The 41,731-nt window shown below is 60.3% G+C and carries 32 protein-coding genes, 1 tRNA gene and 1 pseudogene; 14 read left to right on the top strand and 20 right to left on the bottom strand.

The features are described from left to right. Positions 1–580: 580 nt before the first annotated feature. Entirely contained in the window at positions 581–1,831 is a 1,251-nt protein-coding gene (locus JO015_10385) for a DNA repair exonuclease (GenBank protein ID MBV9999507.1), read from the top strand. Further along, a complete protein-coding gene (locus JO015_10380) occupies positions 1,828–5,379 on the top strand; it encodes an AAA family ATPase (GenBank protein ID MBV9999506.1) in 3,552 nt (1,183 codons plus the stop codon). Before JO015_10385 ends, JO015_10380 begins: the two co-directional genes overlap by 4 nt. Before the next feature lie 331 nt (positions 5,380–5,710). Here JO015_10380 and JO015_10375 read toward each other — a convergent pair whose 3' ends face one another. Beyond that, entirely contained in the window at positions 5,711–6,157 is a 447-nt protein-coding gene (locus JO015_10375; GenBank protein MBV9999505.1) for a hypothetical protein, read from the bottom strand. Between the two features lie 445 nt (positions 6,158–6,602). On the opposite strand from JO015_10375, the gene JO015_10370 reads away from it, so the two are divergent. The 3 genes from JO015_10370 to JO015_10360 all read left to right on the top strand — a co-directional run bounded on the left by JO015_10370 (position 6,603) and on the right by JO015_10360 (position 9,601). Beyond that, complete coding sequence (locus JO015_10370; protein ID MBV9999504.1) at positions 6,603–7,874, top strand: carbohydrate ABC transporter substrate-binding protein; 1,272 nt, start codon at positions 6,603–6,605, stop codon at positions 7,872–7,874. A gap of 156 nt (positions 7,875–8,030) precedes the next feature. Next, a complete protein-coding gene (locus tag JO015_10365) occupies positions 8,031–8,654 on the top strand; it encodes a bifunctional 4-hydroxy-2-oxoglutarate aldolase/2-dehydro-3-deoxy-phosphogluconate aldolase (protein ID MBV9999503.1) in 624 nt (207 codons plus the stop codon). Continuing rightward, the gene (locus tag JO015_10360; protein MBV9999502.1) at positions 8,651–9,601 is read left to right on the top strand and encodes a sugar kinase; all 951 of its coding nucleotides are present in this window, start codon (positions 8,651–8,653) and stop codon (positions 9,599–9,601) included. Before JO015_10365 ends, JO015_10360 begins: the two co-directional genes overlap by 4 nt. 111 nt (positions 9,602–9,712) lie before the next feature. Here the strand turns inward: JO015_10360 and JO015_10355 are convergent, their stop codons facing one another. Next, positions 9,713–10,519 (bottom strand): hypothetical protein, encoded by an 807-nt coding sequence (locus JO015_10355; GenBank protein MBV9999501.1) that lies wholly within the window; start codon positions 10,517–10,519, stop codon positions 9,713–9,715. A gap of 452 nt (positions 10,520–10,971) precedes the next feature. Here JO015_10355 and JO015_10350 point away from each other — a divergent pair. The 3 genes from JO015_10350 to JO015_10340 all read left to right on the top strand — a co-directional run bounded on the left by JO015_10350 (position 10,972) and on the right by JO015_10340 (position 11,862). After that, positions 10,972–11,043: transfer RNA gene (locus JO015_10350), tRNA-Arg, on the top strand. A 103-nt stretch (positions 11,044–11,146) separates the two neighbouring features. After that, the gene (locus JO015_10345) at positions 11,147–11,530 is read left to right on the top strand and encodes a Fic family protein (GenBank protein ID MBV9999500.1); all 384 of its coding nucleotides are present in this window, start codon (positions 11,147–11,149) and stop codon (positions 11,528–11,530) included. Then, positions 11,485–11,862, top strand: a complete 378-nt coding sequence (locus JO015_10340) for a hypothetical protein (GenBank protein ID MBV9999499.1) — start codon at positions 11,485–11,487, stop codon at positions 11,860–11,862. Before JO015_10345 ends, JO015_10340 begins: the two co-directional genes overlap by 46 nt. Positions 11,863–12,207: 345 nt before the next feature. On the opposite strand, the gene JO015_10335 is transcribed toward JO015_10340, so the two are convergent. After that, positions 12,208–13,572: a hypothetical protein gene (locus tag JO015_10335; protein MBV9999498.1), complete on the bottom strand. Its 1,365-nt coding sequence runs from the start codon at positions 13,570–13,572 to the stop codon at positions 12,208–12,210. A 605-nt stretch (positions 13,573–14,177) separates the two neighbouring features. Between JO015_10335 and JO015_10330 the strand changes: the two genes are divergently transcribed. Continuing rightward, entirely contained in the window at positions 14,178–15,116 is a 939-nt protein-coding gene (locus JO015_10330; GenBank protein ID MBV9999497.1) for an MBL fold metallo-hydrolase, read from the top strand. Positions 15,117–15,227: 111 nt separating this feature from the next. Next, a pseudogene (locus JO015_10325) lies at positions 15,228–15,407 on the top strand (hypothetical protein). A gap of 214 nt (positions 15,408–15,621) precedes the next feature. Here JO015_10325 and JO015_10320 read toward each other — a convergent pair. Further along, positions 15,622–16,371, bottom strand: coding sequence for an alpha/beta hydrolase (locus JO015_10320; protein MBV9999496.1), 750 nt, complete (start codon positions 16,369–16,371; stop codon positions 15,622–15,624). Between the two features lie 758 nt (positions 16,372–17,129). Between JO015_10320 and JO015_10315 the strand changes: the two genes are divergently transcribed. Continuing rightward, entirely contained in the window at positions 17,130–17,726 is a 597-nt protein-coding gene (locus JO015_10315; protein MBV9999495.1) for a biliverdin-producing heme oxygenase, read from the top strand. Next, positions 17,723–20,836, top strand: coding sequence for a response regulator (locus JO015_10310; GenBank protein MBV9999494.1), 3,114 nt, complete (start codon positions 17,723–17,725; stop codon positions 20,834–20,836). The genes JO015_10315 and JO015_10310 overlap by 4 nt, the downstream gene beginning before the upstream one ends. 174 nt (positions 20,837–21,010) lie before the next feature. Here JO015_10310 and hpnJ read toward each other — a convergent pair whose 3' ends face one another. The 16 genes from hpnJ to nuoD all read right to left on the bottom strand — a co-directional run bounded on the left by hpnJ (position 21,011) and on the right by nuoD (position 38,795). Next, complete coding sequence (gene hpnJ / locus JO015_10305) at positions 21,011–22,516, bottom strand: hopanoid biosynthesis associated radical SAM protein HpnJ (GenBank protein MBV9999493.1); 1,506 nt, start codon at positions 22,514–22,516, stop codon at positions 21,011–21,013. Then, positions 22,513–24,063: a methionine--tRNA ligase gene (locus JO015_10300; GenBank protein MBV9999492.1), complete on the bottom strand. Its 1,551-nt coding sequence runs from the start codon at positions 24,061–24,063 to the stop codon at positions 22,513–22,515. The genes hpnJ and JO015_10300 overlap by 4 nt, the downstream gene beginning before the upstream one ends. A 30-nt stretch (positions 24,064–24,093) precedes the next feature. Continuing rightward, positions 24,094–24,447, bottom strand: coding sequence for a tetratricopeptide repeat protein (locus JO015_10295; GenBank protein ID MBV9999491.1), 354 nt, complete (start codon positions 24,445–24,447; stop codon positions 24,094–24,096). 287 nt (positions 24,448–24,734) lie between these two features. Then, positions 24,735–26,228 (bottom strand): peptidyl-prolyl cis-trans isomerase, encoded by a 1,494-nt coding sequence (locus JO015_10290; protein MBV9999490.1) that lies wholly within the window; start codon positions 26,226–26,228, stop codon positions 24,735–24,737. Positions 26,229–26,353: 125 nt separating this feature from the next. Beyond that, positions 26,354–27,793 (bottom strand): NADH-quinone oxidoreductase subunit N, encoded by a 1,440-nt coding sequence (locus JO015_10285; GenBank protein ID MBV9999489.1) that lies wholly within the window; start codon positions 27,791–27,793, stop codon positions 26,354–26,356. 5 nt (positions 27,794–27,798) lie between these two features. Next, on the bottom strand, positions 27,799–29,277 hold the full coding sequence (locus tag JO015_10280; protein ID MBV9999488.1) for an NADH-quinone oxidoreductase subunit M: 1,479 nt from the start codon (positions 29,275–29,277) through the stop codon (positions 27,799–27,801). 6 nt (positions 29,278–29,283) lie between these two features. Beyond that, the gene (gene nuoL, locus JO015_10275; GenBank protein ID MBV9999487.1) at positions 29,284–31,074 is read right to left on the bottom strand and encodes an NADH-quinone oxidoreductase subunit L; all 1,791 of its coding nucleotides are present in this window, start codon (positions 31,072–31,074) and stop codon (positions 29,284–29,286) included. 3 nt (positions 31,075–31,077) lie between these two features. After that, positions 31,078–31,395, bottom strand: coding sequence for an NADH-quinone oxidoreductase subunit NuoK (nuoK, locus tag JO015_10270; GenBank protein MBV9999486.1), 318 nt, complete (start codon positions 31,393–31,395; stop codon positions 31,078–31,080). 80 nt (positions 31,396–31,475) lie between these two features. Beyond that, positions 31,476–31,979, bottom strand: a complete 504-nt coding sequence (locus JO015_10265; GenBank protein MBV9999485.1) for an NADH-quinone oxidoreductase subunit J — start codon at positions 31,977–31,979, stop codon at positions 31,476–31,478. A 7-nt stretch (positions 31,980–31,986) separates the two neighbouring features. Further along, the gene (locus tag JO015_10260; GenBank protein MBV9999484.1) at positions 31,987–32,517 is read right to left on the bottom strand and encodes an NADH-quinone oxidoreductase subunit I; all 531 of its coding nucleotides are present in this window, start codon (positions 32,515–32,517) and stop codon (positions 31,987–31,989) included. Between the two features lie 44 nt (positions 32,518–32,561). Next, a complete protein-coding gene (locus JO015_10255; GenBank protein MBV9999483.1) occupies positions 32,562–33,677 on the bottom strand; it encodes an NADH-quinone oxidoreductase subunit H in 1,116 nt (371 codons plus the stop codon). Beyond that, on the bottom strand, positions 33,674–35,356 hold the full coding sequence (locus JO015_10250; protein ID MBV9999482.1) for a molybdopterin-dependent oxidoreductase: 1,683 nt from the start codon (positions 35,354–35,356) through the stop codon (positions 33,674–33,676). Before JO015_10250 ends, JO015_10255 begins: the two co-directional genes overlap by 4 nt. Then, the gene (gene nuoF, locus JO015_10245) at positions 35,353–36,738 is read right to left on the bottom strand and encodes an NADH-quinone oxidoreductase subunit NuoF (GenBank protein MBV9999481.1); all 1,386 of its coding nucleotides are present in this window, start codon (positions 36,736–36,738) and stop codon (positions 35,353–35,355) included. Before nuoF ends, JO015_10250 begins: the two co-directional genes overlap by 4 nt. 6 nt (positions 36,739–36,744) lie before the next feature. Beyond that, positions 36,745–37,239, bottom strand: a complete 495-nt coding sequence (locus tag JO015_10240) for an NAD(P)H-dependent oxidoreductase subunit E (protein ID MBV9999480.1) — start codon at positions 37,237–37,239, stop codon at positions 36,745–36,747. A gap of 5 nt (positions 37,240–37,244) precedes the next feature. Beyond that, positions 37,245–37,541: a hypothetical protein gene (locus tag JO015_10235; GenBank protein MBV9999479.1), complete on the bottom strand. Its 297-nt coding sequence runs from the start codon at positions 37,539–37,541 to the stop codon at positions 37,245–37,247. A 3-nt stretch (positions 37,542–37,544) separates the two neighbouring features. Then, a complete protein-coding gene (gene nuoD / locus JO015_10230; protein ID MBV9999478.1) occupies positions 37,545–38,795 on the bottom strand; it encodes an NADH dehydrogenase (quinone) subunit D in 1,251 nt (416 codons plus the stop codon). A gap of 740 nt (positions 38,796–39,535) precedes the next feature. Between nuoD and JO015_10225 the strand changes: the two genes are divergently transcribed. After that, a complete protein-coding gene (locus JO015_10225; GenBank protein MBV9999477.1) occupies positions 39,536–40,042 on the top strand; it encodes an 8-oxo-dGTP diphosphatase in 507 nt (168 codons plus the stop codon). Positions 40,043–40,117: 75 nt separating this feature from the next. Continuing rightward, entirely contained in the window at positions 40,118–40,972 is an 855-nt protein-coding gene (locus JO015_10220; protein ID MBV9999476.1) for a UbiA family prenyltransferase, read from the top strand. The last annotated feature ends 759 nt before the right edge of the window (positions 40,973–41,731 follow it).

Here is a 41,731-nt window from a genome sequence, read left to right as displayed (position 1 = left end):
AGTTCGGAGTTCGGAGTTCGGAGTTCGGAGCGGCATCATGGAGGTTAGGTGCGAGTGTCAACCTTAGATTTACCGCCAAGTCCTCTTAATCTGTGTAATCTGTGGATGTTTTCTCTTTTCTGCGTTCTTCTGCGTGTTCTGCGGATGATTCCGTCTTCTCGCGGTGTGAGCGTGCACCTCGGGGGAGGTCGGACCTGGTTCTACGGCGCCTCCGAACTCCGAGCCCCGAACCCCGAACTCTCTCCTCTTCCCGCCGTGTTCGCCGTGGCTCGCCGTGTTCGCCGTGTGAACTCTTACGTTGCGCCCGCCAAATCGCCGTGCCCACTGTGTGACCTTAATCGGTGTCAATCTGTGTAATCTGTGGATGTTTTCTCTTTTCTGCGTTCTTCTGCGTGTTCTGCGGCTGATTCTGTCCCCTCACCGCGTTCCGCCGGACGATTGGACCCGGTGATACGACATCTCCGAACTCCGAGCCCCGAACTCCGAACTTCTTCCGCCGTGCCCGCCGTGTGAAGGAAATGAGTTGCCCCCGGCTTCTGGTGTCGCACAACAGTGGCAAAAGGGTTTAAATAGATGAGGTGTGAAATTTGTCCACGCGGCCGACATCCATCTCGACAGCCCCCTTCGTGGACTTGAGCGCTACGAAGGTGCGCCGGTCCATGACCTGCGCAGCGCGACCCGCAAAGCGTTCGAGAAGCTGGTGGACTTGTGCCTGGAGGAAAAGACCGATTTCCTTTTGATCGCCGGTGACCTCTATGACGGGGATTGGCACGATTACAACACCGGCCTGTTTTTCAGCCGGCAGATGTCGCGGCTGCGGGAGGCGCAAATCGCCGTGTTCCTGATCCGCGGCAACCACGATGCCGAAAGCAAGATCACGCGCCAGCTTCGTCTGCCGGACAATGTGCACAGTTTCGCCGCTCGTGAAGCCCAAACGATGCGGTTGGAACACCTGGGGGTGGCGCTTCACGGCCGGAGTTTTGCCACCCAGGCCATGACGGAAAACCTCTCGCTCTCCTATCCGGCGCCGCTCGAGGGGCTATTCAATATCGGTATCCTCCACACCAGCGCCGATGGCCGGCCCGGACACGAAAACTACGCTCCGTGTTCGCAGAACGACCTTGCCGCCAAGGGGTACAGCTACTGGGCCCTCGGTCACATTCACCGGCGTGAAGTGCTCAGCACCGGTGAGCCCTGGATTGTGTTTCCGGGTAACCTCCAGGGTCGCCACATCCGTGAGACCGGTGAAAAGGGCTGCACGCTGGTAAGCGTCAACGACAACCATGAAACCGTCATCGAGCATCGGGTCCTCGACGTCGTGCGCTGGTACGAATGCGATCTCGACGTCAGCGGCCTGAATGCCACGGACGATTTGCTGGCCCGGGTGCAGGCGGCGCTGGGCCGTGCGGTTCGGAATTCCGGAGACCGTCTGCTCGCCGTCCGGTTGACCCTGCGCGGTTCCTGCGAGGCGCACCGCGCGTTGGCCACCAGACCGGACGAATTCATCGCCGACGTGCGTGCCCTGGGTAACGACCTCGGTCAGGTCTGGATCGAACGCGTCGACTTCAACACCCGCGCACCCATCAACCTTGACGCCATCGCGCAACAATCTGATCCCCTGGGCCAATTAGTCAGGTTTACCCGGGCGCTGACGACGGACCCGGCTCGCCTGAGGGAATTGGCGGCGAATTTTCAAGACCTCAGACGCAAGCTGCCGGCTGAACTGGGTGAACGGATTCTCTCAGATGAAGCTGCCATCACCGGCGAAATGCTCGGGGATGTCGAACAGCTCCTGGTTCTGCATTTGCTCGCCGCGAACGAGCCGCCATGAGAATTGTCGCCCTTGAGTTCGTCGCCTTCGGCTGCCTGAGCAATGTCCGCCTCCGCTTCGGCGATGGAGAAAAGGAAAACTTCCATCTCATCTACGGCGAGAATGAGGCCGGCAAAAGCACCGCATTGCGGGGCCTGACCAATCTGTTTTACGGGATTCCCGCGCGGACCGCAGACGTTTTCCGGCACAAGGGCCGCGACCTGCGAATCCGTGCGGAACTGCTGAGTTCGAGCGGGGCGCGCCTGACGATCGTCCGGCGTAAAGGGCAGCAGAAAACCCTCCTTGACGGAGATGACCAGCCTTTGCCGGACAGTACGCTTGGCGAGATGCTCGGGGGCATTTCGGAGGAAGCCTTTACCAGCGTGCATCGTCTGGATCACGAAGCCCTGGTGCGCGGGGGGGAGGATTTGCGGGAGGGCCGCGGCGATCTTGCGGAGAGCCTTTTCCAGGCGGGTGCCGGGGTCACCGGTTTGCACAAGGTGTTGAGAGAACTCGAAGGACAGGCTGAGGCGATCTTCAAGCCACGGGGACGCCAGCCATTAATCAACGGCGCGATCGAGAGATACCAGCAGGCACGCAAGCAGAGCCGTGAATGGTCGGTAAGACCATCCGATTGGGCAAAGAAACAGGAGGCTGGGGCTGAGTTGGAGGCGGAACTGGAGCAGCGTCAGGGTGAGCTCCGGCGGATGCGGGCCGAGCAAAAACGCCTGGAGCGTCTCCAGTTTGCCTGGCCCCCTGCGGCGCGGCTCCGAGAGGTGCGGTCAGAACTCAGCGCGCTTGGAACGGTGGTGCCGTTGCCGGAATCTGCGGCCCGGGAACGCGCCGAGGCCGAACGCACACTCCGGGATGCGTCTGCCCGCGTCGCGGAGGCCGGACGCGAAGCCCGCCGGCTGGAAACGGAAATCGCCGGGGTGCACGCGCCCGAAGCGTTGATTGTACAAGCGGCGGCCATTACGGCCCTGAACCAGCGCCTCGGCGCCTTCCGCCAGGCGGTTGCTGACCTGCCCACGCTTCGAACCAGAGAAAGCCGTGACCGCGATGAGGCCGGCGCAATTCTCCAGGACCTGAAAGCCAGGCTGAACGGTGAAGCGATCGCTAAACTTGATTTGTCTGCCATTGAACGCGACCGAATCGAGTCGCTCGCCAACCGGTATCCGGCCCTCATCCAACGCATGCAGGATGCCGCCGAAAGGGCAGGCACGGCAGGTGAAGAGCTGGCGCAGAGCCGGGACCTGCTCAACGCAACCCCTGCCGCTCTCGATCCGGCGCACCTCCGGCAGGTCGTAACCCGCGCGCAAAAGGGTGGCGATCTGGAAGCTCAACTCCGGGAGGCGCGTACCAGGTTGCAAACGCTCCAGCAACAGGCGGAGTTGCAAATCAGCCGTCTCGGGCGTTGGAACGGAACGGGACCGGACCTGGCCAGGTTGCCCTTGCCATCCATCGAAACCGTTGACCGGTTTGAGTTGGAATTCGCGGAAGCCGGTGAAGCACTGAAGGCGGCTGAGCAACAGCTTAAGGAGTTGCAGGAAATGGTCAGGGAAACGGACGCGCGAATTCAAGCCGTGCAGTTGCGCGGTGAGGTTCCGACGGAACGGGAGCTCGAACTGAAGCGGGATCGTCGTGACCGCACCTGGCAACAAGTGCGGCGTGCCTGGCTCGGAAGCGCCGGGGACGACTCTGCGGAACACCGGTTTCAGCCCGGAAAATCGCTGGTTGAAGCCTATGAGCACGCGGTCGCCGAGGCGGACGCGGCCGCCGATCGTTTGCGGCGCGAAGCCGGGCGGGCTGCGCAATTGGCCCAGCTGCTAGCCTTGCGTGAGGAAACTGAGGAACGGTTGCTCGACGCGAGCCGGGACGTGGAGTTGCTGCTCTATCGAAAGGGCGTTCTGACCGGCCAATGGGAAACGGCCTGGAGCCCGAGTGCAATCCAGCCGGCGCCCCCCCGCGAAATGCGTGCCTGGCTCGGGCGCTGTGCCGAGGTGCTCCGGGTGCTAGACGTGTGCGGCACCGAAGCCGGCGCGGTTCAGCGCCTGGAAGAACTCGCGGATCGGCATTCCGCCGAAATTCGTGACGCGCTGGCGACGCTTGGAGCACCGGCCGCGCCGGGCGCCGGATTGGCGGCCTTGATCGACTGCGGCCGCGAGCTCCTTTCCCATCTCGAGCAGGCGAGAACCCGGCGTGAGGCGCTGGCGGCGGAGGTCCAACGGCGCACGCGGGAATTCGACAAGGCGGAGCGTGAGAAAGTGCAAACCGCAGAACGGATCGCCGGATGGCAGGAGCAATGGAATGCGGCCGTTGCCGTGCTCGGGCCGGCCGAGAAGCTGGACGCGGCTCAGGCCCTGGCGATGGTGCGTCGGATCGACGTTTATCATCAGAAGGCAAAAGATGCTGAACAGCGCCTGGCCCAGATCGCGGCCCTGGAATCCATGGTCGTGCGGTTCGAAAAAGACGTTACGGACCTCGTGCCGGCGGTTGCCGCCGATCTGCACGGCGTACCGGCGGATCAGGCCGCGGCAGGACTCCAAAGCCGCCTGATGCAAGCGCAACGGGATGCCGAACGCCGCAAAGCCCTGGAAGAACAATTGGCCCAGGCGCAGGCCACGATCGAGCAAAGCCAAGCGGAAGTTCGCCGCGCAACTTCCGATCTCGATTCCCTGCTGCAACAAGCCCAATGCGCCGATCGCGATGAACTTGTGGCCATGGAGCAGAGGGCGGCGCGGGCGCGCCAGCTTACTTCTGAGGCGGAGCAGCTTGTGCACACGCTCGTGCCGTTGAGCGGCGGTACTCCCCTTGAAGACTTCCTCGCGGAGCTTGCGGAAGTGAATCCGGGCCGGCTCGCAGCCGAGGCGGAGGCCCTCACCGCCGGCATCGCGGAGCAGGAGGCAGCCATCGGAAAATTGCAAACGGCCGGCGGCAAATTCCAAACGGAGCTCGAAGCGATGGACGGAAGCGAGCGCGCCGCAGAAGCCGCCGGCAAGGCCCAACAGGCTGCGGCTCAAATTGAATCTCTAAGCGCTCGCTACCTGCGCCTTCGCCTCGCGTGCAGCATCCTGCGCCAGCAAATCGAAATTTACCGGGAAGAAAACCAGGGGCCGGTGATCCGGCGTGCGAGCGAGCTGTTTCCGAAACTGACCCGGCATTCGTTCGCGTCTCTCAAGACCGGCTTTGACGAGAAAGATCGCCCGGTGCTGCTGGGGGTGCGCCCTCATGACGAAGAGGTGATGGTGGCCGGAATGAGTGAAGGGACGCGGGACCAGCTCTACCTCGCCTTGCGCCTGGCCAGCCTGGAGCGGCAGTTGGAGGAGAGCGCCGAGCCGATCCCGTTTGTCGCCGACGATATTTTCATCAGCTTCGACAACGACCGGGCACGCGACGCCTTCCGCGTACTGGCTGAGCTGTGTCCGAAAACCCAGGTCCTCTTCTTCACTCACCACGCTCACCTGATCGAATTAGCCAGGGAGGCCGTCCCTCCCGATCTGTTGCAGGTTCACCGGCTCGGCGCGTGCAGCCCTGAGGAAATGCCACGAATGAAACCGGGTGCCGGGTGACGGGTAACGGGTAACGGCTTGCGGAAGCGGCGCCAATGTCAGGTCTTCCGTTCCTCTTTCCGCCGTGGTCGCCGTGTTCCGCCGTGGCGCCGTGTGAGTCTTTTACGTCGCGCCCGCCGTGTGACGTTAATCTGTGTCAATCTGTGTAATCTGTGGATGTTTTCTCTCTTTTCTGCGTTCTCTGCGTGTTCTGCGGATGATCTTTTCAATTCAACCCTCCAAAACAAAACGGGCGACGGATGAATTCCCGTCGCCCGCACTCAGATGTGATCGTTGGAGGCTGTTTCGCTATCGTCCTTGCAGGAAGCCCGGCGTCACTGCCAGCCCGGCGTTAATCGTTGTCCTCTCGCTTGACCCTCACCTTTTGTCCGGTCTGGCGATCAAGGTAAGTTTCCTTGTTGCCTTTCTTTTCAATCAGTTGGTAGCGACCGGTATCTCCTTGAACCTGTTCGGTCGTCACCACGGTTTCGGCTGCCGGTGCAACCTGTTCGGTAGTGGTGGTCGTCGTGGTCGTCGCAGCCGAATGATGCTCAACGATCGTACCTGCGTCATTCACGTAAACGACCCGCGAGCCGCTGTCGCCCCTGACGGTGACCGCATAAACGTCGCCGTCCCGGATTACCCGGGTTACCGAGGTCGGGTTGGAAATGTGGGTCTCTCGGATAACCGTGGTTTGGACCGTCTGAGGAAGCGTCGTGAATTGGATTACGTCGTCTGCACGCACGAACCCAACGGAACCGAGCACGGCGACGGCCAGGAACAGAGCTTTAATTTTCATATCTATTAGATATATTCGCTTGGCAGGAAGGCAATGTCTTTTTAGTCAGTTACCCGTGCGTCGGGCCTGAGGCGCCCTCCCATCTGCCCCGCCCGGGTAACCAGTCCACGCGCCTGATCTGCCGTAAGTGTCTTCGTTTCGACGAGTGCGGGGCAGCGCCCATTCAAGGAACGCACAAATTTCGCCGGGTCAGCGGCAGGGCTGCCGGCTGGCGCCCGTCAGCCGCCCGGTCAGGTTCAGCGGGGCAACGCGCCAGGTTTGAGGCCGGCGGCTCGGGCCTCGGGAGCGCACCAATTGCGATCCGAATCCAAGACCGCAATCGCGGTGCGTTCGTACGGCTGAGCGCCTCCGCGGGACGCGGCGCCGATTGTCACGACCAGTCATCGGTGAGCCACGATCACTTAGCAGACAACCTCACCGTGCAGGGAATTCACCTTTAACCTCCATGAAGACCTTACTCCGTTCGTCCATTCTGGGTGCGGCCCTGGTTGCGCTTGTCCAGGTGTGCCCGGAGGCTGATGCCGCCGGCCGTAAAACCCTCGAAGTATTTTCGTGGTGGACTTCCGGCAGCGAGGCGTCGGCGCTGGACGTGCTTTTCCGGATGTATAAAGAGCATAACCACGGGGTCGAGGTCATCAATGCCGCCGTGACCGGTGGCGGCGGTTCTGCCGCCCGCCCCATCCTGCAGACCCGGCTGGCCGAGGGTAACCCGCCCGATACATGGCAGACCCACCCGGGTTACGAACTCCTGGCGCGCTACGTCGCTCTGGAAGCCTGCGATCCCGTGACCGATCTCTACGAGAGCGAAGGTTGGAATAAGGTCGTGCCCAAAGCTCTGCTCGATGAGGTAACCAAAGGCGGCGACATGTACGCCGTGCTGGTCGGGGTGCACCGCGGGAACGTCCTCTGGTACAACAAAAAAATCCTCGAGAAAAACCAGATCAAAATCGATGGCGCGCTCACCTTTGACCAGTTCTTCGCGGCGGCCGAAAAGCTTAAAGCGGCCGGCGTTGTGCCGCTGGCAGTGGGCGATTCCGGAATTTGGGCTACCGCCGAAATCTTCGAAAACACACTTTTGGGGGTGCTGGGACCCCAAGGCTGGCGAGACCTGTTCAACGGTAAACTTGCCTTTGACGACCCGAAAGTGAAACAGGCGGCCCAGCTCTACGGCAGGATGCTGGATTACCAGAACCCGGACCACTCAGCCCTGACCTGGGATGGGGCAGTCCGGGCGGTCATTGAGGCCAAAGCCGCCTTCACCTGCATGGGTGATTGGGTCTACGGTGAAATGCGAAAGGCGGGCTTGAAGGAAAATCAGGATTTCGGCTGGGTTGATCATCCCGGCACGGACGGCAGTTTCATCGTCGTGGCGGACGGCTTTACCCTGGGCAAGAGCGCACCGGACGTAGTCGAGGCCACGGCGTGGCTGCGATTAATCGGGAGCAAACAGGCCCAGGAAGCGTTTGACCCGTTGAAGGGCGCCATCCCATCCCGCACCGACGTGGACAAAAGTAAGTTTGGCGAGTACCTGCAATGGTCGATGTCGTCCTTCGCCAAGGATGACCTCGTGCCGAGTTGCGTGCATGGAGAGGCTGCGTCGGCTGCCTTTCAACAAGCCATGGAGGATGCGATCAGCCTGTTTGTCGCCGACCGGGACGTGAATCATCTTACGGCTGCGCTCGTCCAGGCGGCCAAAGATTATGGCCTCCAGAGATAAGGCGCGGCCCGGATCGATTTTGCCGGGCCGACTTTGGTGTGACTATTTGCCCGATGTTCGTTATTAGATAACCGATGAAGGAAAGCCCCTCGACGGCCCCGGCCGAGCTACGTCGACCGAACAGACGCCGGTTATGCGGCTTTTAACCGCGCATTTATGAAGCATCAACTTGCGGAAGCCCTCCATGCGGCACCCGTGATTGCGATCCTGCGCCGGCCGCAGATCGACATCCATGCCTGCGTGGAAATGCTTTTCGGCCGGGGCATCCGCCTGATTGAGATGACGATGGACTCGGCCGGCGCCGCCGGCGTCATTCGAAACGTCAAGCGTCCGGAGGGCGCCATGTTCGGCGCCGGTACCGTAACGCATCCGTCGCTGGCGGAAGAGGCATTGGCGGCGGGAGCGGATTTTCTGGTCACCCCCAACTTCCACCCGGACGTGATCGCGATCAGCCGTGCCCATGGAATTCCGATATTTACGGGCGCGATGACCCCGACGGAAATCTACAATGCGATGGCCGCCGGTGCGGATTACATCAAAGTATTTCCGGCCGGTAGTTTAGGCCCGAAATATTTCCGTGAGATTTTGGCTCCCCTGGCTTCGGCCCGGCTGGTGGCCACGGGCGGGGTCACCCTCGACAACGCGCCGGAGTTCTTTGCCGCAGGGGCGCAGGCCGTCGGCGTCGGTGGGGCGTTGATCCCGAAACGCCGTGAGGACTTTGCGGCGTGTGCTGCGGCTGCCGACCGCCTGCTTGAGGCTGCACGCAAGGCGCGTTCATGAACGATTCCGCTTTTGACGTTGTCACTTTTGGAGAGGCGATGCTCCTGCTTTCTCCTCTCGATCTGCCTAACCTTGAAATGGCCGCAAGCCTCCATCTGTCGGTCGGGGGGGCGGAATCCAACGCCGCCATCGGTTTGGCCCGGCTGGGACACCGGGTGAGCTGGGTCAGCCGGCTCGGTGCGGACCCGTTCGGCAGCCGGGTACTCAAGGTGATCCGTGGCGAGGGCATCGACGTCAACCGGGTGCAGCGAGATCCTGTGGCGCCAACCGGACTCATGTTCAAGGAAGTGCGTCCGGGCAATGCAACCAAAGTGTTCTATTACCGGAAAAACTCGGCCGCCACGGCGCTGCGGCCGGAACAATTCGCGGGCTTGGCGGCCCGTTACCTTTTCGTGACCGGGATCACTCCTGCCATCAGCCCTTCGAATCGTGAATTGACCTTGGCCGTGGTCGACCAGTTTCGAGCGACAGGCGCCAAAATCGTTTTCGATCCGAATATGCGGTTCCGGCTTTGGGGCGCCAAGGAGGCGCGCCCGGTCCTGCTGGAACTGGCCCGGCGGGCTGACGTTTTGCTGCCAAGCCAGGTAGAGGCTGAACTGCTGGCGGAAACGAACGACCTCGATCGTGCACGGGAGCGCCTGCTCGAATTGGGGCCCACCCAGGTGGCGATCAAACTCGGCGGCGAGGGCGCCCGATTCGCGGATGGCCCGCGGAGAGGCACGGTGCCGCCGTTTGCCGTGCCCGAGGTTGACCCGGTCGGAGCCGGCGACGCCTTTTGCGCCGGGGTCATATCCGGGTTGCTCGATAAGGTCGATTTCCCGGATGCCGTTCGCCGTGGCGCCGCTCTGGGCGCATTTTGCGTCGCTTGCCAAGGTGACTACGCCGGCCTGCCCACCCGGGCCGAACTGGAGACCTTTTTGGCCGGGCAAACCGAGCCGGGGCGCTGAGCCCCGTAGACAAAAGAAACGCGCCTCCCTCGACGGGAGGCGCGCAGAAACAGAGCAGCGTAAATCGAACCGAAAAACCGGTGACCGGTGACCGGCCCTCCCCGGTTCGCGTCAGGCGCGACGCCGCTTCAGCAGGTTCTGGAATCCGACGAGCGAGACCAACCCGACGCCGATCAGGGTCAACGGAGCCGGTTCGGGGATTGCGGCGATCGAAATACCCCCCAGGCCGATGTTAGAGCTACGCACGTTATTGCCCAGTAACGGGTTCGGATCATCCTGGAACGTGAGCGTCACGGTGCTGCCGGTGCCAACGGTGAAATTAGCCGTTTCCGAGGTCCACGGGGCGGTGGCGCGCGTTGCCGGGACCGGACTCGTGGTGAGGAACGTTGCGTTGGTCAAGCTGCCGCTGGTGATCCCGGAACCATTCAGGCTTACCAGAACGCCGGACGTACCGCCTTTGTCTACTCCCCGGTCGACGCCAACTTCCGTCGAGATATAAAAGCTTAACGTGTAAGTACCCGGAGCCAGAAACAGTGCCTGGCTGAGCGAGGCGCCTTGCGTAAAGTGTTCTTGCGTGCCGTTGCCCGTGGTGCTGTCGAGCTGTACGGCGTAATTAAAACCGGGCGGGGGATTGTTCAGGAAGAAGAAGGCACCGTTTTGGGCGTCCGGATTCGTTGTGTAGTAATAAACGTTTGAGTCGGCGTTCTCGCTTTTACTTGCGGTCCAGCCTGTCAGCAAGGTGCTCGAGGTTTGACCGGCGGGAATGATCCCCTCTGCGTTTACTCCGGGCGGCAAACCGGGACCGGCGAGGTCACCATTGACTAATTGTGCGTGCGTTTTGCCGCTGAACAGCAATGAGGTAGCCAGCACCGACACAATCAGAAGCGTGCTGCGTGAAAGTGAGGCGAAGCGTTGCATAAAAAGAATCTGCAATAACTCGCCCGAGAATGGCGAGCCGCTTCTGATTCGGCGATAAAATTTCGCGCTTGCTCGTTTAAATTACTATATTTTCTGCTAAAAATATACAAAAGGGGAAAAAAGAACAACTTAAAAGCACCCCCCCTGAATCGCTCCCGGGGGACTGCGGCCGGTTTCTCGGGATTTGTGCGTCTGAGTTGTCCCCGGCGCTGGTGCGATTGGCTGAGGTCAAGAGATCGGGCCGGCCGCTGGGGCCTGCTGGGGACGGTTACCCGGGCCCTCATCCCTTGCCGCAGCCAACACCCACCCTTCTAAAGCATTGCGGAATACGGATTTTCGCGTTACCTGAACGCCTGTGAACGCGGCTGAGGAGGAAAGGCTGAATTCTTAGCGCCTGGTAAAAGCAGCACCTGAGACCCCCCTTTCCCTCTTCGGGCGTTCATCACGCAACCGTCCTCGTAGTTCAACGGATAGAACGGAGGTTTCCTAAACCTTAAATCCGGGTTCGATTCCCGGCGGGGACAAATACCCTCAGCACGAGGCGCTTACGAACGAAGACTTGCCCTAAACGGGCGAAGTCATGAGGGAACCGGCATCATCCCGGGCGCGTTTAGAACCGGCTCGGTCGTGGTGGGAAACGTATACCGGGGTGCCCCGCCCGACGATTGCCCTCTGCTGGTTGATCGACTGTGCGAATGGTTTTCCAGCAGCGATTTCTCGCCTCTGAAGGGGCTGGAGACAGTTTACGCCATCGTCAAAACCGTTGTGGCTCACCTATATCTAGCGTGGATTCACCCTTTCGATGATGGCAATGGGCGCACCTCGAGACTGGTCGAATTTTACTTACTCCTGCATGCCGGCATCCCGTCGCCGGCGGCTCACTTACTGAGCAACCATTACAATCAAACGCGCACCGAATATTATCGGCAACTCAGAAATGCCAGCGCTTCAGGCGGAAACATATCTTGCCATTCGTTCATTATGCGGTTCGCGGATTGGTCGGCGGCCTAAAGGAGCAACTAAGCCGTATCCGTTTTCAACAATGGGACGTCGCATGGCGCAATTTCGTGTACGAGACCTTCCGAGAGAAGACGGGCAAAACTTCCAAGCGTCAAAGAGATCTGTTGCTTGACTTACCTGACCAGCATTTTGTTCCCGTCAAGGTGATGGAATTGACGCCACGGCTTGCCAAGAACTATGCTCAAAGCACCTTGCGAACTCTGCAGCGAGACCTGGACGCTTTGGAGAAGATGGAATTGCTGGAGAGAAGCCATAAGGGTGTCCGTGCCCGCAAAGAAATCATTTTGGCCTTTCTTCCCACCCAGAAAAGGCCGAATGTGTAATATCAAAGCCGTGGCTATCCGGCACGCCGAACTCTTGCCTGGAAAAGCGCGCCGAGGGCGCCCCTCGGACCGATAAAATCAGTGCCCTGACAAAGAGTTTGCCCAGGCTTGGACTTGCCGGCAGGCGAAAACGGCAGCCGAGGCGGGGCAGCAAGAGTCCTTAACGGTCGCTCAAGAATCGCTCGATCCGGTCCAGGCTTGCGTTCGTCGGTCGCCGCGTGGACCGCTGCTTGGGGTGAACGCGTAATATCGCGGCGCCAGGGCGGCACAACCTCCCCTGAAAGGTCCATGCTTGCCCCGCTGACGATCGGTTCAATTTAAATGAACGGATAGATCGTACCACGCTCAACCTGTGACCGGATCATATAACCCCGGTGCAATATCAGTAAGATAACCGGATTTGAGCAAGATAAAGGAGCCGTCGGCCCGACCCATTGCAAAAAACGCATTTCTGATCTGAAAGCCGGTCACAATGTGCGCATAGGCCATCCATTCGGTCGATCGCGGCGAGGCAGAGCCGCCGAAGTAAATCTCGACTGACGAATGGTACCCCGCGTCGACGGCAATTCGCCTTGCCGGGCCTGCGAGCCCGGCGAGGGCGTGGTCTGACCCACCGTCATGAAAACGGAACGGCGTAAATTCTGAACCTGGAACCGAGATGGCCGTAAACAACTTGCGTGCACCTTCGCGTACCGTTAGGAATGCATCCCTAATCTGGTTCGCAATCTCTCGGCCGAAGCGCTTCTCCAAGATTGGATATGCATGGCCGACAAGCTCGTCAGTGACCTTGGAAATCGTTTCTGAGATAGAAAATAGTTTCTTCGCCAGGCCCGCCTTTTTAGCCGCACTTTTTAATGCATCACTAACACCGCGAATCTTCGTGATCATCCCAATCAGGTCGAGGAGTTCGTATTTGTCCTCATTTTTTATCCCGTTGAAGCGATAGAGAGCATGCTCCTTCAGGCTATCCTTTATTTCAAAGCAATAGTCCGCCGTACTCGGGACAAGGTACGACACCATGTGACCCGCCAAAAAACTAAGCTCGCCAAATGCCTCTTTAACAGGTTTCAGCAGTCTGTCCTTTAGCTGGCCAAAGATGAAATGCGGAACTGGTTTGTCCAGAAAGTCAGAAATCTGCTTAAGAACTTGTGGAAGGGGTTCTTCTATTTTCTTGAATTTGAAAAAATAGATCTCTCTAATAGAAAATGTAGACGACTTTTTTTGTTTCGCTCTGGTAAAGTATATCGCAGACCTGTAAATTGCTTGTACGTGCTCGACTTGTTTTGGTCCCTTTTTGCGTGCTCCCGAGAGTAATGGGTCTTTTTCCGACTCCTCATCCCCGTGGTCGATAATCATCGGTTCCAACTGAAAAATCGAAAGAGATGAATCCGTTTTCTTCTTTTGGTCAAACCGTTTGTCAATCTCGTTAAAGATGTTGGTTGCCCTTCGTGACCCAAGGTCGAAATTGTGCGTCGATTGGCCCGTTGCACTGGCTGACCCGTGCATAATCAGGTTGTAAGTTCCAGGACCAAGTCTCTTTACGGCCCTGATGATGAAGGGCACCAGGGTCGAGTCCAGAAAATCCGTGTGCTCCTTCACCGGCGTGGACTGGTCAACGTCAAAACAGAAGTAAACGCCATGGCCTCTCACGACGAGATGTTTGCTAGTCTGTTCAGGGATCGATTCGCTGTACTCGATGGATTTGGCCATTTGCTTCCTTTACGTTAGTGTATAGAGCTCCAAGCGATGGGGCGCACCTTGGAAGGATTTGAAGCCCCCTACACACGGAACATTTCGTTCCTTGATGGCTTGGGTGGAGACCAGTTTCTTCGGCGAAAGTGGAATAGAAAACCATAATACGTTAGAGTGATAATGCCCGGTTTTTGCGCAGCGGATCGCCTGCAATCAGCTTCCCCTTGGTTAATGGCTAACGCCTGCAGGATGATCGGATGGATGGGACCACTCACACCGTTGGCAACGAGATCAGAAACGTCGGAAGCTATGCGGCCTGGGTCTCGGGGATTACCTCCATAGCGGGGTACCAGCGCGACAGGGTACCGCGCCAGGTTTCATTCAGCACTTGGGTTCAGAGCTGCAGTAAACCATCGTGGTCAGCCGCATCGTCGGGTGGTACCGGTTCAGCAGGTACTCCGCTTTCGGATGCGAGCCCCTGGGGAGTTCGCGAACGGTGTCGCTGCCGGCTTTGATTCAGGTTTCTGTTCGGATTGCCGCCTGCTTCAGACGCCAATTGCTTGGTCTGACGGGTTTGCATAACAGCCATTTAGCGCGAGTAATCAAAAAGGAGTGAACGATAAATGCATCGAAGCGTTTTCCCGATTATCCCGCTGCTCGGTTTAGTGACCATTTGCCTCAATTGGCCAGGGGTTCCATCGGGGGATGCGCAAGCTTGCGGCGGCCAGGGCGTGGCCGTTCAAGCGCTCGGATCCGGAGGTCCGGAGTTAGAAGACAAGCGGGCGTCCAGCAGCTACCTGGTGTGGCAGGACGGACAGGCCCGGGTGTTAGTGGATGCGGGCGGCGGCAGCGCGCTTCGATTCGATGAGAGTGGCGCGAGAATGTCCCAGCTCGACGTGATCTTGTTCACGCACTTCCACGTGGATCATTCTGCCGATTTTCCCGCCCTGATCTTCTCGTCATGGTTTGAGGGGCGCGACCGGCCCCTGCCCGTCTACGGCCCCGGGGGCAACAGCGAGTTTCCATCGACGGTAGGTTTTGTGCGCGCGTTCTTTCAATACCGGACCGGGGTTTATCGGTACTTGAGCGAGCTGTTGCTCCCTCAAGGAGACGGCAGCTATGGATTGCAGCCTCACGACGTGGCCGGGGACCCCGCCGCGGTGGTGTTTCGTGGCGAACGCCTTTCAGTGTACGCCGATCGGGTCATCCATGGGCCTGTACCGTCCTTGACGTGGCGCGTTGAGATTGGCGGCAAGGCCATCGTGTTTAGCGGCGACACGAATGGCGAGGGTGCCGACCTGGTGCACCTGGCTAAAGAGGCGGATTTACTTGTTGCGCACAACGCGGTTCCGGAAGGGGCTGCCGGGGTAGAGCGGCAATTGCACATGCCGCCTTCGGTGATCGGACAAATCGCTCAGGCGGCACACGTCAAGCGGCTCGTGTTGTCGCACCGGATGCTGCGGACCTTGGGTAAGGAAGCCCAGAGCCTCGAGGAGATCCGGAAAAAGTTTGCGGGCCCCGTGGCCTTTGCAAACGATCTTGACTGCTTCTCCGTACCGTAACTTTCTTCGTTGGCACGGTCCCCAGGTGATGGTGTCCCTCCAGAATTCGCCCAATCCGATCGGGAAGCTGCCGTCGAACCGGTGATATACACGATGGAAAACGACCTCTCCCTGAATAAGGAAACCCTGAAGTTCCTGTCGGACCTCTCGCTTGCCGCCGGTTTCCTTTCGATTGCCGTCTCGCTCATCAGTTGGTTTTCCAAACGCAACCAGAATCGCGATCACGCCGAGCGTCTGGCCATCTTCGTTGGGCTCTGGGTACCCAGCTTCTTTGCCCTGTCGCACCGTCTGGCGCGGGCCGCCGAGGAAACAGCTTTGGGTGGCCTGGAACAGGAGAAAGGGATCAAGCAACTGGCCAGTGATTTCCTCGAAGAAGTCAGCGGCGTATCGCGCAAGTCGTAACCGGCTCTTTATCGATACGGATCCGGCTATCAGCGGTTTGCTAAACCGGCGAGTGCGGCGGCCGGTTCCCGGCTGCTGATTCTGCCGGGAATCGTGGATCGGTTCACTGAGTTGAGCCGCCATGACCACCGCGGAACCCGAGTACGTGCCCGAGCCACTTTATGAGGTCATGGTCCAGTTGGTCCCTACACTGGTCCAAGCCGTGCCGGCAACCCGGGTAAAGGATCAGCTGTTTCGGCGCACCCGCCCGGGCGTAAAGCGCACGCGAGCACGTGTCAGGCAGCACCTCGTCGGCGGTACCGTGGATCAGTAGCAGCGGTCGTGGGCTGAGCGCGCTTACCGTGCCGAGGGCTCCGCTGGTCTGGCTGCTCAGGGCAGCCACTCCCAGCACCATCTCACCCGCTGCGACCCCGGCCGTGATCACCACCGCGCCTCCGAAGGAATGGCCGACGAGCACGGCCCGGCGTTTCCCCTGAGTCCCAAGCCAGGCAAGGCCGACCTGGACGTCCGTCACGCACTCGCCCAGCCGTCCGGGGTAGCGGTAAGCTAGCTCGAGCGAGGCAATGCCCTCGGCCCGGAGTTGACTGCCCAGCCGCGTGTAGAGTCCTCCCGCCGGCCCGCCCAAGCCGCCCCCGGCACCGAATACCCAGAGCACCACTCCGTCGCCCGGAGCCGGGTGAAGCCGGCCGGTGATGTCGCCTGCGTCGGTCACAAGGCGCACGTCCTCTACGCCATCGTGCACCCCCGGGCCCCGCTCGACTTTGCGGAGGGTGATGGGTGACGGGACGCGGCCCGAATGCGGTCCTGGGAAAGCTTGTTCCTGAACCAGCAAGTGGACGGGTTTCTTGTTCATTTACGTACGGTGCCACCCCGGACGGTGCCTGTCCCTCTGAAGATGAGATCGTGCGGCGCGGCATTCCTCATAGCGCCATCATAGCGCCATTGGGGTCTGTCCCCATTCGTGGGGTCTGTCCCCATTCGTGGGGCCTGTCCCTATTGGTATGGGGTCTGTCCCTATTGGTATGGGGTCTGTCCCCATTCGTGCGGCCCCGCTGAACGGCTCAGGCCTGACCCGCCCTTGTGACCTGTCCCTATTGGTATGGGGTGCCTCGACGCGGGAGGAAATGGGTGAAGGCCCAACGCGTAGCGGCCGGAACGCCCGTAACTCAGCGCCGTTGTGACCTGTCCCCGTTTGCGGGACCTGACGAGCGGACCTGTCCCCGTTCGGGAGTATGTCCCTGTGTGCGGGACCTGTCCCTGTGCGCTTCACTGGGGGAAGCGGACCTGTCCCCGTTCGAGACGAGAGCATGTCCCTGTGCGCGGGACCTGTCCCCGTTCGAGAGCAGAAGGCGGTCTTCTCTGACCTTTCCGCGCCATCAAGCCGCACGCCGTCCAAGCGGCGGAGGCGGCAAAGGGCCGTAATTCCCCACCAACCACGGCCGGCCTTGACGGGAAAGAGAGCCGGCGGCGGAACGTGCGCCGCAGACAGCACTTGCGTTGGCATTCATGGCGTGGTTGTCTTTCATCTTGAAAGTATGATTTTGATAGAAAACTCGAGCTGTCGCAAGCGCGCCCCGGCCTGCGCGGAGCACGGAAAGTAAGCCCTTGATCATGTGCCTTTCGTTGCTGCGACAAACCACGCGGCCCGCCCACCAAATCCTGGAAGACAGGTTAACCGGTGCGCTCGAGACTATTTCCCGTGCGGGTTATGGAATGCTCCTGGCCAAATTTCTTGGGTTTTACCGTCCGATGGAGACGCGCCTCGCGGTGCTCGCAAGCACGCCGGACTTCCCCCGGCAATTCGAGCCCCAGCCAAGGACCGCTTTGCTGGTCAGGGACCTGTCGGCGCTGGGTTTTTCTGAAAACGCGCTTGCGATGATGCCGCTTTGCAGAAGCCTGCCGGATCTGACCGGCGCCGCGCAGGCGCTCGGCGCCCTTTATGTGCTTGAGGGAGCGGCGCTGGGTGGCCAGGTCGTGGCACCGCGACTTCAGGCACGCTTGGGAGTGACTCCCGAGAACGGGGTCGCCTTCTTTTATGGCGCTGGTCCTCGTCAGGTCGCCGCACGCTGGAAGGCTTTCCGGCAGGTGCTCGAGCGCTGGCCGGCGCAAAGTACGGATGCTATCGCCGAGGCGGCATTGCAGACCTTTCAAACGTTTGAGCGTTGGCTTTTTCCGGACGTCACGGCGTCCGGTTTCGAAGGACCATGAACCCATCCCTAGATTTAACGGCGTGCGCCCGGGAGCCGATTCACCAGCCCGGTCGCGTGCAGCCCCACGGGCTCCTGCTGGTTCTACGCGGTCCCGGCCATACGGTAGTTCAGGTAAGCGCCAATGCCGCGGAGGTGCTTGGCCGTGGTCCGGACGCCCTTCTGGGCCAGCCGCTCGGGCCGATGCTCGAGGACTCCTCGGCGCGCGCCGTGGAACAGGCGGCACGGATGGAAGACCCCGGGATCGGCAATCCTTTACCGATTCGCCTGCGGTCCCGGCCGGGTGAAAGCCTGGACGGGATCATCCATCGGGCTGAAGGTAATCTTATTCTGGAATTGGAAGCCGGCCGGGCCGGCGGATCCATTTTGCCGGTGCGCAGCGCCCTCCTGGCGGTTCAAACCGCGCCGACCGTCGCGGACGTGTGCCGGGTCACAGCACAAGAAGTTCGTCGCCTCACGGGTTACGACCGTGTGATGGTCTACCGGTTTCTGGAGGACTGGAGCGGCGAAGTGGTTGCCGAGGACCGGGACGAAAACGTTGCGTCTTACCTCGGGTTGCGCTACCCGGCTTCCGACATCCCGGCGCAGGCGCGCGAACTCTATAGACTGAACCGGGTGCGGCTCATCGCCGATGCGTCTTACGTGCCGATACCGGTTCTCACGCGCGATCCGGAGCCGCCCCTCGACATGAGCCGGTGCGTGCTGCGCAGCGTCTCACCGGTTCACCTCGAGTACCTTTACAACATGGGCGTGGCCGCCACCCTGACCATTTCGCTCGTGATCGATGGAGAACTCTGGGGTCTGATCGCCTGCCATCACAGCAGCCCGAAGTTCATTGACTTCGCCTCGCGGCAGGACTGCCAGTTGCTGGGCGAGGTGACGGCGGCTCAGATCGCGGTGCGCACGACGGCTGCTGCGCAGGAGTACCGGGCGGCGCGGACCAAGATGCTGTCCGATTTTCTCGAGGCAATCGCCAGCACCGGCCATTTTGCGGAAGGGCTGACCCGGCACCGGCCGGACCTGTTGGATTTCATCGAAGCGACTGGTGCGGTCGTGCTGTTTGCGGATCAGATCACGACGCTGGGGTCCGTGCCGGACGACCGCACGCTATTGGAACTCCGGGATTGGTTGTCAGCCAGCCAAGCGGAGCCGGTATTCGCGACTCACACCCTGCCGATGATTTACCCGCCGGCCCGCGGGTGGAAATCGGTAGCGAGCGGCCTGTTAGCCGTGCGGCTCCTCCCGGAGCAGGCCTGCTACGCCTGCTGGCTCCGTCCGGAGGTGGTCCGGACGGTAACCTGGGGCGGGGACCCCGACAAACCTGCTTCCTTCGGACCTGACGGGATACGAATCAGCCCGCGGAAATCGTTTGAAGCATGGAAGCAGACGGTCGACTCGCAATCGCCGGCGTGGACCGGCGTAGAGCTTGAGAGCGCCACGGAGCTGCGCAATACCCTCTCAGGCGCGATCCGGGGCGAACTTGAGCGGAAACGTGCGGCTGAACTGGCGATAACGAAAGAGGCTGCGGAGGCGAGTGCGCGCGCCAAGAGCGCGTTTGTGGCCAACGTGAGCCACGAGCTCCGTACCCCGCTGAACGGCGTGATCGGCATGACGGGTTTGCTGCTGGAGGGAACACTTAACTCACAGCAACGCGAGCTTGCGCAGATCATCCGCAACAGTGCCGAATCCCTTCTGACCATCATCAATGACATCCTGGACTTCTCCAAGATCGAGGCGGGCAAGGTTTCGCTGGAAATTGTCGACTTCGACGTAATTGAAACTGTTGAAGGTACGTTAGACCTGCTGGCCGAACGGGCGTACCGTAAAGGGCTCGAGTTAGCCAGCGCCATCGCCCGGGGCGTGCCGTCTCGATTGCGCGGCGACCCGGGACGGTTACGTCAGATTCTTGTTAACCTCGTGGGTAACGCGGCTAAATTCACCGACCGCGGCCAGGTGGTCGTGCACGTTTCGCTCGAGAGCGAGATTCAGACGCATGCGGTGTTGCGATTCAGCGTGCAGGATACCGGGATCGGGATTTCGCCGGAAGCTCAGACTCGCCTGTTCCAGGCCTTCAGCCAGGCCGATGTCTCGACAACGCGCAAATACGGCGGCACGGGTCTGGGGCTGATGATCTCCAAGCAACTGGTGGCGATGATGCACGGTCAGATCGGCCTGCGGAGCGAGCCCGGCGAAGGGTCCACTTTCTGGTTTACCGCCCAATTTGAGAAGCCACAGTACAGCCGACCCGGCCTTCCCGCGGCGCTGACGCGTCGCGGGCGATTCGAGCTGCGGGTGCTCGTGGTTGATGATGACGCTGCGGTGCGCAGCATCCTGCAGCACCAGATTACCGACTGGGGTATGCAGGCGGAGAGTGCGAAGGGCTGGGACGAGGCCCTGAAGCTCTTACGAAAGGCGGCAGGTGCCGGAAAGCCCTTCAACGTGGCGTTGCTGGACGTGCAAATGCCGAAAGTGGACGGCCTTACGCTGGCTCGTTTGATCAGGTCCGATCCGGCGATCGGGTCGACCCGGCTGGTTGGGCTGACGTCGTTGGTGCACGCGCCAAAGGCCGAAATGCTTAAAGAAGCCGGCATCGACGCTCAGCTGAACAAGCCCGTCAAGCAATCGCTTCTGTTCGATTGCCTGGCGGATGTCACCGGCCGCACGTCGTCCGGGCCGGTCCTGCCGGCAGGCAACCAGATCGCCAAGCCGCAGAAGGGACGAATTCTGGTCGCCGAGGACAACGTCATCAACCAGAAAGTCATCCTGGCCTTGATACGGAAGACGGGTTACACGGCCGACGCCGTGGCGGACGGCGGGGAAGTGCTGGAGATTTTGAAGCGAGTTCCCTACGACCTGATTCTCATGGACGGGCAAATGCCGAACCGGGACGGCTATGAAACGACGGCGGCGATCCGCGCGCTCGAACGAGACGCACCGGAACGGTGTCCATGGCATCAACCCATCCGGATCATTGCCCTGACGGCCAGCGCAATGTCGGGAGACCGCGAAAAGTGCCTGGCGGCGGGCATGGATGATTACCTGACAAAGCCGGTCCGGGAGCTCGAACTGAGGGCTGTGCTGGAACGCTGGCTGGCCGGTGTGGGTAGGTAGGGTCTGGGTCACACGGCGGGCACGGCGGAAGAGAGCGGGCACAACGTAAGAGTTCACACGGCGAACACGGCGAACACGGCGGGAAGAGGGGGACAGAGTTCGGCGTTCGGAGTTCGGAGTGGCATCGTGGGGGGTGGTGCGAGTGTCGGCCTTAGAGTTGCCGCCGGGATCCTTTTAATCTGTGTCAATCTGTGGACGTTTTCTCTTTTCTGCGTGTTCTGCGGATGATTCCTGCTTTCCCGCCGTGTGACTGCGCAGGCGCATAAATTCGAAAAATTCCCAACCTTCACGCAACCGGCGTTTCATCACGTCCGGGTCGCGCAGCATGGTCCAGAGAATGCGGCTGACGGGTCGCAACCGGAAATAATAGCGTTTGTAGAATTCTTCTACCGCCTTGAAGATTTCTTGTTCGGACAAGCCGTCGTATTCAAGGGCTGCAAGCTGTTCTCCGGCCTCTCCCACGAGATGTCCATCCGTTTTCAACCAGCCGGACCGTAACGCTTGTTGATACAGTTCGGTGCCGGGGTAGGGAGCGGCGAGGCTCACCTGGATGGAGAACAGGTCCAGCGACTTGGCGAAGGCGATCGTTTTCTGAATCGTTTCCCGGGTTTCGCCCGGCAGACCGAGGATGAAGGTGCCATGGATGGTGATCCCGAGCCGGTGACAGTCGTGCGTGAACCGTTTAGCCTCTTCAAGGCGGACGCCCTTCTTGATGTTGTCGAGGATCTGCTGGTCGCCGCTCTCGTAGCCGACGAGCAACAAGCGCAAGCCGTGATCGTGCATCACTTTCAACGTTTCATAGCTGACATTGGCCCGCGCGTTGCAGCTCCAGGTGAGGCCCAGCCGGCCGAGCCGGAGCGCGATCTCGCGGGCACGCGGCTGGTAAGCCGTAAAGGTGTCGTCGTCGAAAAAAAACTCTTTTACCTGCGGAAAGAGCCGGCGCGCGTGGACCATCTCGGCCGCAACCGCGTCAGGGGATTTCGCCCGATACCGGTGACCGCCGACCGTTTGCGGCCAAAGGCAAAAAGTGCATTGGGCGGGGCAGCCCCGGCCGGAGTAGTGGGACACGTAAGGGTGCTTGAGGTAACCGATAAAATAACGCGAAATGTCCAGGTCGCGCCGGTAGACATCCATAACCGAGGGCAGGCGATCGAAATCGGCGATGAGCTCGCGCTCCGGGTTATGGTGAATCCGGCCGTCGTCACCGCGGTACGACAAGCCGGTGATCTGTGGCAACGGCCGTCCCTCGGCAACTTCGCGGCAGGTAAAATCAAATTCTTTACGGCCCACCCAGTCAATCGCCTCGGAAGCCCGCAAGGTTTCCTCGGGCAGCACGGCCGCGTGCGCACCGACAAAACCGACCTTTGCGTCGGGTCGCTGATTTTTGATGTTTTCGGCGAGCGCTGCGTCACCTGCGAGGGTCGGACTTGAGGTATGGATGACCACGTGCGGGTAATCGCGGGCGATACGGAGTACCGCTGCCGAGTCAAGGTCGTGAGGCGGGGCATCCACCAACCGGCTGTTTGGAATCAGCGCGGCCGGTTGCGCCAGCCAGGTCGGGTACCAGAAGGACCGGACCTCGCGCCGGGCCTGGTAACGGGAGCCCGCACCGCCGTCGAACCCGCGATAGGAGGGCGGGTTAAGAAAGAGGGTAGGTGCGGTCTCGGGTCCGGAAGTCATTCTGCGGGGATCTGAACGCGGGGAAACACCGGGCTGGGTGCACCCAGTTGGTGTTGGTCAGGTAAGCTGCCCCAGGCAAGTTCCTGCATGGTTTCGGCCTGCAACTGGGCGAGAATCTTGCGCGAGGCGCCCGGGGTTACCGGCGAAATGAGTGCAGCCAGCAACCGGCAGGTTTCCGCCAGGGCATAAAGCACCGCGTCGAGCTCAGCGGCCTGCTCCGGTTCCTTGGCGAGCTTCCAGGGCGCCTTGCGTTCCACCAGGGCATTGGCCTCGCCGACGAGTTCCCAGACGGCTTCGAGGGCAGCGTGTACCAGGTGTTGTTGAAAAGCCTGGTGATACCGGTCAACGATGGTGGCGCTCAGGTCGCGCAGCGCATCTGTCCCCGGGTTGAAGGCAGCGGGCTTCGCCAGGCGGCCCTGCCGGTAACGCCGGCTCATGTTGATGGTGCGGTTAACCAGGTTGCCGAGATCATTGGCAAGATCGGTGTTGTACCGGACGAGAAGGCGTTCCAGGCTGAGGTCGGCGTCCTGGCCGGTCACAATGTCCCGCATGAGGTAATAACGGAGCGCATCGGTGCCGTATTTCTGGATGACGTCAAATGGGTCGACCACGTTCCCCAGGCTCTTGCTCATCTTGGCGCCTGCCATGTTCCACCAGCCGTGCACGAGCAGTTTCGGCATCTGCTCATCCGGAAAGCCCATGGCGTGAAGCATCACCGGCCAGTAGATGCCGTGTGCGGGAATCAGGATGTCTTTACCGATGACGTGCGCCTGGCAGGGCCAGAGTTCCCTAAAATCGGGCAGGCCTGAGCCGGGTTCGGCGAGATACCCGGCGAACGTCACGTAATTCAGCAGCGCGTCGAACCAGACGTAGGTCACGTAGTCGGGGTCAAACGGGAACTCAATACCCCAGGACAACCGTTCCTTGGGACGGGAAATGCACAAGTCGCCGCTCAGCCGATCGATGGCGTTCAGAAGTTCCGCATGCCGGAAGGCGGGGGCAACGAATTCCGGGTGGCGCTCAACGTAAGCTCGAAGCCAGTCTCTGTGTTTGCTGAGCCGAAAATACCAGTTCTCTTCCTCAATGTAAGCAACTTCGCCCCACTCCGGACCGAACTCGCCCCGTTCGTCGCGGTCCTTGTCGGTCAGGAATTGTTCCTGGCGGACGCTGTAGTAGCCGGTGTACTTGGCCTTGTAGAGCTCGTCCTTTTCAAGCAACGCCGCGAGCACCGTTCGGACGGCGCGCTTGTGGCGCGGGTCTGTAGTGGCGGCCCAGCCATCTTTTCGGATTTCCAGCAGGTCCCAAAGGCGCAGGAATTCGTCGGTGTTCTGCTGCGCAAACTGCATCGGCTCGATATTTTGTCTGCGGGCAGCCTGCTGAACTTTCTGGCCATGCTGGTCGACGCCGGTCAAAAGAAAGGCGTTTCCGGCGCCTCGGGTCAGGCGTTGGTAACGCACGATCACGTCGGCGAGCACCTTTTCATAGGCGTGACCGATATGCGGACCGCTGTTGGTATAATCGATGGCGGTGGTGACGAAATATTTCACGAGGTGATTAAAAAAGGTGCTGGCGGTTCCTTAGCGGTCCGGTTCCTTGGCGATTTTGCCGCCCCAGGATAAAATGCGCGCCTTGACGCCGGCGGCTTCCGCTTCCTTGATCTGGTTGTTACGGACGTAAAATAAAGAGAGGCTGGACCAGGCGAGCTGATCGTTCGGGCGGAGCTCGACGGCCTTTTGCCCTGCAACAATGGCTTCGGGGAAACGCCCGTTTTTCATCAACGCCATGCCCAGCGCATGCCAGCCGTCAAAGAAGGCCGGCTCGATCTCGACGCATCGGCGGTATTTCTCAATCGCCGCCTCCAGATCTCCGACGGCAAGGTCGCCATTAGCGTCGTCAAAAATCGTTTCTACCGAAGCCGGGATCTCGTCCATAGGAAAATGCCACAGCGGAAGAATGCCACAAATGCCATAAGCGGAAAAATGCCACAAATGAAGAAGTGGCGGGTAACGGGTAATGAAGAGCGGGTGGCGGGTGTAATGCCACGAAGGGAAGAGCCCCTGATTTGGAGCCCTTCTTCCTGAGATTACATGGCTGAGGGATCAAGGAACGTCACCGGCGTGGTAAGCAGAATGTCACAGATAGAGATGCCGGTCACGCGTGGCATTCGACCCGACACCCGACACTCGACACTCGAAACCTCCTCCATTTGTGGCATTTTCTAGATGGGCGGGCGCCCGGCTTTCTGCTGTTCCACCCTCAACCACTCGCGGGTGATCCCGCTGGCGAAGCGCTCATCAAGCAGCGGGTATTTCTGTTTCTTTTCCTCTTCGTACCTGGCGGGATCGAGGGGGTCGCGCCCGACGAGGTGAACCAGCATGGCACCGTCGGCGTCCTGAAGCAGCCGGGACGTTTCACCCGGCTCGAGTTCCACCCGATTAGCAACCAGGGCGTGGGCCACCGGGTCACTGGCGTTTGCTTCGCTCAAGGCAAAGGGCGGCGGCAATTCGGGTTTGTAGCCGGCCTTTTCAGCGGCCTGAACGAAATCCAGACCGCCCTTGGTGTCGTCGGCAATCTTGTGCTCTACCTCTTTGGCTTTTGCGTCGATCGCAGCGGTCGTCTTTTCCTGCTTCAGGGCAGAAACGATCTGGTCTTTGGCCTGTTCGAGGGTCAGCGGATGGCTGGGCTCAATCTGCACCAGCTTGATGATATAAAAGCCGTTCTCGCCCTGGATGACATCACTGACCGGGTTTTCCTTGGTAAGATTAAACGCTTCGCGGGTGATGGCCGGGTCGGCCGAGATCAGCGGATCGGGCTGGTTCTCGGTAAACAAGCCGGTCGTCAGGACAGGCACTTCTTTCTGTTGCGCAACCTTTTCGAATTCCGAGGGCTTATCGAGGAGAGGTTGAGCGAACGCCTCGACCTGTTCCGCCAAAGGTCTGATCGCTTCGTTGCGCTTGTCGCCGGTCAGATTCTTCTGGTCGTCCTTCAGCGTGAAAGAGACCAGCGCGATCTTGCGCTTCTCCGGGGATTGCAAATGATCTTTCTGGTCGTCGTAATACTTTTTAATCTCGGCGTCGGTAATCTGAATACCTTTTTCGAAATCAGCGCGCTTAAACGCGATGACCGCGATGTGCATCTTCAGGTTCGCGAATTCGTATTCGCGTTTGAACATTGCCTCCGGGAGTTGAGCAACAGGACGCAGCAGGCTGTTCAGATTCTGCAGCCGGAGATTGTCGGTCACCACCGTGTCGATATCGGCCGCGCTCAGCCCGCCCCCCCTCAGGGTCTCGACGAGCTTTTGGTATTTGCTGCCGTCGAACTGGCCGTTGGTCTGGAAGGCAGCCAGCTTTTTCTCGGCATCCTTGACCTGGTCCGGGGTCGGGTCCAGGGCGAGGCGAGCCGCGGCATCCCTCAGGATGAAGAGATTCCAAACGTAACTCACCACCTGTTCATCCCGGCTCCGGCCGTCGGTGGCGAGCTGGCTGGGCAAATCGTATAGACCCAGCTGCATGGCCACGTTGAGGTCGCGCTCGAGTTTCTGGACTTCCTCGATGGTTACCACGTGCCCATTGACTTTGCCGAGTTGGCCCGTCATGCCCATCCCGCCACGCCGGAACGTGGCCGGATTGTAAAACCAGGCGAAGGCGACAATCACGACGACGGTGATGATGGTAAGGAGCGCGCGTTGGCGTTTGCGAATCGTTTCCAACATACAGAAGGAATCGAAAATGCCTTCTGGCGCACCGGCGCGCAAGGAGTAACTCGTAACGGGTAACGGGTAACGGGTAACGGGTAGCGGGTAACGGGTAGCGGGTAGCGGGTGCGGAAGACAACCGGTTACCGCAGGAGTCCGAGGGCGAGTTGCGGGAAGATGCCGAGGGCAAAGATCAGCACCAGCAGCACCGCCATGGTGGCCGTGGACAACGGGGTCAGGTTGATAATTGACGCGTCCCCGGTTGATGACGCCTGCCAATACATGGCCCGCACCACTTTAAGGTAATAGTAAAAGCCGCACCCGACGGTGATGACGGCGAGAACGAGCAACACGAACTGCCGGGATTCGAAGGCGACCTTGAAAACCATGAATTTGCCCAGGAAACCCGCCGTCAGCGGCACCCCGGCCAGCGACATCATTGCAACCAGCAGACTGAAGGCGAGAAACGGTGAGCGCCGCGCCAAGCCATTGAAATGCGCGATGTCATCACCGGCGGAATGGTTGGCCACATTGATCAGCACAAGAAAAGAGAGCAGCGTCATCAGCAGGTAAGCCGCCAGGTAGACGACCACCGCCCGGCCGGCATCCTGCACGCCGACGCTGGCGACGGCCATGAGCAGATAACCGGCGTGCCCGATGCTGGAGTAAGCGAGCAGCCGCTTGAAGTTGGTCTGCGGCAGGGCGGCCATGTTACCGTAGACCAGCGTTGCGGCGGCCAGCAGCACCAATGCCAGGACGACCTTGTTCGCCACGAAAGGCAGCGACTGCAGCGATTGCACGACGCGCAGCAGGACGATGAACCCGACCGCCTTCGAACCGACGGAAAGGAATGCCGTGGTCGGCGTCGGCGCCCCTTGGTAAACGTCGGGCACCCAGAACTGAAACGGAGCCGCGGCGATTTTGAAGCCAAGCCCGACCAGGACCAGCAGCGCACCGAAAAGCAATCCCGGCTGGTTAACCGGAGCGATGCTCGGCAGGACCTGCTGGATCGCTCCGAGGTTGGTCTGGCGGGTGATACCGTAGATCCAGGTGATGCCGTAAATCATGAAGCCGGTCGAGAGGGCGCCCAGAATGAGGTATTTGACCCCGGCTTCGAGGGAGGCGGCGTTGCGCCGCATGTACGCCACTAGGATGTAGAAGGAGATGGTGACCAGTTCGAGCGACACGAAAATAAGAATGAAATCAGCGGCCGACGCCATCCACATCATCCCGGCACAGGTCAGGATGGGTAACGAATAGTACTCGCCCAGGCCCGCTTGCGGCGTGGCGGCATGGATAAAGCGCCGGATGGTTTCGGAGTAATCCAAGGCCATGATCAGAACGACGATCGTGGTCAGAACGGCGAACTTCTTGAAGAAAAGCGCCGGCGCATCAGAGACATAGGAGGGGCTGCCCGAAGGGCTGAACGGCACGAACTGAAGCAGGAGGAAAACGACAGCCAGCCCGATTATGCCGACGCCGGCGAGCACATCGCGCCGCTGTCCGGCCGGGAAGAACGACTCGGCCAGCAACAGCGCCAGGCCGAGCACGAGAACCAGGAGTTCGACGAGGTAAGAGGGCATAGCGGTTATTTCACGAAGAGCCGGAGGGCCGGTTCAACGGCCTGCACGACCGTTTGGGGGGCGAACCCGAAAAAGAGCAGGGCCGCGACGAGCACCCCGACCGGCCAGGTGACTGACAATGGCGTGTCTTTGAGGTTCTGCCAGCGGGAGGGACGATCCCCGAAAAAGATCGCCCGGTACGCGCGCAGCATGAAAACGGCCGAGATCACGACGCCCCAGAGTCCGATGACGCCGACGATCTGGAACCGGTTGAGGGCGGCGCCGGGGGTGGAGTTCCTGAAGGCGCCGAACAACACCAGTAGTTCGGAGGCGAAGTTAGCGAATCCCGGTAGACTGATGAGGGCGAATACGCAAAAGCCGAAAAGCACCGTGAGCACCGGCATGTTTCGGGCCAAGCCGCCCAGGTTGCGGTATTCGAGCGTCCCGGTCTGTTTGCGCAATTCGCCGCTGAGGGCGAACAGGGCCGCAATCGAAAGGCCGTGCGCGAGCATGAGCAAGGTCGCGCCGGTCACGCCGATGAGGTTAAAACTCGCCAAGCCGAGAAAGATGTAGCCGATGTGCATGACGCTCGAGTAGCCGAGGGTCAGATCGAGTTGTTTCTGGGCAATCGTCGCCAAACCCACAAAGAGGAGGTTACCGGCCAAAAGGATGAGGAGCAGCCAGGTCCAATGCTGGGCGGCATGGGGCATCAAGGGCAGGGCCAGACGCAACAGGCCGTACAACCCGAATTTCTTCAGTACGCCGGCATGCAGCATCGCCACGGGTACCGGCGCGGAGGCATACGCCGGGGGCGCCCAGGTATGAAATGGAAAGAGCGAGACCAGGATGCCGAAGCCGACCAGCAACAGAAGGTAAACGGTGCGCGAGCCTGGGCCGTCGAAGACGCCCGTAGCGGCGAGATGCTGGAGTTTGGGGATGTCGAAGGTGCGCTGATCCGGAGCCGGCAGCAGGTAAAGGCCGATGAGGCCCACCAGGAGGATGATGCTGCCGGTGGAAAGGTAAAGCGTGATCTTCCAGGCGGCGGCCTGCCGGCTGCCGGACCCCCAGATGCCGATCATCAAAAAGGTCGGGATCAACGCCAACTCATGAAACGCATAGAAGAAGAACAGATCGAGCGAGGCGAACGCGCCGGCTGCACCGGCAGCGATGAACAGGACGCAGGCCATGTAGGGGCGTTGTCCCTCGGCCAGGGCGGGGGACATCCAGACGGCGGCGAAGCCGACGATGGAGGTCAGGAACAGGATCGTGGCGTTCAAACCGTCCACGCCGGCCAGAATTTTCAGATCCCACGCCGGTACTAAGCTCAAGCTGGAGAGAAACTGATAGCCACCCCGGTGATAGTCGTACCCCAGGAAAAGGATGGTGGCCGCCACGGCAGCCAGGATGCCGACTCCGAGAGCCGTCCGGCGCGGCGGCGCCCCGGCAAGGATGATAAGCCCGCCCAGCAGCGGCGCAAGGTAGGTGAGGTGGACGAGAAAGTTCATCACTAGTTAAGAGGCGAATAACACCAGGTAAAGCAGAAGCACGACGCCGAGCCCGAACAGGAAGACGTACGCCTGCAGGTTGCCGATCTGAAGAAACCGGAGGGCAAACCCAAAGCCCCAGGTGACGCCGCCCATCCCGCGAATGATGCCGCCGTCAATGATCCAGCGATCGACGAAGGCCGAAGTTGCCGCCAGCGCGTCCTGGGTCCAGCGAACGAGGCGGTTGTAGAACTGGTCGATGTAAAATCGGTTTTCGAACAGCGGTATGCGGATCGAATCGCTGTCCTGGTCACGGTAAAGGGCAAAAGCCGCCAGGACACCTGCAACCAGGACCGCGAGCGAGACGAGAATGGCGAGGGCGGCCACGGCCTCGTGTTCCAGGAAAGGAAGAAACAGCGGGGCCACGAACGGCAGCCCGATGAACGCCGAGGGAATCGCGAGCACGACGAGCGGCCGCGTCATGACCGGAGGAGACTCGTGGGCATGCTCGGCATTCTGCGATCGGGCGTGGCCGAGGAACGCAACCACGAAGAGCCGGGTCATGTAGTAGGCCGTGAAAAAATTGACCACCGAGACGACGCCCCCGATGACCGGTTGCCGCGCAAACGCCGCCGCCACGATGCTGTCCTTGCTCCAGAAACCGGCAAAGGGCGGGCAGCCGATCAGGGCCAGGGTGGCGAGAGCGAACGTCCAGAAAGTGACGGGCATTTTGTGTTGCAGGCCGCCCATGCGCCAGATGTTCTGCTCGTGATGGAGGCTGTGGATCACCGAACCGGCGCCCAGGAACAGGAGTGCTTTGAAAAAGGCGTGGGTGAACAGGTGAAACAGGGCGGCCTGCGGCACGGCCAACCCGACCCCGGCGACCATCAACCCGAGCTGAGAAAGCGTTGAGTAGGCGAGGATCCGCTTGATGTCGTCCTGCTGGGTCGCCATCAGGGCTGCAAGCAGGGAGGTGATGAGACCGATCGTCAGCACCACGGTGAGCGTGGCGGGTTGCGCTTGAAACAGGAAGAAAACCCGGGCCAGCATGTAAACGCCTGCCGCCACCATTGTCGCAGCGTGGATGAGGGCTGACACAGGCGTCGGACCCTCCATGGCGTCAGGCAGCCAGACGTGCAGGGGAAACTGGGCGGACTTACCCACCGCCCCGCAAAACACCAGGAGCGCCGCTGCGGCCAGGTAAGCCGGCGACAAGTTCAAGCCGGCCCACTTCGAGGCAAGGTCAGTAAAAAGCAGGGAGCCCGAAGCGCTCCAGATCATCAGGATCCCGAGCATGAAACCGAAGTCGCCGATCCGGTTCACCAGGAACGCCTTGTTGGCCGCATCCGCAGCCGAGGCACGCTCGAACCAATGCCCGATCAGCAGGTAGGAGCTGACGCCGACCAACTCCCAGGACACAAACATCATGACGAAGTTATTCGCGAGCACGATGCCGAGCATCGAAAACATGAACAACGAGAGGCCGGCAAAGTAGCGGGACCGGCCACGATCATCCGCCATGTAACCGATCGAGTAGATGTGGATCAGCAGCCCGACGCCGGTCACCACCAGCAGCATCATCTTGCTGTAGCCGTCGATCAGGTAGCCGAAAGGTATCCGGAAACTGCCCACGTCAACCCAATTGAAGCCGCCGGTTTGATCCGGACCGGCAAACACGGGGAGCGCGGCCAGGAACGAAACGGCCACGGCTGCAACCGACAGATAAGAGCTCAACTTCGGCAGCCGCCGGGTAAACAGGGCAATGACGGCCGCCGCCACCAGCGGGCAGAACAGGATGATCCAGGGAAGGGGATTCATAACCTAAAATTTGAGCGAGGTGAGATCTTCCACGTGGGTGGTCTGCCGGGCGCGGTAGAGTGCCACAATGATGGCGAGGCCGACGGCCACTTCGGCGGCGGCAACGGTGATGATGAAAAAGACGAAAACCTGCGCGTTAAAATCCGGCAGGTTATTCTGGATGTTAAAGCGGGAAAAGCCGACCAGCGAAAGGTTTGCGGCGTTCAACATCAGTTCCAGGGCCATGTAAATGATGATGAGGTTGCGCCGCAGCATCACGCCCGCAAACCCGATGGTGAACAAGAGGCCGCTGACGAGCAGGTAGTCGTTAAGGGTGACCATGGGACGGGTGGGTGGCGGGTGTCGGGTGACGGGTGGCGGGTGTCGGGCGTTCTGTCACGCTTTGGCGCTGGAACGGTGGTTCACTTGAGCTCGCGTTTGCTGAGCAGGACAACGCCGATGGAAGCGACCAGCACCAGGGTGGCGATAACCTGAAAGGGCAGGTTGTACGTTTGAAAAAGCGTCATGCCGATGTGCCAGGCGTCGCCCTCAGGCCGGCGCTCGATCGCCGGAAAAGCGGCATTGCCGTTCTGAAAACTGTACGCGACGTCGAACAGCACCCTCATGAATAGCGTCACCACCACGACCCCGCCAAACACGGCGGAAACGTTCATCTTGCGCCGCGCCTCCACCCTGAGGTCAAACAGCATGATGATAAACAGGAACAGCACCATCACCGCGCCGGCGTAGACGAGGATCTGGATGACGCCGATGAAGGAGGCGTCGAGCGAAAAGTACAGGGCCGCCAAACCGAGAAAACAGGCGACCAGGCTGAGCGCACTTGCCACCGGGTTACGGCTGACCACCACCAGCAACCCGAAAACGAGCATGATCGCTGCGAACGTCCAAAAGAGCGCCGGAGCCATCGGGCGATTATTTCTTTTCGTTCCATTTATGGACCAAGCCGGTCATGACGCCGCCAAGCTCGTACAGCTTCTCCTTGTCGTGCACCATCTCCGCCCGGCTCAGCCCGGTGATCGCGTAATCTTTCCGTAGAAAGATCGCCTGCTCGGGGCAGACCTCTTCGCAAAGCCCGCAGTAAATACACCGGATCATGTCGATCTCAAATCGTTCCGGAAACTTTTCAACCTTGCGCCAGCGGCTCCCTTCCGGGATTTCGCCCGGCTTGATTTTGATGGCCCGCGGCGGGCAGATGAATTCGCAAAGCTGGCAGGCCACGCAGCGTTCGCGACCGTGCTCATCCTTCACCAGCGTCGGCGCCCCGCGATAATACGGAGGCAGGTGCGAATCCCACTTTTCTTCGGGGTACTGCATGGTCACCTTGCGCCTGCCGCTGAGGACGTTGAAGAAATGCTTGATGGTGATGCCCAGACCGGCCATCAACGCAGGCAGGTAAGCCTTTTCGGCCAGGGTAAGCTTGGGGCGGGAAACGACGTAAGCCATAAAAACTCTCTCCTACTCTCCTACTCTCCTACTCTCCTAGTCTTCTATTTAGGCATCACTGCCAGGATGATCGCCATGAGAAGGATGTTAACCAGGGCAATCTCAAAAAAGTAATACCAGCCCAGGTGCATGAGCTGGTCAAAACGGAACCGCGGTACCGTCCAGCGCACCCAGATAAAAAAGAATAGCAAAAGCGCGACTTTGGCAAAGAAGCAGGTGATATGGACCAGGCCGAGAATCACGCCCCAGACCGAATACGGGTTGGCGACGCTGACCGGGATTCCGGGAACGTACCAGGCGCCGAAAAACAGGGTGACGATCACCGCCGAACCGGTGATCATGGCCGCGTATTCGCCGAGGAAAAACAAGGCGAACTTCATCGACGAATATTCGGTGTGGTAACCGCCGACCAGCTCGGTTTCGGACTCGGGCAGGTCAAAGGGCAAGCGGTTGGTCTCGGCGAACATCGAGACCGTAAAGACGATGAAGGCGCTGAAGAGGGGGATCCAGAGCAGCAGCTTCCACAAGTCGAACGAGTGCAGAATCCCATCCGGGCTTAATCCTTTCAGCCAGAAGGGGGAGATCAGCCACCCGTGATGGATCTGATAATCGACGATTTTCGGCAGGTTCAACGTCCCGCAGAGGAGAAAAATGGGAACGACGGAAAGCCCCAGGGACAGCTCGTAGGAGATCATCTGCGAGCTGGAGCGGATCCCGCCGAGAAACGGGTACTTGGAATTGGACGACCAGCCGGCGAGGACGATCCCGTAGACGCCCAGGGATGACACGGCGAAGACCCAGAGCACGCCGATGTCGACATTGGCCACGACCATCGGTTGTCCCCAGATCTGGCTGCCGAAAGGGATCACGGCCAGCGCCATCATCGAGGGCGCCATGGCGCAGGCGGGCGCCAGCCAGTAATAAAACTTGTTTACGTGTGCCGGGGTGAAATCCTCTTTGAGCAGCAGCTTGAGTGCGTCGGCGATCGGCTGCAGGAGGCCGAGCGGGCCGACGCGGTTCGGGCCGATCCGGTCCTGGATCATCGCGCTCACGCGCCGTTCGGCGTAGACCGTGTACGACACCATCGGCAGCACGACCAGGAAGATCAGACCGAGGGTTTTGGCCAGCGAGATGGCAATGGCAAAGAGGACGTCGGTCATAGGTGCGCAGGCTCCGGCGCGGGCGTGGCAGGCGCTTCGTCGACGTCCTCGAGTTGGTAACCCCGGTCGCCGATCCTGCTCAGGCTCAAGCCGCGCATTTCCGGCACCGCACCCGCGATCTGTTTGAAGACGTCCTCAATGACGTAGAGACCGTCGGCTCCGGACAGTTGATTGAGCAGGTCACGCAGGATTTCCCAATCGTCGTGCGCGTCGCCCGGGGCCGGGATGGCCCGATTCAACCGCTGCAGCCGCCCCTTGACGTTGATCATCGAGCCGCGCTTTTCGGCGAAAGCCGCCCCGGGGAGAACGACCGTAGCGGCCTCTACCGTAGGGTTCGGCAGGGTGTTGAGGGCGAGCAGGAACGTGAGCCGGGTGAGGTCGGCGGCGGTAAAGCCCGCTTCCAGCAGATCTTCCTGCAGGGCAAGCACGGCCTTGATCTCACCGGAGCGCACCTTCGCGACGATCGGGGCCAGCTTGTCGCCCGGGCGTTCACCGGTTACGCCGAGCAGTTGGGCGCCGATCGTGTTGGGGTTGCGATCGGCATTCAACAGCAGGTCATCGCCTTCACCCCAGTGCGGCACGACGTCGTGGCGCGGCCTACCGAGCGCCTCGATCAGGCGGCGAGCCAGCCAAAGTTCTTCGTTCGTCATCCGGGCCGAGGCGATCACCGCGATCTCGTCGGGCCGGAAACGGCGGAGTTCCTCCACGGCCCGGACGATGGCCGGACCCCAATCCGCGGTTTCCAATGCGCCGTTGAGCCGGATCTGCGGCGCGGCGCGGCGGTGTTCGGAATTGACGTGATGGAAATTAAGCCGGCCGTAGTCACACATCCAGGACGAGTTGACGTCGTCGTTTTCGCGCGGGGTCTGGCGGTAAATGATGCCTTCGCGCGCGCCGATCACGGTGTTGCAGCCGGTGGCGCAACTGGTGCAGACGCTCTTGGTCTCCTTCAGGAACCAGACGCGCATTTTGAACCGGAAATCGGTAGAGGTCAGCGCACCGACGGGGCAGATGTCAACCGTATTGAGCGAGTAATTGCTGTCGAGCGGCCGCCCCGGGTGGGCGGTCAGGTAGGTGTGGCCGCCGCGGCTCACGAAGCCGAGGACGTCGTCCTTGGCCACTTCTTTCATGAACCGGATACAGCGGGAGCAGAGGATGCAACGTTCGTCATCCAGGGTCACCCGGGGACCAAGGGCGATCCGCTTCGGCTTTTTGACCTTGTTTTCCAGGAACCGCGAACCTGCCTTGCCGTATTCGACGCTGAATTCCTGGAGCTGGCATTCACCGGCCTGATCGCAGATCGGGCAATCCAGCGGGTGATTGATGAGCAGGAACTCCATCACGCCGTTCCGGCACTCCCGCGTAAGGGGTGAATCGGTGCGAACGCCCATGCCTTCAGCGATATCCTGGGCACAGGAGATCTGCGGGCGTGGAATCCAGTTGATCACCGGTTTGCCATCCGGGCCGAGTTCAGGTTTTTTATCCGGCCCCATTTTGGGCATGCCCATTTCGATCAGGCACATCCGGCAGTTGCCCGGGGAACTGAGTTTCGGGTGATAACAATAGCGCGGGATAAATTTGCCGGCCTGGGAACACGCCTCGATCACGCGGGTCCCTTTTGGGAATTGGTGCCAGACGCCGTCAATCTGAACGTTAAGAAGAGGAACTGGATCGCTCATGGATGGCTTTCTGCATTACCGTCGCCGCCCGCAGGAACGTTCCGCGAGGCGTAGCCGGCGAATTCGTCGCGGAACTTAGCCACGAAGCTCTGCGTCGGCCAGGCACAAGCCTCACCGAAGGCGCAGATGGTCCGGCCGGCGATATTGTCGGCCACGCTTTTCAGCGTGTCGGGATCCTCGGGCGCAGCTCCGCCGTCGAGCATTCTCTCGGTCAGCTTTTTCATCCACAGCGAGCCCTCGCGGCAGGGGGTGCACTGGCCGCAGCTTTCGTGGGCGTAAAATTCGTTAATGTTGTTGAGCGCCCAAACCATATCGCGCGAATTATCCATGACAATCACGCCGCCGGAACCGGCCATGGAACCGACCGCGGCGAGCGAATCGAAATCCATGGGGATTTCTTCGATGCCGATCTCGCGCTCCGACATGGAGCCGTCGGGTTGCTTGGCCTTGAGCTTGTAGCGTTCCCCGGCCCGCAACACCTTGGCCGAGCTGCCGCCCGGGATGACGGCCTTGAGCTTGCGCCCCGGTTTGAGGCCGCCGCAAATATCATGAATTAACTCGCCCAGCGTGACGGCGCCCACCTCAAGTTCGTAGTACCCGGGTTTCTGCACGTCGCCGCTCACGCAGAGGACGCGGGTGCCGGTGTTATTCGGCCGGCCCAGCCTGGCGTATTCCGCGCCGCCCATCCTGAGGATGTGTTTTACGTTACAGAGCGTCTCGACGTTGTTCACGATCGTCGGCGCCATGTAGAGGCCGAGCGCCGCAGGGAAGTACGGGGGTTTGATGCGCGGGTATGGGCGTTTGCCCTCCAGCGACTCGATCAGGCCGGTCTCCTCGCCGCAAATGTAAGCGCCCGCCCCCCGGTGAACGTAGATTTCCAGGTCGAAGCCGCTGCCCAGGATGTTCTTGCCTAAAAAGCCATCCGCACGCGCTTCCGCCAACGCCCGTTCCAGGATCCTCGCCCCGAGCGGGAATTCGCCCCGGATATAGATGTAAGCCAGCCGGGCATTCACCGCGTAGCACGAGATGATCATGCCTTCCAGCAGCTGGTGCGGGTCCTGGTGGATGATGTAGCGATCCTTGAAGGTCCCCGGCTCGGATTCATCCGCGTTACAGATCAGGTAAACCGGCTTGGTCTCGCCGGGACGAATGAATCCCCATTTGGCCCCGCATGGAAATCCGGCGCCGCCGCGGCCGCGCAGACCGGATGCTTTAACCTCGGCCACGATGTCCGGCGCCTTCATGGTGAAGGCTTTGCGCAGCTCTTCGTAACCGCCATCGGCAAAATAGCGATCGATGTCGGGCGTGTAGCCCGGACGGTCTATATTCTTAAAGACGATGCGCTTTTCGCGCGGATGCGGGGTGCGGATGACGGAACCCATGGATGGCTACGGGTAGTTCTGCAGCAGTTGCGGAACCTCCTCGTCGGACACCGCTTCATAGAAATCGTCGTTGATCATGCAAACCGGGCCGGTGCCGCAGCTGGCCAGGCATTCCACGAATTCGATACTGTAGCGGCCGTCCGGACTTTTCAGGAGGTGGCCCTCATGGTTATGGGGGTCCGGGTCGATGTTGGCGTGTTTACAAAACGTGTCAAGCAACCGGTAGCTGCCGGCCATGGCGCAGGAGAGGGTGCGGCACACCCGGATGTGATGTTTGCCGGCCGGTTCGCGACGTATCATCGGGTAAAACGTCACGAGTTCGAGGATGTTGATCGGTTCGAGCCCCAGTTTTTGAGCGATCCACACGATGGCATCATCGCTGATGTAGCCGAAGCGCTCCTGGAACAGGTGCAGCAACGGCAACGAGGCGCTCCGCTTGGAGACGGGGTAATGCGTAATCACCTCGTCAACCACAGATTCAAGCTCCGCGGGTATGTCCACGACCGTTAATGCTCCAGTAGGTTTGGCTGATTGAGCAAGAGACCATTCTGAAAATGCAGCACGACGGTCTGGCCGTCCTGCTGGTAATAGTAGCGGGTAATGGCCATCGTTTTCTTTTGGGTTTCAAGTTCCAGCTCTACCTTTTCCGTCCGGTCCGGGTGACCCAGGATGGTTTCGACTTCTTTTTGCGAAATGTTCGGTCGCAATTGCTCCAGGTTGCGGTTGGTGAACTGCCGGTGACAACCCGTCAGACCGGTCACGGTCACCGTAACCGCAACAGTTATAGACTGGACGGTTCGCATTCGCTACCGATCGCATTCACCCATTACAAAATCCAGGCTGCCCAGGATGGAAACCACGTCGCTCATCATGTGTCCAGGTAAAAGCTTTGGCAGAATTCCCAGGTTCACGAACGAGGGAGCACGAATTTTCAGGCGGTAAGGTACCCCGCCGCCTTTGCTGTAAATGTAAAAACCAAGTTCGCCCTTTGGGTTTTCCGCCCCGAAGTACACTTCCCCGGGGGGCGCGTGCACGCCTTCGGTATGGATGATGAAATGATGGATCAGTTCTTCCATTTTCATCAGCACGTCGGGTTTGCGCGGGGGCAGGTTCTTCGGGTCCTGAACGGTGATGGGGCCGGAGGGAAGTTTATCGAGCGCCTGGCGCAGAATCCTGACGCTCTGGCGCATTTCTTCCATGCGCACCAGGTAACGGTCGTAGGCATCGCCGACGGTCCCGATCGGCACGTCGAAGTCGTAATTTTGATAATCGAGATAAGGGTGGGCCTTACGGACGTCGTGATCAATGCCGCTTCCCCGGAGATTCGGGCCGCTCAGGGCGTAGTCGATGGCGTCGTCCGGACGGATCACGCCGATGTCTTTTGTCCGGTCAACAAAGATGCGGTTACGGGTAAGCAGCCGGTCGAGCTCATCCAGTTGCAGTACAAACTCGTCCAGAAAACGACGCAAAGCCGGGATGAAGCCGTCGGGCAGGTCCCGCGTCTGGCCGCCGATGCGCGTGTAAGAAGTGGTGAAGCGGGCGCCGGTGAGCAGTTCGGTCAGGTTGTAGAGCTTTTCGCGTTCGGTAAAGGTGTACAGAAATACGGTGGTCGCGCCGATGTCCATGGCGAATGCTCCGAGCCCGAGCAGGTGGGCGGAAATGCGAGCCATCTCGCAGCAGATCACGCGGATGGCTTTGCCGCGCGGGGGCAATTCCCAGTCCATGAGTTTCTCCACAGCAAGCGCATACGCGACATTGTTGGCGAGCGGCGCCAGGTAGTCGAGCCGGTCCGTGTAGGGAACGAACTGGTTGTACTGCATGTTCTCTGCAATTTTTTCGTCGCCTCGATGCAGGTACCCCAGGTCCGGCACGGCCTTGGTGATGATCTCACCGTCCAACTCCAGAATCACTCGCAAGACGCCATGGGTCGCCGGATGCGACGGCCCCATGTTGATGGTAAGCTTTTCACCAAGCAACTCAGCGTCATTGATGGCGTCAAGGGATCGGGTTGTTCGTGCCAGCGTGTCCGGCGTTTCGATGTCGCGCGTAGTTGGCATAGGAGCAAATACAACAATCGGAAGATAAGTTTGGCCACTTTGCACCCGCAAGCGATTATTCGTGAAATATTTCACAAGCACGAATCATCACGGGCGCTAAAGGCGGTTATGAGAATTCTTCGTTGTTCGTCGTTGTTCGTTGTGAACCCTGGTACTGCGTTGGTCACTTTATACCGGCGTATACCGGCGAAAGGGGTTGACTTGCCTGAATGCTCCCGGCCGGGCATTCATCGACCATCGAAAAGCCGGTCCTGAGAAGCGCCGGGCACCGGCCGAAGGCGCGGCACACGCGTTACGGCCGGTAGAAATTAAGGGCAGCAGCCCGTTCCGGGCAGCTGTCGGAAAGTATAAGGCCGCACAAAGCGCGCAAGCGGCCAAGGCAAAGGGGGCAAAGGCTGTCATAGTTTGCCCGCGGGTTAACTCCCGCGGCTTCGAACGTCGAGAATGCAAGGGAAACAAATCTACGCTAGACCTGGAAAATAGAACAGTGATAGCCTTTACAGCAGAGCGAACCCGGCCCGGCCTGATGCGCGTGCCTGCGACGCCGATCAAATGAGGGAAGAAACGCGTCTGAGACTTTACAGTCGGCTGCACCAAGGGCATCAAGAGAAACCCCGGCGTGAAGGCGCGGGGAGTAAAATGATGGTGATGAACGCACCAGCCACTCGTACAAAAAGCCGGCCGGCTGCCCCGGCAATCGTACTTCCACCCGTCCCGGCGGCCAAATTTTGTGAGCGTTGATGGCTCATTTCGCCTGGTCAAACTGGACCCCTCGGGAGCTGGCTACTCTCTGTTTCGTCCGGCAAGGCGACCGGGTCCTCATGATCCGCAAAAAGCGCGGGTTGGGTGCGGGCAAGATCAACGGGGTGGGGGGCAAGCTTGAACCGGGAGAGACCGAACTGGCCGGGATCCAGCGCGAGGCATTGGAAGAGCTCCGGATTACCTTGCTCGATCCCGAGCCCCGGGCGCGGTTGAATTTCCAATTCCAGGACGGGTACAGCCTGCGTTGCACGGTGTACGTGGCAACCCGCTTCGACGGCGATCCCCGGCCGACACCCGAAGCGGATCCGCTGTGGTTCGACGTTCACAGCCTGCCGTTCGGGGAGATGTGGGAGGATGACCGGCTGTGGCTTTCACAGCTCCTCAACGGCGAGCGGTTTCAAGGCTATTTCCTCTTCGATGGCGAGCGGATGTTGAGTTACCTGATCGAGTGGGACGAGGGTGCGAGGGACCTTGGGAAGCGGTGAGCTGAAAGGCCGGATGACGTTTCGATGACAGTGCCGGCCGGTCCCGGGTATATTTACAGCAGCATAAATAGCAGCATGAGCCAGCCTTCTTTCCTGAGTCGAATCCTGAAATTCATCCGGTTTTCGCACACCGTCTTTGCGCTGCCTTTCGCGCTCGGTTCCATGCTGGTCGCTGCGCATGGTCTTCCAAGCCTGCGCACGCTCCTGCTGATTTTGCTGGCCATGGTCTTTGCGCGCACGGCGGCGATGGCGTTCAACCGCGTCGCGGATTGGGAGATTGATCAAGCCAACCCGAGGACGGCGGAACGTCACCGGCTCGTGAGCAAACCAGTGGCGATCGGGCTGGTCATCGTGCCGGCGGCGGCATTCGTGCTCACTTGCTGGTTCATCAACCTGGTTTGCTTCGCCTTGTCGCCGGTGGCCCTGGCGATCGTGTTCTTCTATTCACTGACTAAACGCTTTACGTCGTACACCCAATTTTTCATCGGGCTGGCCTTGGCCGTCGCTCCGGTCGGGGCCTGGCTGGCCGTCCACGGGCGCCTTGGATGGCCTCCCGTTTTTCTGGCCGCCGGCGTGCTCTTCTGGGTGGCCGGTTTCGACCTGATCTACGCCATTCAGGATTACGACTTTGACCGCCAACGGGGGCTCGGTTCGATGGTGGTCCGGTACGGCGTGCCGCAAAGCCTGCGGCTCGCGCAAGCTATGCATGCCGCCCTTTTTCTCTGCCTGGTTGCTTTTGGGATCAGCGCGCGCCTCGGGTCCGTTTACCACGCGAGCCTCGTGCTGGTGCTGGGGGCCCTGTTTTACGAACATCGCGCGGCATCCCGGCTGGACGTGGCCGGCATTAACCGGGCGTTTTTCCAAAGCAACGCTTTCGTCAGCCTGGTATTCGTGGTGGCCATCGCGCTGGACGTGTTGAGGAACGGGTAACGGGTAACGAGTAACGAGTAACGGGTAACGGGTAACGGGTAACGAGTAACGGGTAACGGGCGGTGAGACCCCACTGCCATTTAGTTAAGGGCCGGTAGAGGGGGGCGCTTTCGTCCCGCAGGGACGGCTGAGGTTAGCCAGGGACTTCAGTCCCTGGACGGGGCATTTAAGAGGGAGCGCGTCCCGTCGGGACGCCTGAAATGCTGGCCCGCAGGGTGCCGACTCCCAATCGGCCAGCCAAACCCGGTGCGACCCTCGGCGCCAAAAATCCGAACGGCTCCCCAGCGTTGACGCCCGCCTGGCCTCGGCGCGCCGCTTCAGGCGTCCCGAGGGGACGCAACCCCGGGGGCACGCCCGCACAGGCACTAAAGTACCTGGCTAAAATCAGCCGTCCCTTCGGGACGAAAGCAATACCTGGCCTGCCGTCCTTAACTAAATGGCAGTGGGGTCTCACCGCCCGTCACTCGTCACTCGTCACTCGTTACCCGTCACTCGTCACTCGTTACCCGTCACTCGTTACTCGTTACTCGTTACTCGTTACTCGTTACTCGTTACTCGTTACTCGTTACCCGTTACCCGTTACCCGTTACCCGTTACCCGTTACCCGTTACCCGACACCCTCTTCCATTTGTGGCATTTTTTCACTTGTGGCATTTGTGGCATTTCCTAGGATCTGAGTTTCGCGTCCAGGGCTTTGGCCACGCAGGACGGGACGAAAGCGTCCACGCTGCCGCCCAGACGTGCAATTTCCTTGATGAG

This window comes from Verrucomicrobiota bacterium (assembly GCA_019247695.1).
GTDB lineage: Bacteria > Verrucomicrobiota > Verrucomicrobiia > Chthoniobacterales > JAFAMB01 > JAFBAP01.
The sequence above is the reverse complement of the archived record's forward strand: the minus strand, read 5'-3'. Positions and strand labels throughout refer to the sequence as shown.

What these genes read in the sequence shown, in the direction of transcription:
- nuoK (MBV9999486.1), bottom strand. Translation starts at nt 31,395, where the DNA reads ATGGTCACCCTTAACGACTACCTGCTCGTCAGCGGCCTCTTGTTCACC.
- JO015_10290 (MBV9999490.1), bottom strand. Translation starts at nt 26,228, where the DNA reads ATGTTGGAAACGATTCGCAAACGCCAACGCGCGCTCCTTACCATCATC.
- JO015_10225 (MBV9999477.1), top strand. Translation starts at nt 39,536, where the DNA reads ATGGCTCATTTCGCCTGGTCAAACTGGACCCCTCGGGAGCTGGCTACT.
- JO015_10375 (MBV9999505.1), bottom strand. Translation starts at nt 6,157, where the DNA reads ATGAAAATTAAAGCTCTGTTCCTGGCCGTCGCCGTGCTCGGTTCCGTT.
- JO015_10220 (MBV9999476.1), top strand. Translation starts at nt 40,118, where the DNA reads ATGAGCCAGCCTTCTTTCCTGAGTCGAATCCTGAAATTCATCCGGTTT.
- JO015_10365 (MBV9999503.1), top strand. Translation starts at nt 8,031, where the DNA reads ATGAAGCATCAACTTGCGGAAGCCCTCCATGCGGCACCCGTGATTGCG.
- JO015_10330 (MBV9999497.1), top strand. Translation starts at nt 14,178, where the DNA reads ATGCATCGAAGCGTTTTCCCGATTATCCCGCTGCTCGGTTTAGTGACC.
- JO015_10285 (MBV9999489.1), bottom strand. Translation starts at nt 27,793, where the DNA reads ATGCCCTCTTACCTCGTCGAACTCCTGGTTCTCGTGCTCGGCCTGGCG.
- JO015_10380 (MBV9999506.1), top strand. Translation starts at nt 1,828, where the DNA reads ATGAGAATTGTCGCCCTTGAGTTCGTCGCCTTCGGCTGCCTGAGCAAT.
- nuoD (MBV9999478.1), bottom strand. Translation starts at nt 38,795, where the DNA reads ATGCCAACTACGCGCGACATCGAAACGCCGGACACGCTGGCACGAACA.
- JO015_10260 (MBV9999484.1), bottom strand. Translation starts at nt 32,517, where the DNA reads ATGGCTTACGTCGTTTCCCGCCCCAAGCTTACCCTGGCCGAAAAGGCT.
- JO015_10360 (MBV9999502.1), top strand. Translation starts at nt 8,651, where the DNA reads ATGAACGATTCCGCTTTTGACGTTGTCACTTTTGGAGAGGCGATGCTC.
- JO015_10310 (MBV9999494.1), top strand. Translation starts at nt 17,723, where the DNA reads ATGAACCCATCCCTAGATTTAACGGCGTGCGCCCGGGAGCCGATTCAC.
- JO015_10355 (MBV9999501.1), bottom strand. Translation starts at nt 10,519, where the DNA reads ATGCAACGCTTCGCCTCACTTTCACGCAGCACGCTTCTGATTGTGTCG.
- JO015_10265 (MBV9999485.1), bottom strand. Translation starts at nt 31,979, where the DNA reads ATGGCTCCGGCGCTCTTTTGGACGTTCGCAGCGATCATGCTCGTTTTC.
- JO015_10280 (MBV9999488.1), bottom strand. Translation starts at nt 29,277, where the DNA reads ATGAACTTTCTCGTCCACCTCACCTACCTTGCGCCGCTGCTGGGCGGG.
- JO015_10250 (MBV9999482.1), bottom strand. Translation starts at nt 35,356, where the DNA reads ATGAGCGATCCAGTTCCTCTTCTTAACGTTCAGATTGACGGCGTCTGG.
- nuoF (MBV9999481.1), bottom strand. Translation starts at nt 36,738, where the DNA reads ATGGGTTCCGTCATCCGCACCCCGCATCCGCGCGAAAAGCGCATCGTC.
- JO015_10295 (MBV9999491.1), bottom strand. Translation starts at nt 24,447, where the DNA reads ATGGACGAGATCCCGGCTTCGGTAGAAACGATTTTTGACGACGCTAAT.
- JO015_10255 (MBV9999483.1), bottom strand. Translation starts at nt 33,677, where the DNA reads ATGACCGACGTCCTCTTTGCCATTGCCATCTCGCTGGCCAAAACCCTC.
- JO015_10235 (MBV9999479.1), bottom strand. Translation starts at nt 37,541, where the DNA reads ATGCGAACCGTCCAGTCTATAACTGTTGCGGTTACGGTGACCGTGACC.
- JO015_10335 (MBV9999498.1), bottom strand. Translation starts at nt 13,572, where the DNA reads ATGGCCAAATCCATCGAGTACAGCGAATCGATCCCTGAACAGACTAGC.
- nuoL (MBV9999487.1), bottom strand. Translation starts at nt 31,074, where the DNA reads ATGAATCCCCTTCCCTGGATCATCCTGTTCTGCCCGCTGGTGGCGGCG.
- JO015_10315 (MBV9999495.1), top strand. Translation starts at nt 17,130, where the DNA reads ATGTGCCTTTCGTTGCTGCGACAAACCACGCGGCCCGCCCACCAAATC.
- JO015_10320 (MBV9999496.1), bottom strand. Translation starts at nt 16,371, where the DNA reads ATGAACAAGAAACCCGTCCACTTGCTGGTTCAGGAACAAGCTTTCCCA.
- hpnJ (MBV9999493.1), bottom strand. Translation starts at nt 22,516, where the DNA reads ATGACTTCCGGACCCGAGACCGCACCTACCCTCTTTCTTAACCCGCCC.
- JO015_10370 (MBV9999504.1), top strand. Translation starts at nt 6,603, where the DNA reads ATGAAGACCTTACTCCGTTCGTCCATTCTGGGTGCGGCCCTGGTTGCG.